Origin of the sequence: Natronococcus sp. A-GB7, from assembly GCF_029688865.1 — an archaeon.
Lineage (GTDB): Archaea > Halobacteriota > Halobacteria > Halobacteriales > Natrialbaceae > Natronococcus.
The window spans coordinates 1-56,861 of sequence record NZ_JARUKV010000013.1 but is presented as its reverse complement, the minus strand read 5'-3'; the positions used below and the strand labels follow the sequence as shown (position 1 = coordinate 56,861).

52 protein-coding genes are annotated in these 56,861 nt (G+C 65.3%); 17 read left to right on the top strand and 35 right to left on the bottom strand.

Annotated elements, in window-relative coordinates:
• Window positions 1-59: 59 nt before the first annotated feature.
• Window positions 60-1,166 (bottom strand): hypothetical protein, encoded by a 1,107-nt coding sequence (locus QA609_RS13130; RefSeq protein WP_278303068.1) that lies wholly within the window; start codon window positions 1,164-1,166, stop codon window positions 60-62.
• 436 nt (window positions 1,167-1,602) lie between these two features.
• Here QA609_RS13130 and aglF point away from each other — a divergent pair, with 436 nt between their 5' ends.
• Window positions 1,603-2,337, top strand: coding sequence for a UTP--glucose-1-phosphate uridylyltransferase AglF (gene aglF / locus QA609_RS13125; RefSeq protein ID WP_278303067.1), 735 nt, complete (start codon window positions 1,603-1,605; stop codon window positions 2,335-2,337).
• 62 nt (window positions 2,338-2,399) lie between these two features.
• Here aglF and QA609_RS13120 read toward each other — a convergent pair whose 3' ends face one another.
• Together QA609_RS13120 and QA609_RS13115 are read right to left on the bottom strand one after the other, a co-directional pair.
• A complete protein-coding gene (locus QA609_RS13120) occupies window positions 2,400-3,443 on the bottom strand; it encodes a DUF1616 domain-containing protein (protein ID WP_278303066.1) in 1,044 nt (347 codons plus the stop codon).
• Window positions 3,444-3,495: 52 nt separating this feature from the next.
• Window positions 3,496-5,991: a hypothetical protein gene (locus QA609_RS13115; protein ID WP_278303065.1), complete on the bottom strand. Its 2,496-nt coding sequence runs from the start codon at window positions 5,989-5,991 to the stop codon at window positions 3,496-3,498.
• A 131-nt stretch (window positions 5,992-6,122) separates the two neighbouring features.
• On the opposite strand from QA609_RS13115, the gene QA609_RS13110 reads away from it, so the two are divergent.
• The 3 genes from QA609_RS13110 to QA609_RS13100 are packed head-to-tail and all read left to right on the top strand — an operon-like array spanning window position 6,123 to window position 8,985.
• Window positions 6,123-7,601 (top strand): DUF58 domain-containing protein, encoded by a 1,479-nt coding sequence (locus QA609_RS13110; protein WP_278303064.1) that lies wholly within the window; start codon window positions 6,123-6,125, stop codon window positions 7,599-7,601.
• Window positions 7,598-8,104 (top strand): hypothetical protein, encoded by a 507-nt coding sequence (locus QA609_RS13105; RefSeq protein WP_278303063.1) that lies wholly within the window; start codon window positions 7,598-7,600, stop codon window positions 8,102-8,104. The genes QA609_RS13110 and QA609_RS13105 overlap by 4 nt, the downstream gene beginning before the upstream one ends.
• A 2-nt stretch (window positions 8,105-8,106) precedes the next feature.
• Window positions 8,107-8,985, top strand: a complete 879-nt coding sequence (locus QA609_RS13100; protein WP_278303062.1) for a hypothetical protein — start codon at window positions 8,107-8,109, stop codon at window positions 8,983-8,985.
• Window positions 8,986-9,001: 16 nt separating this feature from the next.
• Here the strand turns inward: QA609_RS13100 and QA609_RS13095 are convergent, their stop codons facing one another.
• Genes QA609_RS13095 through QA609_RS13085 form a run of 3 tightly spaced genes read right to left on the bottom strand, consistent with a single transcriptional unit; the run spans window position 9,002 to window position 11,420 of the window.
• Complete coding sequence (locus QA609_RS13095; RefSeq protein ID WP_278303061.1) at window positions 9,002-10,006, bottom strand: MoxR family ATPase; 1,005 nt, start codon at window positions 10,004-10,006, stop codon at window positions 9,002-9,004.
• Entirely contained in the window at window positions 10,003-11,121 is a 1,119-nt protein-coding gene (locus tag QA609_RS13090; protein ID WP_278303060.1) for a DUF4350 domain-containing protein, read from the bottom strand. Before QA609_RS13090 ends, QA609_RS13095 begins: the two co-directional genes overlap by 4 nt.
• Window positions 11,118-11,420, bottom strand: coding sequence for a hypothetical protein (locus QA609_RS13085; RefSeq protein ID WP_278303059.1), 303 nt, complete (start codon window positions 11,418-11,420; stop codon window positions 11,118-11,120). Before QA609_RS13085 ends, QA609_RS13090 begins: the two co-directional genes overlap by 4 nt.
• A gap of 256 nt (window positions 11,421-11,676) precedes the next feature.
• On the opposite strand from QA609_RS13085, the gene QA609_RS13080 reads away from it, so the two are divergent.
• From QA609_RS13080 to QA609_RS13070, 3 genes are read left to right on the top strand one after another with little or no spacing between them, the layout of a single operon-like run.
• The gene (locus QA609_RS13080) at window positions 11,677-12,996 is read left to right on the top strand and encodes a nucleotide sugar dehydrogenase (RefSeq protein WP_278303058.1); all 1,320 of its coding nucleotides are present in this window, start codon (window positions 11,677-11,679) and stop codon (window positions 12,994-12,996) included.
• A complete protein-coding gene (locus QA609_RS13075) occupies window positions 12,996-14,141 on the top strand; it encodes a glycosyltransferase (protein ID WP_278303057.1) in 1,146 nt (381 codons plus the stop codon). The genes QA609_RS13080 and QA609_RS13075 overlap by 1 nt, the downstream gene beginning before the upstream one ends.
• A complete protein-coding gene (locus QA609_RS13070) occupies window positions 14,134-15,096 on the top strand; it encodes a polysaccharide deacetylase family protein (protein ID WP_278303056.1) in 963 nt (320 codons plus the stop codon). Before QA609_RS13075 ends, QA609_RS13070 begins: the two co-directional genes overlap by 8 nt.
• Here QA609_RS13070 and QA609_RS13065 read toward each other — a convergent pair.
• The gene (locus tag QA609_RS13065) at window positions 15,093-16,181 is read right to left on the bottom strand and encodes a glycosyltransferase family 4 protein (protein ID WP_278303055.1); all 1,089 of its coding nucleotides are present in this window, start codon (window positions 16,179-16,181) and stop codon (window positions 15,093-15,095) included. The genes QA609_RS13070 and QA609_RS13065 overlap by 4 nt on opposite strands.
• 166 nt (window positions 16,182-16,347) lie before the next feature.
• On the opposite strand from QA609_RS13065, the gene QA609_RS13060 reads away from it, so the two are divergent.
• The 3 genes from QA609_RS13060 (at window position 16,348) to QA609_RS13050 (ending at window position 19,685) form a co-directional block, all read left to right on the top strand.
• Complete coding sequence (locus QA609_RS13060; RefSeq protein ID WP_278303054.1) at window positions 16,348-18,144, top strand: hypothetical protein; 1,797 nt, start codon at window positions 16,348-16,350, stop codon at window positions 18,142-18,144.
• 79 nt (window positions 18,145-18,223) lie between these two features.
• Window positions 18,224-18,925 carry a hypothetical protein gene (locus QA609_RS13055; RefSeq protein WP_278303053.1) on the top strand — a complete coding sequence of 234 codons (702 nt, stop codon included), beginning with the start codon at window positions 18,224-18,226 and terminating at the stop codon, window positions 18,923-18,925.
• Complete coding sequence (locus tag QA609_RS13050) at window positions 18,813-19,685, top strand: hypothetical protein (RefSeq protein ID WP_278303052.1); 873 nt, start codon at window positions 18,813-18,815, stop codon at window positions 19,683-19,685. Before QA609_RS13055 ends, QA609_RS13050 begins: the two co-directional genes overlap by 113 nt.
• A 39-nt stretch (window positions 19,686-19,724) precedes the next feature.
• Here the strand turns inward: QA609_RS13050 and QA609_RS13045 are convergent, their stop codons facing one another.
• The 11 genes from QA609_RS13045 to QA609_RS12995 form a co-directional block, all read right to left on the bottom strand.
• A complete protein-coding gene (locus QA609_RS13045) occupies window positions 19,725-21,596 on the bottom strand; it encodes a phosphotransferase (RefSeq protein WP_278303051.1) in 1,872 nt (623 codons plus the stop codon).
• Between the two features lies 1 nt (window position 21,597).
• Window positions 21,598-22,659, bottom strand: coding sequence for a hypothetical protein (locus QA609_RS13040; RefSeq protein ID WP_278303050.1), 1,062 nt, complete (start codon window positions 22,657-22,659; stop codon window positions 21,598-21,600).
• 2 nt (window positions 22,660-22,661) lie between these two features.
• Window positions 22,662-23,261 (bottom strand): hypothetical protein, encoded by a 600-nt coding sequence (locus QA609_RS13035; RefSeq protein ID WP_278303049.1) that lies wholly within the window; start codon window positions 23,259-23,261, stop codon window positions 22,662-22,664.
• Window positions 23,258-23,761: a hypothetical protein gene (locus QA609_RS13030; RefSeq protein ID WP_278303048.1), complete on the bottom strand. Its 504-nt coding sequence runs from the start codon at window positions 23,759-23,761 to the stop codon at window positions 23,258-23,260. The genes QA609_RS13035 and QA609_RS13030 overlap by 4 nt, the downstream gene beginning before the upstream one ends.
• Complete coding sequence (locus QA609_RS13025; RefSeq protein WP_278303047.1) at window positions 23,758-23,910, bottom strand: hypothetical protein; 153 nt, start codon at window positions 23,908-23,910, stop codon at window positions 23,758-23,760. The genes QA609_RS13030 and QA609_RS13025 overlap by 4 nt, the downstream gene beginning before the upstream one ends.
• Window positions 23,911-23,921: 11 nt before the next feature.
• Window positions 23,922-24,089 (bottom strand): hypothetical protein, encoded by a 168-nt coding sequence (locus tag QA609_RS13020; protein WP_278303046.1) that lies wholly within the window; start codon window positions 24,087-24,089, stop codon window positions 23,922-23,924.
• Window positions 24,086-24,934, bottom strand: a complete 849-nt coding sequence (locus tag QA609_RS13015; protein ID WP_278303045.1) for a hypothetical protein — start codon at window positions 24,932-24,934, stop codon at window positions 24,086-24,088. The genes QA609_RS13020 and QA609_RS13015 overlap by 4 nt, the downstream gene beginning before the upstream one ends.
• Window position 24,935: 1 nt before the next feature.
• On the bottom strand, window positions 24,936-26,003 hold the full coding sequence (locus QA609_RS13010) for a hypothetical protein (protein WP_278303044.1): 1,068 nt from the start codon (window positions 26,001-26,003) through the stop codon (window positions 24,936-24,938).
• Window positions 26,000-26,389, bottom strand: a complete 390-nt coding sequence (locus QA609_RS13005) for a hypothetical protein (protein WP_278303043.1) — start codon at window positions 26,387-26,389, stop codon at window positions 26,000-26,002. Before QA609_RS13005 ends, QA609_RS13010 begins: the two co-directional genes overlap by 4 nt.
• Before the next feature lie 232 nt (window positions 26,390-26,621).
• Window positions 26,622-27,758, bottom strand: coding sequence for a hypothetical protein (locus tag QA609_RS13000; RefSeq protein ID WP_278303042.1), 1,137 nt, complete (start codon window positions 27,756-27,758; stop codon window positions 26,622-26,624).
• Entirely contained in the window at window positions 27,755-28,825 is a 1,071-nt protein-coding gene (locus QA609_RS12995; RefSeq protein ID WP_278303041.1) for a hypothetical protein, read from the bottom strand. The genes QA609_RS13000 and QA609_RS12995 overlap by 4 nt, the downstream gene beginning before the upstream one ends.
• Before the next feature lie 926 nt (window positions 28,826-29,751).
• Here QA609_RS12995 and QA609_RS12990 point away from each other — a divergent pair.
• Complete coding sequence (locus tag QA609_RS12990; RefSeq protein ID WP_278303040.1) at window positions 29,752-31,212, top strand: flippase; 1,461 nt, start codon at window positions 29,752-29,754, stop codon at window positions 31,210-31,212.
• A 27-nt stretch (window positions 31,213-31,239) separates the two neighbouring features.
• Here the strand turns inward: QA609_RS12990 and QA609_RS12985 are convergent, their stop codons facing one another.
• From QA609_RS12985 to QA609_RS12970, 4 genes are all read right to left on the bottom strand, one after another.
• Window positions 31,240-32,073, bottom strand: a complete 834-nt coding sequence (locus QA609_RS12985; RefSeq protein ID WP_278303039.1) for a hypothetical protein — start codon at window positions 32,071-32,073, stop codon at window positions 31,240-31,242.
• 67 nt (window positions 32,074-32,140) lie between these two features.
• Window positions 32,141-34,018, bottom strand: coding sequence for a right-handed parallel beta-helix repeat-containing protein (locus QA609_RS12980; RefSeq protein WP_278303038.1), 1,878 nt, complete (start codon window positions 34,016-34,018; stop codon window positions 32,141-32,143).
• 127 nt (window positions 34,019-34,145) lie between these two features.
• Window positions 34,146-35,090, bottom strand: coding sequence for an NAD-dependent epimerase/dehydratase family protein (locus tag QA609_RS12975; RefSeq protein ID WP_278303037.1), 945 nt, complete (start codon window positions 35,088-35,090; stop codon window positions 34,146-34,148).
• Window positions 35,091-35,673: 583 nt separating this feature from the next.
• Window positions 35,674-36,615: a DUF1616 domain-containing protein gene (locus tag QA609_RS12970; RefSeq protein ID WP_278303036.1), complete on the bottom strand. Its 942-nt coding sequence runs from the start codon at window positions 36,613-36,615 to the stop codon at window positions 35,674-35,676.
• A 295-nt stretch (window positions 36,616-36,910) separates the two neighbouring features.
• On the opposite strand from QA609_RS12970, the gene QA609_RS12965 reads away from it, so the two are divergent.
• Together QA609_RS12965 and QA609_RS12960 are read left to right on the top strand one after the other, a co-directional pair.
• Window positions 36,911-37,783 carry a hypothetical protein gene (locus QA609_RS12965; RefSeq protein ID WP_278303035.1) on the top strand — a complete coding sequence of 291 codons (873 nt, stop codon included), beginning with the start codon at window positions 36,911-36,913 and terminating at the stop codon, window positions 37,781-37,783.
• Complete coding sequence (locus tag QA609_RS12960; protein WP_278303034.1) at window positions 37,780-38,658, top strand: proline dehydrogenase family protein; 879 nt, start codon at window positions 37,780-37,782, stop codon at window positions 38,656-38,658. Before QA609_RS12965 ends, QA609_RS12960 begins: the two co-directional genes overlap by 4 nt.
• Window positions 38,659-38,664: 6 nt before the next feature.
• On the opposite strand, the gene QA609_RS12955 is transcribed toward QA609_RS12960, so the two are convergent.
• From QA609_RS12955 to QA609_RS12910, 10 genes are all read right to left on the bottom strand, one after another.
• The gene (locus tag QA609_RS12955) at window positions 38,665-40,194 is read right to left on the bottom strand and encodes a polysaccharide biosynthesis C-terminal domain-containing protein (RefSeq protein ID WP_278303033.1); all 1,530 of its coding nucleotides are present in this window, start codon (window positions 40,192-40,194) and stop codon (window positions 38,665-38,667) included.
• 54 nt (window positions 40,195-40,248) lie between these two features.
• On the bottom strand, window positions 40,249-41,277 hold the full coding sequence (locus QA609_RS12950; RefSeq protein ID WP_278303032.1) for a GNAT family N-acetyltransferase: 1,029 nt from the start codon (window positions 41,275-41,277) through the stop codon (window positions 40,249-40,251).
• A gap of 129 nt (window positions 41,278-41,406) precedes the next feature.
• The gene (locus tag QA609_RS12945) at window positions 41,407-42,234 is read right to left on the bottom strand and encodes a DUF4350 domain-containing protein (protein WP_278303031.1); all 828 of its coding nucleotides are present in this window, start codon (window positions 42,232-42,234) and stop codon (window positions 41,407-41,409) included.
• Window positions 42,231-42,503, bottom strand: a complete 273-nt coding sequence (locus tag QA609_RS12940) for a hypothetical protein (RefSeq protein ID WP_278303030.1) — start codon at window positions 42,501-42,503, stop codon at window positions 42,231-42,233. The genes QA609_RS12945 and QA609_RS12940 overlap by 4 nt, the downstream gene beginning before the upstream one ends.
• A 92-nt stretch (window positions 42,504-42,595) precedes the next feature.
• Window positions 42,596-43,795: a nucleotidyltransferase family protein gene (locus QA609_RS12935; protein WP_278303029.1), complete on the bottom strand. Its 1,200-nt coding sequence runs from the start codon at window positions 43,793-43,795 to the stop codon at window positions 42,596-42,598.
• Window positions 43,782-44,660: a hypothetical protein gene (locus tag QA609_RS12930; RefSeq protein WP_278303028.1), complete on the bottom strand. Its 879-nt coding sequence runs from the start codon at window positions 44,658-44,660 to the stop codon at window positions 43,782-43,784. The genes QA609_RS12935 and QA609_RS12930 overlap by 14 nt, the downstream gene beginning before the upstream one ends.
• Window positions 44,661-44,883: 223 nt before the next feature.
• Entirely contained in the window at window positions 44,884-45,102 is a 219-nt protein-coding gene (locus QA609_RS12925; protein WP_278303027.1) for a hypothetical protein, read from the bottom strand.
• Window positions 45,103-46,013: 911 nt separating this feature from the next.
• Complete coding sequence (locus tag QA609_RS12920; protein WP_278303026.1) at window positions 46,014-46,130, bottom strand: lasso RiPP family leader peptide-containing protein; 117 nt, start codon at window positions 46,128-46,130, stop codon at window positions 46,014-46,016.
• Window positions 46,131-46,212: 82 nt separating this feature from the next.
• Window positions 46,213-46,644: a lasso peptide biosynthesis B2 protein gene (locus QA609_RS12915; RefSeq protein WP_278303025.1), complete on the bottom strand. Its 432-nt coding sequence runs from the start codon at window positions 46,642-46,644 to the stop codon at window positions 46,213-46,215.
• Window positions 46,634-46,945 carry a PqqD family protein gene (locus tag QA609_RS12910; protein ID WP_278303024.1) on the bottom strand — a complete coding sequence of 104 codons (312 nt, stop codon included), beginning with the start codon at window positions 46,943-46,945 and terminating at the stop codon, window positions 46,634-46,636. Before QA609_RS12910 ends, QA609_RS12915 begins: the two co-directional genes overlap by 11 nt.
• A gap of 120 nt (window positions 46,946-47,065) precedes the next feature.
• Here QA609_RS12910 and QA609_RS12905 point away from each other — a divergent pair, with 120 nt between their 5' ends.
• The gene (locus QA609_RS12905; protein WP_278303023.1) at window positions 47,066-48,877 is read left to right on the top strand and encodes an ABC transporter ATP-binding protein; all 1,812 of its coding nucleotides are present in this window, start codon (window positions 47,066-47,068) and stop codon (window positions 48,875-48,877) included.
• Between the two features lie 302 nt (window positions 48,878-49,179).
• Here QA609_RS12905 and QA609_RS12900 read toward each other — a convergent pair whose 3' ends face one another.
• On the bottom strand, window positions 49,180-49,632 hold the full coding sequence (locus tag QA609_RS12900; RefSeq protein ID WP_278303022.1) for a hypothetical protein: 453 nt from the start codon (window positions 49,630-49,632) through the stop codon (window positions 49,180-49,182).
• Window positions 49,633-49,967: 335 nt separating this feature from the next.
• Between QA609_RS12900 and QA609_RS12895 the strand changes: the two genes are divergently transcribed.
• Entirely contained in the window at window positions 49,968-50,447 is a 480-nt protein-coding gene (locus tag QA609_RS12895; RefSeq protein ID WP_278303021.1) for a hypothetical protein, read from the top strand.
• A 219-nt stretch (window positions 50,448-50,666) separates the two neighbouring features.
• Here QA609_RS12895 and QA609_RS12890 read toward each other — a convergent pair whose 3' ends face one another.
• Window positions 50,667-52,553 carry a hypothetical protein gene (locus tag QA609_RS12890; RefSeq protein WP_278303020.1) on the bottom strand — a complete coding sequence of 629 codons (1,887 nt, stop codon included), beginning with the start codon at window positions 52,551-52,553 and terminating at the stop codon, window positions 50,667-50,669.
• Between the two features lie 322 nt (window positions 52,554-52,875).
• Between QA609_RS12890 and QA609_RS12885 the strand changes: the two genes are divergently transcribed.
• Window positions 52,876-54,210, top strand: coding sequence for a twin-arginine translocation signal domain-containing protein (locus tag QA609_RS12885; RefSeq protein ID WP_278303019.1), 1,335 nt, complete (start codon window positions 52,876-52,878; stop codon window positions 54,208-54,210).
• Here the strand turns inward: QA609_RS12885 and QA609_RS12880 are convergent.
• Window positions 54,197-55,417 carry an ATP-grasp domain-containing protein gene (locus tag QA609_RS12880; protein ID WP_278303018.1) on the bottom strand — a complete coding sequence of 407 codons (1,221 nt, stop codon included), beginning with the start codon at window positions 55,415-55,417 and terminating at the stop codon, window positions 54,197-54,199. The genes QA609_RS12885 and QA609_RS12880 overlap by 14 nt on opposite strands.
• Before the next feature lie 311 nt (window positions 55,418-55,728).
• Here QA609_RS12880 and QA609_RS12875 point away from each other — a divergent pair, with 311 nt between their 5' ends.
• Entirely contained in the window at window positions 55,729-56,649 is a 921-nt protein-coding gene (locus tag QA609_RS12875; protein ID WP_278303017.1) for a hypothetical protein, read from the top strand.
• Window positions 56,650-56,861: the final 212 nt, after the last annotated feature.

Below are 56,861 nucleotides of genomic sequence, written 5' to 3'. Positions count from 1 at the left end.
AGAGACGAATCGCCGACGCCGTGTCGGCGCCGCCGATCGAAGGGGGACGCGACCGGACGCTACTGCTCGGTCGTTTCGGAGGGTAAGATCGTTTTGAGGATCTGCAACTCCTCCGACTCGGAGATGTTGTCGGCGTTGAGGCAGGCGTGGACGATCTTGTGGGTCAGCTCCGGATCGGCGCGGGCGGGAACCGACCCGGGTCGGGGCTCCTCGGAACGTCGCTCCAGCGTCTCGATCCGGCGCGAAAGCTCGATCAACCGATCCGTGAGCTCCTCGAGCGAGTCGGTGGTTGCACGGGCGAGTTCCTCGTCGACACAGGAGCGGTCGGCGTCCGTCTCCGAATTCGACCGCTCGGGGGAGTTCTCACCCCCGTCGTGTTGAAGCCGAACCAGGGCTTCCCTCGAGTCCCGGGCGGCCGCGTCCGCGGAGCGCCCCGACTCGAGCTGGGCCTGGATAGGGATGTCGACCGAATCCGCGGCCGATGCGGAATCGGTCTCGTTCGATGCCTCCTCCATTTCGACGACGGGAGTCTCCTCGAACAGGTCGTCGACGAACTCGTGGCGCTTCGACCACTGGAAGCCGTCGATCGCGTTGATCCGCTGGTTGATCGTCGCACTCGTTACGCCGAGACGCTCCCCGAGTTCCACCTGAGTCGCATCCGGCCGCGTAGCGATGACCTGCATCGTCTCTAGCTGCTTCTCGGTGAGATCCGACGGCGAGACTGCCGGCGGCTCCCCGTTCTCCTCGTCGATTCCGTCTTCCTTCCGGGTCTCCGGTTCTGGTATCATCTCCTCGCCCGTATTCGTGTCCGTCTTCGAGCCGTCTCCGTCCGCGATCGCCTCGAACGGTCCCTGCTTGCTACCGGGGTCGACCCCGATCGACTGCTGGTGGATCGTGAGATCCGATTCGAGTTCGGTGCTGGCGTCATCCGTTTCCTTCTCGAGGTTCTCGCCGCCCTCGTCGTCCGGGGCTGCGGGATCGCCGTACTCGGCGAGGACGCGCTCGACGATAGACAGCGACGCCCCGGAGATCTGCTCCGCGAGCTGCTCCATCGAGGCGTTCGGGTTCGACTCGGCAGCGTCGAGGACCTTCTTGTGGATGATCGCCCGCGGAACGTTCGGCTGACTCCCGCTCGGTACTTCGGTCGCGTTAGACGAGTTGCTCATTGTCACACCTACCCTGTAACATCGACTGGTAGGTCACCGACCTGGAAGTTATACTTTTTTCGGCTGTACCGTACAGTGTGGGGGTAGAATATCTCTTGGTTGCGTTGTCCGTTCCGAGATTCGATTTCGTGTAATACATCTTTATTTTTATACCGATTCCGTTATCTCTAGCTGCTGAGGGAAACGACCCGTCGAGGCCGACGTCGAAATCCGATCGGAACCGCGGAACTTGCCGTGTCGACGCCCGGATCGGTCGTCGCCCGCCCCGCTCGTCGCCGACGTTCTAGGACTAGACCGGAGAGCCGAGCTGCAGGGCACTAGGCCGACTAGGACCGAGGCGGACCGACCCACGTCGGATCGGTATCGAGGCTGTTCGAACGACGAACGGATAGCGGGCAGAAAACGCTGATATACTCGCTCGAGGAAGGACGTAGTCATGCACGCAGTTGTACTCGCGGCGGGTACGGGGAGTCGCCTGCGACCGCTCACCGAGACGAAACCGAAGGCGCTCGTCGAAGTCGACGGCAAGCCGCTGATCGAGGACGTGTTCGACAACCTGCTCGAGGTCGGCGCGACGAAGCTGGTCGTCGTCGTCGGCTACCGCAAACAGCAGATCATCGAACGGTACGGCGATTCCTACGAGGACGTCCCGATCGTGTACGCCCACCAGCGCGAGCAGCTGGGGCTCGCACACGCGATCCTTCGGGCGGAACCGTACGTCGAGGGGGACTTCGCGCTGATGCTCGGCGACAACGTCTTCCGGGCCAACTTGCGAGACGTCGTCAACCGCCAGCGGGAGGACCGGGCCGACGCCGCCTTCCTCGTCGAGCAGGTTCCCTACGACGAGGCCTCGCGGTACGGCGTCCTCGACACGAACCGCTACGGCGAGATCGTCGAAGTCGTCGAGAAGCCCGACGAGCCGCCGTCGAACCTCGTGATGACGGGGTTCTACACGTTCTCCCCCGCGATCTTCCACGCCTGTAAGCTCGTTCAGCCCTCCGACCGAGGGGAGTACGAGCTCCCGGACGCGATCGACCTGTTGCTCCAGTCCGGGCGGACGATCGACGCGATCCGGATGGACGGCTGGCGGGTCGACGTCGGCTATCCGGCCGACCGCGAGCGAGCCGAGGAGTTCCTCGTGAACGGCCCGGAGGTCCTCAACGAGCTGTAGCCGCCCACCTCGAGGGCGACCGTTCGTCGGCCGCGTACTCGAACCGTCGGCCTCGAGCGCGTTCAGCCGTCGGTCTCCGCAACGTCGATCCAGAGGTGGACGTAGTAGTCGGTGGTCCCTGTCGACGGCTGGTCGGGGACGTCGCCGCCGTACAGCAACCAGACGATACGAACGTCGTCGCCGGTCAGCGTCGGGGCGAGTTCGAAGGGAAGAGCCGCCGAGTCGCCGTGAGCGATCGTCGTCTCGAGCCGATCGAGCTCCCGTTGCTCCGTGACCACCGTCTCGCCGTCCGCGGTGTCGGTCGCCTGCTCGAGGACGACGACGGTGTAGTCGGTCGTCTCGCGCTCGTGGTTCCCGATATCGATCACGAACTCCGCGCTCTCGCCCTCGGTAAACGCCGTCTGGTATCCGGCAGCGACGTACTCGCCGTCGTCGTCCTCCGCGAGGAGAGCGATCGACGAGAACTGCTCGCCCTGCGGCGGAAACGCGATTCCGAACGAGAGCGTCGCGGCCGCAAGCACGAGCGAGAGGGCGAGAGCGACGTTCAGAACGCCGTCGAAGCGCGTTTCGGGTTCGAACACGGATTGCCGCCCGAGCCGGTACCACTCGCGGTACGGAACGGCGAACCGCTCGTCGGGCGGGAGTTCGAGACGGCGTTCGTTTGCGACCGCGGCCGCGACGACCGTGAACCCGGTGAGCGCCAGTACGACCGACTCGAGACCGAGGGTCCCGACCGTAAGGTTCAGTCCGAGGGCGATCAGCGGGACGAGCGCGACGCTCGAGCCGAACGAGAGCGCGAGGCGTTCGATCCAGTCGATTCCCGACGGCATCGACGTCGGGAGGAATCCCGTGGCCGTCTCCTCCGACGGTTCCCCGCCGGCGAGCGAGCCGTCGGCTTCCGGAAACAGTGCGGCGATCAGGGCGTATCCCGGAACGAACAGGAGAAACGCGAGCCCCAGCGGGCGGCGAAGCGGTGTCTCCCGAACGACCGGGACGAAGACGAAGGCGTTGATGAGCACCGTAACCGCCAGTACGACCGCCAGATCGGCCGGCAGCCGCCGACGTTGTCCCGAACGAAGCGCTCCAAACGACTCTCGGATCCCCATGCACCGCTCCGTTCGCCGCTAGACGATAAAAAGCTGGTCGCGAACAAAGAGTTTAGTCGTCCGCGTCGATTCGTCGGTCGGCGTCGAACTGCCGACAGAGGTCGGCGACGTACGACAGGACCCGCTCGGCGAGCGCGTCGGAGACCGGTTCGGTACCGAACGCGGCCCGTTCGTACGCTTCGGTCACCGTCCGGAGGCGTTCGTCGATCCGCTCGTCGCCGGCGCGCTCGCTCGCGACGCGGTAGAACTCCCGGTGGGTGAGTCCCCTCGCGTTCTCGAACGACGAGTCGTACGCCCGGCGAACGGCTGCGTAGGCGATTCTGGTTGCAAGATCCGGATCACCGCGCTCGCGTCTGGTTCGGGCCAGCGAGAGCAGCGTCGACGCCGAGACGTTCCCGTCGAGAGACGGGTTCGGCCGTCGGGTCGATCGCGCGCTCGAGTCGCGCACACGTCCCCCGGTCAACGCGTCGCCGACCGCCGCGAGCGCCCGTCGATTTCGTCCTCCCCAGAACCAGAGCACGCCGACGACGACGACCAACAGCCCGATACCCGAGACGATCTCGAGGACGGAGATACCCGCCGGAACGGGCGCTGTGAAGGGGCTGGTGCCACTGGCCTCGGTCCCGGGAGCCGTGACCGTCGCGACGAACGTCGCGTCGCCGAGGTTCGTCCCGGTTCCATCGTAGCTGGCGGCTATTCGGCTCCCGTCCGCCGACCCGTCAGTTAGCTCCGGGCCCGACACCGAGAACGCGCCGTCGACGTCGGTCGTGACCGTCGCCGTTCCCCCGTCCTCGGCGTCGATCGTCACCGACTGGTTCTCGACGGGATCGCCCGTCGTCGTCTCGAGCGCCCCGTTCAGAGCGACCTCGTCGCCACGGGCCACCGCTTCGAACTCGATGTCGGTCGCGGTCTCCGCGACGTCGATCGGAGCGGTCGCCTCGGCCGGCGTCAGCGCACGCTCCTCGAGCGCCAGTCGGACGGTAAGGGGCTGCTCTCCGGCAGCCACCGACGCGGGAACGGGTACCGAGCCGTCGAAGCTCCCGTCCTCGGCGTCGATCTCGCCGAGCGGTTCGTCGCCTGCGCTGACCCGGATCGGAACGGAGTCGAAGACTGCCGCGGGAACGTCCCCGTCGGCGTCCGGGATCGTCACCTCACCCGCCACCTCGAGGTCGTCCCCGTACGCGACGGCGTCGGACGTCTCGAGGGTCGGAATCGTCGCGTCGACCGGCTCGATGACGACGTCTACCGTCGTCTCGCTTTGCAGGCGATCGGTTCCGGGATCCGGGACGTACGTGACCGTCATCGTCGCCGGCCCCGCAGTCGTCGTCGCCGTCGGTCGGTACTCGACGGAGAACTCCCCGTCGTCGTCCGTCTCGACCTCGATATCCTGTTCGTCGACCTGCAGTCGGAGCTCCTCGTTCGCGACGGCCGAGTCGGTCGTCGTCAGCCGCCCGGTGAACTCGACCGGATCGACGATCGACGCCGTCCCGCCGTCGGCCTCGATCTCGAGGGACGTCTCGGCGAACGGGACGTCGTCGGAGATCTCCGCCTGTTCCTCCCGGATCTCGGCGACGATCCCGTTGATGCTTCCGGCGGCCTCCGACAGCGAGGCGTCGGTTTGGTACTCGATGACGTCGTAGTTGCCCAGGACGGCGCCGCCGAGTTCGTCGATCCGCTCGGCGAGCGCGTCGAGCGCTCTGGCGGATTCCCGCGTCCGCTCCGCGTCGCCCTCCTGGCGAGCCGTTTCGTACGCCGAGAGCGTCCGCTGGTACTCCCGGACGTGCTCGACGAACGCCTCCTGGTCGGCCGCAGCATCCTCGAACGCCTCGGTCGGACCCTTTTCGGCGTCGGCTTCCGTCCCGTTGCCCGCGCGCTCCTCCGGAGCGTAGATCGTCAGCTCGCCTCGCTCGGTGTGGCCGTCCGCCGTAACCGCCCACGGGTGCTCCCCCTCGCCCAGTTCGGTCGCGTCGAGCGAGACCGAGATTTCCTCGGTCTGCAGGCTGTCGACCGAGACCGTCTCCTCGGCGGTCTCGTCACCGACCTCGTAGGTCACCGTCGTCTCGACGGGGTCGGCGTCGTAGTTGGTGATCATAGCGGTGACTGCCACCTCCTCGCCGAGCACCGTCGACAGCGGGACGTAAACCCGGACGTCGGTGCGCGCGGACGCGTTGTCGGCCGCGTCGGACGCGATCTCCTCGGTGGTGAGCTCGTCGTTCACCGTCGTAAACTGCTCGAGGCGAGCGTCGTACCCCTCGTCGATCGGCTCGAGCGCCCGGTCGAACTCTCCCTCGGCGGTCGACTCGGCGCTGGTGCCCAGCCGATCCCCGAGGTGGTTCGACAGCCAGGACAGCGTCTCCCGCTGACTGCGATCGTCCTCGTACGCGTCGGGAGGAGCGCGGAGATCCGCGTCGCTCGCGGTCGTCCCGGTCGATGCCGACGCGGCGACCGATCCATCGCCGACTGCCGGACCGACGCTCCCGGCCGTCGCTAGGAACAGACACGCGACTAGGATCGCTAGTACTGCACGGTGGCGAACGTTCCGTGGCACACGCCTACCTCCGCCGATCGGACCAAAAAGGTATGCTCTCGACGCCTCATCGCCGCGTCGCCGGTCTCACAGCGGCGTCTCCGGCCGCCCGACCAGTAGGTTCAACACCCTGCTGGGACACTGTACCCGGTATGCGTCCGACACCCACGCTGTGGGCGACGGCCCTCCTCGCGACGGTTCTCGCCGCCTGCGCGATCGTCTTCGCCCGACCGGAGCTGCTGTTCGGAACGGCCCTGATCGGAGCGTGGATCCTGGCCCGGCAGTACCGGTTTTCGGAACTGTGTACCGCGACGACCTCCTCGCTGACGGTTTCGTACTCGACCGAAGACGCTCGAGTTCGAGCGGGGGATCGCGCTTCGGCCGCGCTCACCGTCCGTGCCGCCGAGCCGGTTCCACTGGCGGTGTCCGCCGAGGGACGGGTCCCGCCCGGCGTCCGACGCGACGGTCCGCTGGTCGCGTCGCTCGAGCGGGGCGACCGCCGGACCGAACGGGCGATCGAGGCGACGTGGCCGGTCGCGGGTCGACACCGGTTCGGACCGGTGACGGTCGAACTCACGGACGGCTGGTTTCGGGAGACGATCGCGGTGGCATCGTCGCTCTCGGTGACGGTCGAACCCCGAGGTCCGCCGGCAGTTCACGTCGGGACCGGAGGGACGCGAGCGACGACGACCCGCGGGGGCCGTCCCTCGAGGTGGGTCGGATCGGGACCGGAGTTCGACTCCGTTCGAGAGTACTCTCCGGGCGATTCGGTCGGGCTGATCGACTGGAACGCGACGGCGCGACTCTCGAGAACGTACGTCCGCGATCTCGAGCGGAACTCGAACCGACCGACCCTGCTCGTCGTCGATCTCCGCACGAGCTGTCGGACCGCCGGGATCGGGTCGACACCGCAGGAGTATCTACGGGAGGCCGCGCTGTCGGTGTCGACGGACGCCCGGCGGTTCGGCGACCCGATCGGGCTCGTGACGCTCGACGACGACGGCGTCGGCACCCGTATCGACCCGGCGGCGTCGGCGCGAGTGCACCGGCGAGTTCGCCGACGGTTGCTCGAGTTGGGAACGACGGACCCCCCGCCCGTCCGTCGGTCGTCGAACTACGATCCGTTCGGCCGCTCGGCAGCGGGATACGGCCTCCCCACGGTCGCCCGGTCGCGGATTCCCGCCGACTACTCACCGTCGGACGATCCGGCGACGGAACCGACCGGAGCGTTCGTCGAATCGCTGCGGTCGTTCTCGCGGGTCCACGCCGACCGAGCGACCGCGGCCGACTCCCGCGAGGGGGAGCTAAACGGTGTCCTCCGCACCCTGGGAGACGTTCGTCTGGCCGTGCTCTGTACGGACGACTCGTCGCCGCGGTCGCTCTGGAAGTCGGTAACGACGCTCCGTGCGCGGGACCGCCGCGTGCTCGTGTTGCTCGCGCCGACGGTGCTGTTCGAGGGCGACGGACTCGCCGATCTCGAGGGGACGTACGACCGTTACGTCGCCTTCGAGGAGCTACGCCGCGACCTCGACCGGTGTGGCGGTGTGCGCGCGCTGGAGGTCGCACCCGACGATCGGCTGTCGACCGTCCTCGCGACCGGTCGCGATCGCTCGCGGGGTGATCGACGGTGATCGCCGTTCGAGAGTCGATTCGGAATCGACGCCCGCTCCGACGGCGCTGGCTCGAGGCGACCGTCGTCGCCGCGTTGGTCGCCGCGTTCGGCCTCGTCGGAGGTGCGGTCGGGGTCGGACTCGGGATCCTCGTGGCCGGCGTCTGGTACGTCTCGGACGTGCCGTACGCCGTCGCCGCGGCGACGATCTGTCTCGTCGTCCTCGTCCCGGAGTTCGAACCGGCGGTCGTCGGCGTCGCCGTTCTCCTGGGTATCCTCGTCGTTTCGACGACCGTCACCTGGGGCGGTTCGGCGCGCGTGATCGCGATGAGCGTGTTCGCGTCGCTCGCGTTCGGCGGGCTGGCGTCGGTCGGGGCTACCCGAGGACGGGTTTGGCTCACCGCCGCCGCGATTCTCGGTGGGATCGGACTGGTCGGATACGTTCTCCACGGGGTCGCCTGCCTCGAGGTGGGCGACGGTATCGAGCAGTCGAGCGAAACCGAAGACGCGAGCGCAACGAGATAGCCATGACGACACAGAGACACGACGACGCGACCGAGACGACACCGACTATCGAAACGGCGGAGAAAGGAGCCTCCTCGCACGCTGGTGACCTCGCGGCCAGGATCGCAGTGCTCGAGGCAGAGAACAGTGCGCTTCGGACGGAGTACGCGCGAGTACACCGGAGTAAGTACCGCCGAACTGCGCTCTCCCTGAGTGGGATCGGCGTCCTGGCATTGCTCGCCGGGCTCGTCCTCCCGGCCGAACGGGCGGTGTTCCTCGTCCTCGGCGGGATCGGGATCTTCGCGGGCGTGTCGATCTACTACCTCACACCCGAACGGGTCGTCTCAGCGGCAGTCGGCGAGCGAGTGTACGCGGCCCTGGCGTCGAACATGGCCGCGATCGGGGCGGACCTGGGCCTGCACGCCGACGCGGTCTACGTTCCCGTTCCCGAGGACCGGCCCCGATCGGCTCGCCTGTTCGTTCCGTTGCTCCGCGAGTACCGGCTCCCGTCGCCCGACTCCGGACCGATCGTCGTCGACGGTGACGAACGGGGCCTCCTGCTCGAACCGACCGGGATGTCACTCTATCGGGAGTTCGATCGGATGCGAACCACACCCGTCGCCGAAACCCCGGGCGGAGTCGCCTCGCAGCTCTGTGACGGCCTCGTCGAGGTGTTCGAACTCGCCACGAGCGCCGCCGCCGACGTCGACGCCACCGACGGACGAATCACGGTCGCGATCACCGGCGCCGCCTTCGGCGACGTCGATCGGTTCGACAACCCGGTCGCCTCGTTTCTCGCGGTCGGGATCGCCGTCGGACTCGGAGAACCCGTGAGCGTCGACGCGGTTCCGGGCGACGACCGCGCGACGTGGCTGGTTACGTGTCGGTACTCGCTCGAGTAGCCGATCGACTCCGTCGTCAGTCTTCCTTCGCGGCGAGCGCCCACTCGGTCCCGTTCGTGTCCGGAACCTCCGTCCGCTCCAGCGCGTCGCCGACGACATCGACCGGCTCGGTTCCGCTCAGCTCGGCGTCGACGTCGAGAACGAGCCGGTGTGCGAGAACGGGCTCGGCCAGGGCCTTGACGTCGTCGGGAACGACGTACGTTCGTCCGTGAATCGCCGCCCGGGCCTTTGCAGCGTTGAGAAACGCGATGCTCGCTCGCGTCGACGTCCCGTGAGCAACGGCCGCGTGTGAACGGATTTCCGCGACGAGATCGAGGATGTAGTCGCGGACTCCCGGTGCGACGTACACCTTCGCGACGCCGGCTCGTGCGGCGCGGACGTCGGCCACCGAAACCACCTGCTCGATCGTTCGCGGTCCGTGCTGTGGGTCGGCGTTGAACCGGTCGAGGATCTCCGCCTCGACCCGTCGTTCGGGAAGCTCGAGTCTGAGCTTGAGCTGAAACCGATCCCGCTGGCCCTCGGGGAGCTCGAAGACGCCGTCCGTCTCGATTGGGTTCTGGGTCGCGAGCACGAGAAACGGATCCGGGAGCGGCAACGTCTCGCCCTCGATGCTGACCTGGGCCTCTTGCATCGCCTCGAGCAGCGCGCTCTGGGTGTTCGGCGTCGCGCGGTTGATCTCGTCGACCAGCAGGACGTTCGTGAATATCGGCCCGCGGTGGAGGTCGAACTCGCCTGTCCGTTCACGGTAGATACGGGTTCCGGTGATGTCAGCCGGGAGCGTATCCGGCGTCATCTGTGCCCGACTGTACTCGAGTCCGACCGCCCGCGCGACGCTGGTCGCGAGCGTCGTCTTCGCGATCCCCGGAATTCCCTCGAGAAGAACGTGTCCCCGGGTCAACAGCCCGATGATCAGGAGCTCGGTCGCCGATTCGGTGCCGACCACCACCTGACTCACTTCCGCGGTGATATCGTCCGCGAGTGTCTGTGCCGTCGTGCCTTCGTCGTGGTATTGCTCGCTCATCGGTAGGTTCTCTCCTGGTCTCGGTTGTGTGACGTTATCATGGTTCTGACGCGGTCGGGGTCCCAGTCGGGGTGCCGGCGACAGACGGCCGCGACGAGGTCCTCGTCGGACAGGATCTGGCGATCGTCGCCCTCGACGCCCGCGGCGTCCGACCGACGCCCGGAGCCGCTCAGCGCCGCGGCGACGCGAGGCGCCGCGACGACGGCGGCGATCCCGACCGAGCCGACGAGGAACTGGAGTTCCGGCGACGTGCGAATCGCCAGCACGGCAGCCGTGATCGGCGGTGGTTCCGGGCCGTGGCTCCGATCGAAGACGACGCGGTCTGCCCCGGCGTACTGGTTCGCGAGGAACTGTGCGTTGTCCGGTTGGCCGTACATCGCGTTCGTCGCCACACTCGGGTCGGCGATCGCGACGACGGTCCCGTCGCCGACCGACTCGGTCGTCGCGACCGGGTGGGACTCGAGTTCGGTTCCCTCGCTGGGGACGGCGGTCGCGTTCTCGCCGAGGTAGCTGTACTCGCTCGTCCCGACGAGCACCGTTGCGCCGTTCGGTTCAACGGTCGTCGCGTGGTACAACACCAGCTGATCCACGTCGTCGGTCAGGGCGTGTGTCGCTGTTTCGGACGCGATCGGCATCGCCGGCCCACGAACGCGCTCGCGTTCGTCGAGCACGAACCGATCGCCCAGACGCGCCTCTGCACCCGTCCGCTCGAGCAGGTCGCCGCCGTACCCGTCGGCGTCCTCGAGCACGACGAGCGTCCCGCCGCGCTCGACGAACGTCCGAACCCGGTCGGCGTCCGCCCCGGTGTACGGCGCCTCGGGCGCGATAACGAACGCGACCGTTTCGTGGGGATCGGTCACGTCGTACTGGTTCGTGTCCGTGACGATCTCCGCGTCGACGTTCGGATCGGCGTCGACGTCGGTACGGAACTCGCTCGTTCCGTCCCAGTCTGGATTGTACGGTTCGAACGCCGCGGTCGACGTCATACCGGCGACGATCACGACCAGGAGGAGACTCACCGCAAGCCCGCCCACGAGAGCGATCGCCCAGTGACGGCGAGCGCGGATCCAGAGCCGGGAGAGGTCGTTTTCGTCGGTTCCCCCGTCGGCGGTCACCACGGAAACACCTCCGGTGAGATGATCCCGACGACCGGTGAGACGATCCTGACGAGTCGGTAAACGACGATCGCGATAAAGACACCCCCACCGACAGCGACGATCCACCGAAGCCGACGACGCCAGTCTGGTACGACGGCAAACGGTGCGGTCAGTACCGTGATCGTCAGCAGACCGATCAGCGCGAGGATAAAGAACAGCTCGTAGGTGAGCGCGTCGATCGAAACGAGGACGAGCACCGTGGCTAGCATCCACCCACACTGACCGTGGACGAACCGTATCCGTCGCTGCGTCGGCATCACCCTGTCCAGGCGCTCCCGAGGGTGTAAACCCTTGTGGCCGCGGCGTCGACTAGGATCACGATGTCCCTCCTCGCCCTTGCCGTTTCGAACGCGGAACTCGACTCGTCAGCTTCGCCCGTTAACGGCGGTTCTAGGGTGTCGCTCGCTCGTTCGCTAGTCCGACACTTATTAATCGGCACCGGTGGTCGGAGGAGAGACGAGGGGGGTCCGTCCCACCCGCGCCGAGGTGAAGCGAACGAGACCACTCCGAGACATGAGCGAACGCAACTACAAGCAACGACAGTTATCGAGACGGTCGGTCTCCGTCTCCGTGGTCGGACTCGGGTACGTCGGTCTGCCGCTGGCACACGCCTTCGACGATGCGGGCTACACCGTCCGGGGAATCGACGTCGACTCGAGCAAGATCGCGACGCTGGAGGCGGGAATCGATCCGACTGGCGACGTCGGCGACGACGCGATCGCAGCGAGCGGCATCGACTTCGTCACCGAACCGACTCCCGTCGCGTCGTCCGACTACGTCATCGTCGCCGTCCCGACACCGGTCGACGACCTCGAGACGCCCGACCTTCGACTGGTCGAACGGGCCGGCGATAGTATCGGCACGGGGCTGCGGCCGGGAACGACCGTGGTCCTCGAGTCGACCGTGTATCCCGGTGCGACCAACGAGGTGTTCGTTCCCGCACTCGAGCGAACGTCGGGGCTGACCGCCGGCGAGGAGTTCGGTGTCGGTTACTCGCCCGAGCGAACGGTTCCGGGCGACGACCGACACGGCCTGCGCAACGTCGTCAAGATCGTCAGCGGACTCACCGGTGAGACGGCGGCGGAACTGGCCGTACTGTACGAGTCGATCGTCGACGCGGGCGTCCACCTCGCTCCATCGATCGAGGTCGCCGAGACCGCGAAGTGCGTCGAGAACACCCAGCGCGATATCAACATCGCGCTGATGAACGAACTCGCCGTCACGTGCGATCACATCGGCGTCGATACGCAGGCGGTGCTCGAGGCGGCGGGGACGAAGTGGAACTTCCACGAGTACCGGCCGGGACTCGTCGGCGGTCACTGCATCCCGGTCGACCCGTTCTACCTCATCTTCGAGTCCGAGCGAAACGGGTTTCAGCCCGAACTGATCGAGAAGGCTCGAGCGGTCAACGAGTACGTCCCCAAGCACGTCGCGGAGCTGACGATAAAGGCCCTGAACGAGGCCAGAAACGTCCTCGCCGAGAGTCGCGTGCTAGTACTAGGGTTGACGTACAAACCGGACGTCAACGACGTGCGGACGTCGGCCATCGGCGGCGTCGTCGAGACGCTCCGGGAGTACGGGATCGACGTCGTCGGCTTCGATCCCTGCGCCGACGACGAGACGATACGCGCCGAACTCGAACTCGAGGTTCAGTCCGAACTCTCCCTTCGAGGGTTCGACGGCTACGTCGTCGGAACGCCCCACAGCGCGTTCTCCCGGCTGCAACTCGACGAGCTGGGCGGCGGGAACGGCTCCGTTCCGGTCGTGATCGACGTCGACGGAACGTTCGAGGACCGAGTTCGCGGACGCGACGTCATCTACCGGAGGCTCTGATGTACCGCGACCACACCGTCGGGGTCGTCGTCCCGGCGTACAACGAAGCGGGGTTCGTCGGCGATGTCATCCGTGAGATGCCACAGTACGTTGATCGACTCTACGTCGTCGACGACTGCTCGTCCGACGGAACCTGGGCCGAGATCCTCGAGGCCGGCCGAGAGGACGCGACGGAGCGTCCGTCGGCCGTCGCGACCGAAACAGCGCTCGACGCCGACGGGCCCGCCGCCGCCGACGGATCGGGAACCATCGCGGACGGCGGCGGGGACGCCGGCCTGTTCGGCGCCGAGTTCGTGCCGCCCGACGATCCGAACGACCTCCTGCTCGAGCGCGCGGAGATCGGATCGCCAGTCGGGCGGGTCGTCCCGATCCGACACCGCGAGAACCTGGGCGCCGGCGGCGCGATCAAGACGGGATACCTGGCCGCGCTCGAGGAGGCGGTCGATATCGTTTCCACGGTCGACGGCGACGGACAGATGGACCTCTCCCAGCTTCCGAAGCTCCTCGATCCGCTCGTCGACGACGAAGCCGACTACGCGAAAGGGAACAGGCTCCTCTACCGGGAGTACCGCGCCGACATGCCGGGGTTTCGGTTTTTCGGTAACTCGATACTCACGCTGCTGACGAAGATCGCCAGCGGGTACTGGAAGACGATGGACCCCCAGAACGGGTACACCGCGATCTCACACTACGCGCTGGCGAACAGCGGGATCGAGGAGATGTACGAGTACTACGGCTACTGCAACGATCTGCTCGTGAAGCTGAACGCGAAGGGGATGCGCGTCGCCGACGTCGCGATTCCCGCGAAGTACGGCGAGGAGCAGTCGTCGATCAGCTACACGACGTACATCCGACGGGTCTCTGGAATGCTGCTCCGGAACTTCCTCTGGCGGCTGAAGGTGAAGTACCTCGTGCTCGACTTTCACCCGCTCGCGCTGTTTTACCTGTTCGGAGCCCTCACGGCAGCGTTCGGGATCGCTGGCGGCCTGTGGACGATCGTCGGCTACCTCCTGCTCGACAACGGGCTGTTCGTCCGGGCGTCGCTCAGTTCGATGCTGTTCATTATGGGGAGTATGTTCCTCATGTTCGCGATGCTGTTCGACATGCAGGTAAACGAGCACGCGGAGGTGCAGATCCGTGAGTAAAGACGCCCAGAGTGGGGGTCACGCCCATCCTCCGAACGCGCGTGCCGAAGCCGAGTCCGCCTCCCGATCCCCGACGATCGGTGACGACGCGTTCGCTCCCGAGCCGCAACTAGAACCCCCGACGGCGAGGGGCGAGCCCGACCGCCCGTTCGGACCCGACGACCGCCTCGCCTGCCTCACGATCGACCTCGAGGACGACTGGTACTTCGACGACCCGCGGTACGATCACCTCACCCTCGAGTACCTCGACGACTTCGTCGAACTGATCGACGGGCTCGGCGTCCCGCTCACCGCGTTCGTCGTCGGCAAGACGCTCGAGGCATACCCCGAGAAGGTCGAGCAACTGCGGTCGGCGCTGGGGACGGAGTTTCACCTCCACACGTACCAACACGACGTCAGCAACGAGTTCGACTTCGAGGAGGAGGTTCGAAGAGGGATGCGGGCCTATCGGAACCACTTCGGCACGGATCCCGTCGGGTACCGCGCCCAGCAGGGAAACATCGATCCGGACGGGTTCCGCGTGCTGGAACGGCTCGGCTTCAAATTCGACTCGAGCGTGTTCCCGTCGTACCGACCGGGCGTGTACAACAACCTGACCGCGCCGACCGAACCGTACACGCCGAGCACCGCGTCGTCGCTGCTCGAGATTCCCCTCGGCGTCCACCGGGGGATCAGGATCCCGGTATCACAGAGCTACTTCAAGCTCTTCGGTCGGCCGCTGTCGTCGTATCTCGGCGTCTCGCCGCTCCCGAACGTGGTCGTCTACAACGTCCACCTGCAGGATCTGTACCGAACCGCATCGCACGATAAGCTCGCCGCGCCCAAACGCTGGATCATGAAACGGAACCTCGAGCGATCCACGGCGATCCTCGAACGGAACCTCTCGACGCTCGTCTCTCGCGGGTACGAGCTGACGACGATGAACGGGATCTACGACGCCTACGGGGACCGCTAAACCCGCGTCGTCTGTCCGTCGGGGCCAGGGTCGGCGAGCCGTTCGTATCGGTCCACGAGTCGGGTGACCACGACGTCCCAGCAGTACCGCTCCTCGACGAACCGGCGGTTTCGCCGCCCCATCGCTCTGACGGTTTCGGGATCTTTCGCCAGCTCTTCGAGTCGGCGTGCGAGCGCCCGCTCGTCGCCCGGCGACAGCAGCCGACCGTTCTCGTCGCCGATCACCTCCGGAATACTGCCGACCGTCGTCGATACGATCGCGTTCCCGCCGGCCATCGCCTCGAGGATCGCGATCGGGAGCCCCTCGGCGTGGGCCGGCAGGACGTAGATCGACCCCTCCTCGAGGAGTTCGCGCTTCCGATCCTCGCTGACGTAGCCGAGGGACGTCACCGAGTCGTGACGATCGGCCAGCCGTTCGACCGCCGGCGAGAGCGGCCCCTTCCCCGCGATACTGACGCGGATCTCCGGACCGTCGTCGAGCACCGTCTCGAGGGCGTCGATCAACTCGAGTACGCCCTTTCGCTCGATGAGGTTCGAGACGAAGACCAGGTGGGGTGGCTCCGCGTCGTACCGCGGCTCGTAGTCTGCCGGGTTCACCGCGTTCGGGAGGACGATGATTTTCTCCCGGTCGGCGTGGGGCTCGAGCTGTCGCTTCCAGTACTCGGAGAGGACGACGATCTCCGAGCTCGCGTCGTAGACGAGCCGCTGCAGCGTGCGCACGGGTACCGACTCCGTGGCGACGAACTCGTCGAACGACGAGCCGTGGATGTGCAACAGGACCGGAACCCGCCAGACGTACCTCGCGAACAGTACGTACGCGGACGCCCGGTAGAACGAGAGTCGCTGTGAGGTGTGGACGTGGACGACGTCGGGACGCCGCTGGAACGGAAACGCGAGTGCGTCGGCTAGGGCGAGACACAGCGCGGTGACGAACCACGACGCCCCGGCTCCGTCCGCGGCACCGATGTCGTACACCCGGCCCTCGACGTCCTCGGGCAGGTGTCGGAGCTGTTCGGGGATGTAGCGGGGGATCCCGCCCGTCGGTTTGTTGTTCGAGCCGACGATCAGCACTTCGGAGCTACTCATGGTGAACGATACCACACGAGGACTCGAGCCGTGAAATACGTCGACCCCCCTAGTACGGGACCGGCCGGACTAGTAGGCGGTCCCGGACCGTCCGGCAATCGTTGCGTTTTCGGCTCGCTGACGGCCCTAGAGGCATCTTTATCCGATCGACTCGAGAGGTACTGGCATGGAACACCGCCGGGAGAGCGCGTTCAAGATCCTTCTCTCGCTGGGATTCGCGCTCGTCACGCTGAGCGTCCTCCTCGCCTACACGAACCCGGTTCGCGGATACGAGTACTCGATCTACACGCAGACGCCGCCGGCGGTCTGGGTCGCGCTCGGTATCGCCTTCGTCGTCGCCAGCGTCGTACTCTTCTCTACCGAGCTCGATCGGGTACGGTACGCGGGAGTGTTTCTATCGGGAACGGCCATGCTCACCGTCGTCTCACTCCCCGTGCTTCGGGGCTACTACTACAAGGGAGAAGGCGACGCGCTCTCCCACCTCGGTCGGACGATGGATCTGATGGCCGGAAACGTCGACGGAAACGAATTCGTCTATCCCGCGGTACATCTGTTCGGAACAGTGACGGTGTTCGTAACGGACATGCCGCTCAATACGGCGCTTCTCGTAACAGTCATCGTCTTTCTCTCGATGTTTTTCGTCTTCGTTCCGCTGACGGTGCGTGCGATAGCTACGGAGCGAAGCGTCGTGTTGTTCGGCGTCTTCGCCGGGTTCCTCCTCTTGCCGGTCAACCACAACTCGGGTGGGCTGTTCGTCCATCCGACCAGTCAGGCCCACATGTTCGTTCCGTTCGTCCTTTTCTCGCTGATCGTTTTTTATATGAGACGGAGCGTTCGAACGTTCGTCCTGTTTCTCGTCTCGTTCGGGACGCTCATCATCCTTCACCCTCAGCAGGCCGCCAACCTCCTGATCGTCCTCTCCTCGCTCGTGGCGATACACTATCTGTTCCAGCACTGGCCCCGCCTGAAGGGGATAGTAACCGGACCGAACGTCGTCTACACGTTCGGCCTGGCAGCCGCGATCTTCTGGGTATGGATCTACCGGCTCGGACGCTTCGAAAGCCACCTGGCCGGGCGAGTCGAGCGGATCTTCATGGACACGGAGGTCGGACGCCCGACTGCCGCTCGAGCGTCCTCGCTCGAGGCGATCGGTGGATCCGTTCTGGAGGTGTTTTTCAAACTGTTTTTCGTTCCCTCGCTGTTCTCGATGCTCACTGCTGTTCTCGCGTTAATCGTCGTGATCACGCTGCTCTCGCCGAGTCGAGAACAGTCCGTTCTCAATCCGTTCTCCGACTGTTCACATCGAGAGAAATACACCGTGGCCGTTCTCTCTGCCAGCATCATCCCGCTGTTCGTACTCTTTCTCATCTACCTCCAACACGGGACTGGAAGCGATCAGTACTTTCGCCACCACGCGTTCATTATGGTCCTTGTTACGATCGTCGGGGCGATCGGTCTCGGCAAGCTGATTCTGGGTCTGGGGCTCGGCAAGACGCGTGCGAGGAACGCTTTCGTAGTCGTTTCCGTCGTGTTGCTGGCACTGACGCTGCTCGTCGTTTTTCCCTCTCCCTATTTTTATCAGTCGTCGAGCCACGTCACGGAGGTACAAGTAGCGGGATTCGATGCCGTCTACGAGTACGACGACGACTCGATTGCGTACGATCGTCTTCGATCCAATCCGAGCCGATACGCCGACGTGAGGGAAGGACCGCCGGAGGCAAGAAACCTGTTGTCGGGCGTTCCGTCTCACTTTGCCGACCAGGACATCAGAAACGAGTACGACGAGCAGACGTACGTACCGATCACGGAATCGAGTCGAATCCAGGACACTATCGTCTGGGAAGGATTACGGTTCGAGGCCGACGACTACCGGTATATCGATACCACCGACGGATCCAACAGAGTCGTCTCCAACGGAGGGGTTACGCTCTACCTGATCGATCCGGGTTCGAATGACTCCTAAACCACTCGACCGCACACTCCGTTTCGCGGGACTGTTGCGGTCAGCTATCGTACAGCTTCGCCCGATATGTCTGGTACTCTTGAGCGATCTCGGTCTGCTGAAGTACACGTCCAGCTACTTCGACCCGTTCGTAGTACTCTGGGCACCACCGAGCGAGATCGAGCGCGTCACCGGCCGGCCGAACGCACACAAAAACGCCTGGACGATGGCCGGCCTCGTACTAGACGGAGACTGGGATCGAAACGACGAGCGGTTCGTCGATTCGTCCGAGTGGTATCGCTGCCTGCTCGAGCGCCACGTCGACGATATCGCGTGGTCGGAGATGTCGGCGATCCAGTCACGGGTCGTACGGGTGCGAAACGGTGAGCGCGTGATGGACAACCGAACGTCAGAAACCGGAGTGTTCGAGCGCTGTCGATACCTCGATCGGCTCTATACGAATATGAAAGACCACGGCTATCAGACGCAGCCGGAACTGCTCGCGCAGGGACGAGGAACGCCGTACGAGAAGATCCTTCCGTACAAAAAACACTACCACGAGGTGGCGGTCGATATCGGACGGAACGGTGAGTTGCTCTTCGTCGACGGTCGCCACCGTCTCTCGCTGGCGAAAATTCTGGACGTCGATCGGATCCCGGTGAGGGTAGTCGCCGTTCACGAGGGGTTCCTTGAGAGCAAACGGACGCTGGAGTACGAGTTCGCAGAGACGGAGTACGGACACCCGCTCTGTCCAGGCTACAAACCGTACGCCGGCAATTTACCGGGACATGAGAGTTCGTAACGGCGCAGTAACTTCGAGGTGGTTGCTCGAGGCGCGTGACTGCTACGTCGACAAGCGGCTTCGAGCGAGAAAGCTCTACAACGACGTTCGATACCACTCGCGCATCGACCCGTACGAACTCGTCACGGTCGATCCAACGACCGTCACCAGATCAATGATACCGTTCGACAAACCGAACCGGAAGGTCGCCGGAACAGTTGTCGGTGGTTCGTGGGATCGGGAGACGTACGACTTCGGTGAACGCGACGGTGAGTTCCACATGTATGTGCTCGAGTCGTTCGAACAACGCTTCGTCGAGGGGAGAGAGTGGGAGGAGACGAGGTACTACCAGTCGTTGCTTCGACGGATTCGGAACGGCGAGGACCCCTCTGCGATGTGGGGGCACACGACCGAAGCCGATCTCCGGGATCGGTGTGAGAAGTTGGATTCGATGTTCGAAGCTATGAGCGAGTTCGGCTATAAATCACAGGCCGAGCTGCTAACGGAACGGTGGAAGGACCCGATGGCGTCTCGTCCGAGGCGAGAATCGTACCGGAAAATAAACGGCGAAGTAGCCGTCAATATCGACCGAAACGGGGAGTTCATTTTCTACGACGGGCGCCATCGATTGGCGCTCGCCAAGATCGTCGGTGTGGATACGATCCCCGTCGTTGTTCTGGTGAGACACCGTCGCTGGCAACGAACGAGGGACGAAATTTTACGCGGAGCAGCCGACGGTGTTCCGAGCCACCTCGAGGAACACCCGGACATCGACCCGTAGCACGCGGCTCACAGAGATGCGAGGAGAAGGCCCACGGCTTCAGCCACGGGTCGATGACCGCAGCGCTCGAAGTTCATCCATTTCGTAACTCCGTACGAGATCGATCCGACCGAGCCGCTTGTCGATCGTCCGCTCCGATACGCGTATCCCGTGTTCCCGTTCGATCTCGATTCTGTGTGCGTACGCCAGCGGCAGGTAGTAATAGAACGCCTCCTTCGATATCTCTAGTTGCTCGCAGTACCGATCTATGGCCGCACTCAGAGCGACACTGTAACCGTTGTCCCGGACGAACAGGGTTTCAAACCCCTCGTCGAACGTCCCGAACAACTCCTTGCCCAGGCGCAGCAGGAAGTATCCCGAATCGACGATCGGGTTCCCGTTCAGCCGACCGTACTCCCAGTCGATCACGGCGGAGACGCGGTCGGCCTCGACGAATACGTTTCCAGAAACCAGATCGCCGTGAACGGGCACGCCGAACAACGTAACGTCCCCCTGAAACGACTCGTCCGGCCAGTACTCCGAAGCTGCTCCCCGTACTTCGGTCCGGACACGTTCGTCGCAACTCCGTCGGTACCGCCGCTGAAACTGGATCACCCATTCCAACACCGTGTCGATACACGCCTCGAACGAGACAGTACCGTTCGAGAGGCACTCGGAGAGCTGCGTTCCCGAGACGGGTTCCTCTCGTCTAATGGGTCCCATCGAAGATGTGACGACGTCGCCTCTCGGAAACGTATCGGAGAGCTCGTCACCGTTCCATCGCAGGTGGTCGACGACTCTCCCCTCGTTTCGATTTATCGACCCGTGTCGTCTCCGGTTCGGAACCTTGTGAATCCGCTGGAGACCCTCCTCCAAGTAATCCAGGACGATCGCCCTCGCCCTTCCTGAAACGACGACTCTTGAGTCAGTTTGCGGTTCAACTACATGCCCGGTGGTCCGGTGCGAGCGACGACTCCACTCGTCCGGCTCGTAACGAGCCAAAATACAGGAGATAGGCGAGAGCTCCGAAAGCACCGCTGCTCGATCGAACGCCGCCGTGGTGAGTTTCGACACGTCTCGAAACCGTCCATCGAGTTCCGAACTCAACGCGACGTCGTAGTTGTGGACGTTCCCTCCGTCGAAGACGTACTTAGTCGCGGAATACGTAGGGAGAAAGCTGAGCGTTTCGAGATCCCAAAACCCCAGCGATCGCAACGCACTCCTCAGACGCCCGTGTGTCATCGGTCTGCAACTGGAGACGGACGGTCGTCCTCCGCCAAGGACGTCGTCGAGGGCTTTACCGACCCCGAACCCCCCGCTCGTGAACACGACGACCGACGACCCCGGCTCGAGACGCGTCACAACCGCTCGCAGCGTCGTACGGAGATCGGCGAGTGATCCGTCGAAGTACTCGAGAACCACCGTATCGAAAACGTTCGGACCGAACGGAAGGGCGTCGGCGGTGGCATGTACCGGATACACCGGACCGGCGTCTCGGAACTCGTCGCGTGCCGATAGCACCCGGAGCTTGTGAACGTTCGAATCGAGCGCGTACACCTCGTCCACCAGCGGTGCGAGTTGCCCGGCCCGTCGTCCGAACCCCGCGTTCAGGTCGAGACATCGACCACCGAGGTAGCTTGAGGCCAGAATCCGCCAGTTGTCCCTGTTGACCGAGTTGAGTTCGTTGCTGATCGCTTGTCGTCGCTTTTCGTTGTCGACGGCTGCTATCGCCCGGCGAACGGACTGTTCTTCCGCACGGTTCGCGAACTCCGCTAACTCGTCGTCCGACAGTAGCCCGCTGTCACTGCTCTCTGTGGGGAGGAAGCTGGGGATTCCGTACCTTGTTCGGAACGAGGTGCCACACGACCCACAGGTCACGTCCTCTCGGGACTCCAGGGTACCGAAACACTCGGGACAGGCTAACACGCTCATCTCACTCGGAGCGGATCCCCCACGGCTGAGTCAGAGTGAGCGCCGATTCGTCGTCGTTCCACAGCTCACACCGGAGATACCGCTCGCCTTCGGAAACATCGACGCTCGTGCCGGTTTCGACCCCCTCTCCTCCGGCCGTGATCCAGACCTGTTCGTCCGCATCGGACTCGACGTAGACGGTAGCTCCGTCGACTCCCGCGTCCTCGACGACTGGAGGCTCGGGAATCGATCCATCGGGGTCGAACGAATCGCGAAAGTGCGCGAGAACGGCTCGCCGTCCGATCGCTTCGCGGGCCGCTACTCTGGTCGCTGCCTGGTCGTCGACGTCGTACTCGTCGGCGCTCATGAGCGTAGAGTACCACCGCCTGTCGAGTCCGTCGCCGACGACGCCGTCCTCGTCACCCCGCGGATCGTTGTGAGCGATCTTGATCGGGAGGTACGCGGGTGCGAACTCCGTCAGCAGGCGGTCCCACAGCAGCCGGGTCTCCTCGTGGGGATACTCCGAGTTGCGGCCAGTTCCGACGACCGACGGGACGTCCTGTCGAGCGAGCCGTTCGACGTTGAATCGAAACCGCTCGTACTCGCGATCTGTGATCGTCTCTTCGCCGACGTACCGACCGACGTGGGCGAACCCGACGATCGGTTCGGGGTAACCGTTCGCGTGCTTTCGGTTGTCGAGCGTGCTCTGGTGTTTTTCGGGCACGCCGCCGATCTTCGAGCTCGCCTGATCGACCGTCGAAAACAGGCCGTACGTGTGGGTCCCGAAGTGAAGCTCGTAGGCCGGGATCGCGACGACGCCGAGTTCGACCGGATCCCTGGATTCGCCCGTCGGCGGATCGTCCCACGGCCAGTGGGTCGGCCCGCTCGAGTTCATCATGTAGAAGAGGTCGTACGACTCGGTGATCGCGTTTCCGTCCGTGTCGGGACCGTCGCCGACCGCGTAGTCGAGGACGCCGTAGGGGGTATCGATCGGCTCGTCCGTCCTCGCGTGGTGGTGGTCCCCCGTCTTCCTCGGGTCGTCGAAGTCGGCTGAATCGGTCCAGTCGTCCACTATCTCTGCCATGGTTACAGTTCGGGCGGGAGCGGTCCCCAGGCGTGGGCGTGCAGTCTGATCTCGACGTCCGTGTTCTCGAGATAGACGATGTTCTCGTAGTTCTCGCTGAGCGTATCGTCGATCTCCTCGACCTCGACTTCGCCGTCGTGATAGAGGACGAACGTCGTTCGCCCCGGCACGTCGTCGGAGAGCATCCACAGCTGGTAGTGGCGACCGGTCTCGAACTCGGTCTCCGACGACACTGAACTGTCGCCGACGACGAACTCCTCGGCGATCGCATCCCAACCCGTCGGCCCGTCTCCCTCGCTATCCGTGAGACCGACGATCGCGGCATCGCCATCGTTGTCGCCCCGATGCTCCCAGCGGAAGAAGTCGACGCGGCGGAGGCTGCCGCCCTGGGTATCGGCCGCTCGAATCCGCGCCACGTCACCCTCGCCGGACCCGCTCAATCGAGCCCCGTCGCCGTTGCCGAGGTCGATCTCGCCGTCTCCGGACGTCTCCGCGACGAAGCCGCTTTCGTCGTCCTCGTCGCGATACGCGAAGTCGAGCGCGAACGGAAGCGATGCCAGATTCAGTTCGGTAAACGTCGCGGGGCCGCTGAGTTCGGTCATACGTCCTCCGTCCGCCACTTCAGCTTGTGTCTCCCGCCCTGGGTTTCGATCAGCCCGAGACTACCAGCGCTATCGGTAAGGTCGAGCATCTCGTCCTCGGTCTCGTAGCGCGGAACGACCGACGCATCGATCGCTTCGAACCGTCGAACCTCGCCGTCGTCGGCGACGAGTTCCTCGATCTCCGCGTACGCCGTGCTCACCGACTCAAGTTCGGTCTGCTCGTCGAACTCCTCGCCGTCCTCGTCGTCGGCCTCGACGGTCGCGACGGAGCGATCGATCGCCGCGGCGGTCGTCGCGCCGGCGGCGACGAACCCGAGCGCCGCGAGCGCCTGTCGACGCGTGAGTCCAACCGCGAGCAGCTGGCCGAACGAGATCCGGGAGCCGTCCGGTGTCGTCGTCGAGAGACCGGTTCGTTCTTCGAGCCGTTCGACCCGCTGGCGGAGTTCGTCGAAGCGATCGTCGTCGCTATCGGGAGCTGATGGAGTTCGGCGCGGGCTCATGCGTCCTCCTCGGTCGGCTTCGAGCGAGACGACTGGACCGCCAGCGTCTGGGCCGTCGGTTTCGTCCGTGTCTCGGGACTGTCGATCGCGAAGGGGCGGACTTCCGTCACCGAATATCGGTTCTTGCGCAAGTGGATTGTTGTACTCATGCTAGCTGTGTTCAAAGGGTTCCGTTTCGACGGTGGTGCTGGTAGGCGTCGTGAATCGCTCGTTCGGCGTGTGGCTCGAGGATTTCCCCGAGTTCCGCTTGCGGATCTGCGTCGGGAAGTTCCGACAGCTCCTCGAGCATCGCCTCGTGGTGGTCCGACAGCTCGATTTCGACTCTCATAGCTCTGTGTTCTCCATTAGTTCACCGGCGATCTCGAGATCGCCGCTTTCGAGGTCCATCCGTCCGCGGAGCGTCCCCTCGTTGTCCGTCAACAACAGGACGTTGTCGTCGTCGTTCTCGCGACCGGCCTCGTATCCCAACCCGATGACGCCGTCGCCCGTGTTGTCGCGACCCGCCTGATAGCCGACGAACACGCTTCGCTCTCCCTCGCTGCTCAGTCCGGACCAGTAACCGACGTGGACCGATCTGTCGTCGTCTGCATCCCCCCCAGCCTGTGCGCCGACCGCGACGATCCGCTCTCCCTCGGCCTCCTGGGCGGCTTCGTGTCCCAGCACCGCCCCGTACTCTCCCTCGTAGTCCCGACCCGCACGACAGCCGACGGCCACGTTCCCTTCGCCGACGGCGTCCTGGCCCGCCTCGTATCCGATGAGCGTTCCTTCGGCGGACGCTGCACCCCTCGCCGCGTCGTACCCGACCCCGGTCGTTCGTCGACCGTCCGACTCCTGACCGCTTCGGTACCCGACGAACACCGTTCGCTCCCCCGCCTGTTGGAGACCCGATCCGACACCGATGTGAACGCACTCCCCACCGTCGTCGACGTCGACGCCGGTTAGATCGCCGATCAGGATCGTACTCTGCGGGAGGTCCTCGAGGTCGAACGGGTCCTCGCCGCCGAAATCGTTTCCGATGACGAACGACGTCGGAGTGAATATGCGTCCCGACTCGAGATCGACGTCGTCCTGCAGGCTGATCTCCCGCTCGAACGTCGACTGCGATTCGAACCTCGCGGGCTCGGTCCACTCGGTTCGGCTGTTCCACCGAATTCGGTCCGGGAACACCTGCATCCTATTCACCTCCGAAGCTGGCCACGGTCGTTTCGGTCCGCACGTAAAACGGCTGGACGAACGTGACGGTGTCGTCGTGGTCGACGCCGGAGAGTTCCGCCCGGACGTAGGGAACCATCTCCTCGTCGACGTCGATACTACTCCCGGTTTCGACCTCTTCGCCACGGCTGATCCACGTGATCTCGTCGTACGCTTCGGCCTCGATAGAGATCGTTCGTCGATCGTCGCTGACCGCGATTTCGGTGACTCTGGGGAGTCGCGGTCGGTCCTCCTCGTCTGGGTCCCACTCACCGCGGAAGTGGGCGAGGAACTGTCCGCTCCGGAGGCGATCGATGACGCGCTCTCGGCCGTCGGTCTGATCCGTCGGGTCGAGCGATGACTCGGTGAGGACGGTAGTGAGCCGGACGTCGAAATCCTCGCCGACCTCGGAGTCGCTGTTGTCCATCTCGTAGAAGCCGTAGACGGGGTGGTTCGGGACGATCTCCTCGAGGAGGCGATCCCAGACGTCGACGACGGTCTGGTTTCGGCCGCCGAACGCGACGCCGAGGAAACCGTGTCGTTCCGGCGACCAGAGGTTGTGTACTGCCTCCCAGCGCTCCCACTCGTCCGGGTCGTCGCTGTACCGTCCGATGTGAGCGAGGAACGTGACCCCGTTCCTGCTGCGCGGGAAGTGGTGATCCTCCCTGGTTCGAACCTCCCTGACCGCGTCGCGGAACCGATAGATCGGTTCGTCGATCTCGTCCTGGTAGAGCGTCGAGCCGATCCAGACGACGTGCTCGGAGTCGTTCCACTCGAGCCCGGGCAGTCCGATCACCCCCTCCTCCTCGGGGTCGCGGCTCTCGTGGTCGTACTCGTCGTCTTCGACGTCGTCCCAGTCGGTCCACGGCCACGGCTGGCTACCCTGCTTCTCGCCGATACTGATTATCGAGTACCCCTGGGAGACCAGCGCGTCGACGATCTCGTGCCAGCCGTCGGTCCCGCGCCGGTGGAGGTGCCACGCGGCCCAGTTGTGCTCGACGGTGGACCAGTCGAGCGCCTCGTACTGGCTCGGTCCGACTTCGACGGTCATGGTTCGTACACTAACGAGAGGACGTCATCCCCGTTTCCATCGTCGAGTTCCCACCGATACTCACCGATGCCGATCGATTCGTCGACGTGTATCGAGGGAACGTCGAGTTCGTCCGGTTCGCCGTCCTCGTCGTCGGCCTCGACGGTCGCGACGGAGCGACCGATCGCCGCGGCGGTCGTCGCACCGGCGGCGACGAAGCCGAGTGCGGCGAGGGCCTGCCGTCGCGTGAGCCCGACTGCGAGCAACTGGCTAAACGACACTCGAGTGCCGTCGGGTGCCGTCGTCGAAAGGCCGGTTCGTTCTTCGAGCCGTTCGACTCGCTCGAGGATCGCCTCGAGTCGGTCGTTGATCTCGTCCGGATTCGGTGGGTTTCGTCGTGAACTCATGGTCTACTCGCAAGCGGCCACGATAGATGCTCGTCCGACCGTAGCGGGGAGAGCGAGCGCTCCGTCCCTCGAGCGGCTCCCGGGCAAATATCGGCCGCTTTCGCGTCCCGTCTCCATCCTGCACTGTGGGTTTACAAAGACGTTTCCGAAGCGTCCCGTACAGTCCGCCCGCGAACACTGACCAACTCTGGAGTACGTTCACTGGCGGGACCGTCACGGGTGGGACTCGCAGTCAGCTCCGTTCCACCCGAGCGAGCGTTCCCGTCGTGAGAAACGGCTGGGTACAGACGACCGACCGCGGACCGTCGCCGCTGCCGGTCCAGGTCTCGTCGCTGGGGTAGCTGTTGTCCCCTTCGCCGGCTTCGAACCGCACGTAGCCGTCGATCTCGTCGGCGTAGTCGTCGTACTCGAGCGTCTCGTCGTCCGCGTGGATCGGCTCGCCGTCGGCGACCCAGTTGATCCACTCCCAGTCGTCGGGCTCGACCGTCAGCGTACCCGCTCGTTCGTCGTGTTCCACGCGCTCGATCCGCAGGTGGTCGTCCTCCTGGCTGTTCTGAACCTGCGAGAAGTAGGACTGTCCTCGAAGCCACACGTCGTAGATGGCTCCGGATTCGTGGCCCGGTTCGAACTCCTCGTCGGACATAAGGAAGACGGTGCGGCCCCTGTCGACAGACTCGTCGTCGACATCGACTGTCGTGGCGTCGTCGACTGCAGTGCCGAGAATCTGTCTCTGTGGCGCGAACTTCGTCAGGAGGTCGTCCCAGAGGATTCGGTCGTCGGGATGGAACGCGCCGTTGAACACCTCGAGGCCGAAGAACCGCGGTCGGTTGCGGTAGAGGACGTCGTATCGCTCCCACTCGCCGCGATGCCAGTCGCCCCGTACGTCGTGTTCCAGGTACCGTCCGGGGTGGGCAAGTCCCGTGATTCCGCGCTCGGTCGTTTCGATGGACGCTCGCGCCCGGTGGAACTGGGTACCCTGGCTCTCGGGATCGGCCTCGTCGAACGAGCCGAAGAAGTGCGTCATGTGTTCCACCCGATCGATCTCGACGCTCTCGATCGCCACCATACCCAGCTCCTCGGGATCGCGGTTCTCCGTCCAGTCGGGCGGATCGTCCTGATTGGACGATTCGGGATCGATCTCCGTCCCCGCCAGCTCCGTCCACGGGTACGCCGTCGCGTGCTCGCCGTCGGTCGTCAGGAGATCGCTCTTCGACTGAACGGGAAGGATCGTATAACCGAGCTCGTGGTACGCGTCGATGACCTCGGCGGGCGTTCCCTTGTCGCCGTAGTTCGGATGCACGTGAAGCTGTGCGAGGTGGTGGTCGTCCGCCGTCCAGTCGACGCGCTCGTAGGGATCGACGACCCTCATAGATCGGCGTTCTCGGTGAGTTCGCCCGCGATCTCGAGATTCCCCTCCTCGAGGTCGAGCCGGAGAAACACGTTCCCCTCGTCGTCGCCGACCAGCATAGTGTAATCCTCGTCCCAGTCGCTGGCCACCTCGTTGCCGAAGGCGTAGACGACGTCCCCCTCGCAGTTCTGTCCCGCTCTGCGACCGACGAAGATGCTGTTCTCGGAGGACGCCTCTCGGCCCGCCTGTCTGCCGAGGGCTTGAACTCGCCGTGTGTCCGCCTCGCTCAGCGCCCCCTGGCCGACTCCCGTTGACTCTTCGACGGCGGATTCGACCCCCGCCCGTGAGCCGACCAATGCGTTCTGATCCGCCGCGACCTCCTGGCCGGCCGCCTGTCCGACGTAGACGTTCTCCTCCCCCTCGGCCTCCCGGCCGGCCTCCCGACCGACGTAGACGTTCCGTTCACCCGCCGATCCGTCGCCGGCACGGTCACCGACGGCGACGTTCTGTCGGTCATCGTTATCACGCCCGGCCTGGCGCCCGTACGAGACGGAACGTTCCCCCGCCTCGGCTGCGTCCCCGAGCGCTGGCTCCGTGCTCTCGTACTCCAGTTCGATGAACCGAGCTCCCTCGAACGTTCCTCCCTCGTAGACGATCGCCCGACTTTCGCCGTCGACGTCGGCCCGGGGGTTTCGAACGGCGAACTCTCCCTCGAGCCCCTCGAGGACGAGGTTGCCGTCCTCGACTCGCCACGCGAACTCGCCGTCCCCGTCGCCGTCGACGATCCGTTGCTCCTCCGATCTGATCGAGCGCACGTCGAGGTCGTTCTCGTCCCCGTCGTCGGCCTCGACGGCCGTCAGCGACCGACCGATCGCCGTGGCGGTCGTCGCGCCGGCGGCGACGAAGCCGAGCGCCGCGAGCGCCTGTCGACGCGTGAGGCCGAGCGCGAGCAGTTTGTCGAACGAGATCCGGGAGCCGTCCGGAGCCGTCGTCGAAAGGCCGCGCCGCTCCTCGAGGCGTTCGACCCGCTCGGCGAGCTCCGTGACTCGGTCGTCGTCGCTCGAGTCCGAGTCGTCTCTCGGACTCATGAGAGTACCTCGAGGAGCGACGCGAGGAGGCGGTTTCGACGATGCGATCGGTACATCCCACCGAACGTCGCGGACGAACGACAGGAGCTTCGAGGCGGACGGTCGACCGTGCGAGCGTGAGAACTCATCGGAACAGTCCTCCATGAACCGTGACCTCACAAAGCTATTGTCGCCGTTCGGCGGAGAATCAGACTTTGGACGACGTCTCGTCGGACCGCGCCGTCCCGAACCGGCTCATCTGGTAGTTGCAGAAGGTTGTGGCGTCGCCGACTTCTCGGATCTTCCGTTTACAGCGCACGACGTTCGTCGATTGACGTTCGACATTTCCCGCGCTCGTTTCGATCGCAGGGACTCGATATCCGATCGAGCTATCCCCGGGCGGTCAGGTCGCGATCGAGTCGACCGATTGCTCGACGCCTTCCTTCGGCGAATCTATTGGTAGCGACCTCGAGTCTGAGGACTCAATCCCGGATTCGTCCGCCCGAAGTCCCCGGTTGGCTTCGCGCGTTGGTCTTTTCGCCTTCTGGCATCAACGACGAGAACCGACAAAACGCAGTTCGGCACTCGGCTCTCCGTTACCGAACGACGTCTTTCGTGGTACTAGTCGCCTAGTCTAGGGACGCTATCCGTGACGAGCTCGGGAACCACAGCGGGGCACCAACCACTCGTGGCGATCCCGGCGACTGTAGGGAAACGACACCGTCGCTCGCGCCACGACTCCTGCGTGTTACGGAGTCGGTCGTTCTCTCAATCGTCGTTCGTCGATGCTTCGGTCCAGGTTCACGCCGGACGAAACCGACGATCGAGCCGCTCTAGACGGTCACAATCTTTATCGAGGAGAGCACGTTCTCCAACTGTCGTGGCGCACGGACGCCCGGATGGCTCCGCGTCCGATCGGTCTCGATCGGGTGTCCCGAGCTTCCATCATGACGAAGACATCGACATTGGTTTCGCGGTTTCGAGTCGCCCTGGGCGGCCAGGCCGTCGTAGCAGCCTCCGGAGTCGTCGTTGCGGTCGTTCTCGCGCGGCTTCTCGGACCGACGGACTACGGACTGCTCTTTCTCGCGTTATCGATACTGAGCATCTTTCTGACCTTCTCGAAGCTCGGAATTGCCCGATCCGCGGCCCGGTACATCTCGGAGTACAAGGAGACGAATCCGGGACAGGTACCCCACATCGTTCGCTCGTCGTTCTGGATGAACGCGCTGACGATCGCGATCACCTGTCTGGTGTTGCTGTTCAGCCACCGGGCGATCGCGGTTCGGGTTGGCGAACCGAACCTCGCTCCGTTCCTGCTGCTCGGTGTGCTGTATCTGATCTTCGAGACGCTGTTCGTCTACTTCAAGTACATGCTACAGGGGTTCGAACGGATCGAACACAGCGTTCTCGTCAAAGTCACCAGGAACGCCGGCACCGCCGTCTTCGCCGTCGCGTTCGTGCTACTCGGATTCGGTGCCTTCGGCGCTCTCGGCGGCTATATCTTCGCTTCCTTTCTTTCGACGGTGGTCGGTGCCGTCCTCGTTCGCGACAACTACACTGAGTCGATCAGTCACGTCATGGAGGACGGACTCCGGCGTCGGATCGCGGAGTACTCCGTCCCGATAACCGCGACAAGCACGATGGCCAACCTCGACAAGGGGATGGACATCGTTCTCATCGGATTCTTTCTCAACCCGGCGGCCGTGAGTTTCTATGTCGTCGCCAATCAGATAACGACGTTCATCGACAAGCCGATGAGCGCCGCGGGCTTTACGCTCTCGCCGACGTTCGGCGCCGAAAAGGCGAAACAGAACACCGAGCGCGCCGGACGGATATACGAGTACACGCTGCTCACGGCGTTGACGTTCTACATTCCCGCGACGGCCGGACTGATTCTCGTCGCGGGTCCGGTGGTCGAGCTCCTGTTCGGGTCCGAGTACAGGGGCGCGGTTCCCGTTCTGCAGGTTCTGGCCGTGTACGCCGTCTTCGTCGCCGTCCTCGAAATCACGAGCCACAGTCTCGACTACCTGGGACGTGCACGAACCAGAGCGGTAATCCGGGGCGTGGCCGCGGTCTGTAACCTCCTTCTCAACATCGTCCTCATCCCGACGGTTGGTGTCGTCGGTGCGGCGATATCGACCGTCGTGACCCACGGGGCGTATACGCTGGCGTGCGTTCTGCTCATTCATTACGAGTTCGGTCTCGACGTCGGAAAGATAACGAAACGGCTCGGGCGAATACTGGGTGTAACCGCATCGATGTCCCTCGTCGTGTTCGTTCTCGTCGGGTACGTGACCGGCTGGATTACGTTGTTTCTCGTCGTTGGAATCGGATTCGCACTCTGGCTTGGATGCTCGGTCGCGATCGGGCTGGTTGAACCTCGTGACGCGCTGGCTATACTGAACTGATGACGACGAGCGCCGATCGCCAGTTGGTCAGTCGGTAGCCATCAGAGGTCGCAAATCGGGATGCTCTGCCGGAAGATCCCTCTGGAACTCGCCGTCGCCCGTGCGGACCGCGGCGTTCCGTCGCTTCTGCCAGCGAGAGTGACGGACGTTTACACGAACCGGGATCGAATCCAGTTCGAGGAGCTGTGCGATCACGATCCTGTGCTTTCCGAACCCGGCCGAAATGAACTCTCCATGGCGACCGATGTACACCGGGACGTCGTAAAACTCCGGATACAGAAGGCGTCTACCGAGTTCTCGCCCCGACTTGTATCCGTTCTCGTCGATATCGACGTAGAGGTCGTAGTGGTTCGCGACGTACTCCGTGTCGCCGTACTTCGTCGACCGCCCCTTGGGAAACTCCGAGAGCTGTTCCTGCCACGCCTCGAGGTACGCCTCGTAGCTGTCACGGCCACGTTCGAGTGCCCGGTAAAATGCATACTCCTCGAGTCGGAAGCGGTGACGGCGGTCGACATCGGACTCGGTCAGCATCCGCGTCGAGAACCACGATTCGTCACGAATCGGAGATCTATCCCATTCGCCGGCGAGCACGTGTGTATCGTACCTGGTCACCGCGTGATCCCTGTGAAGCGGCGGAAACAGCACGTACTCGATCGCGCTCGGGTCGACGTGGACGAGTCGTCCCGGACAGGGTGCCGCATCACCGTACCGTCGTCTGTGTTGGAGATATCGAAGTCTTCGCTCCCCGTGAGAGAGCACGGACTGCCGGAATAGTTCCCTCGTGTGGCTTTCCGAGGCAACGAGCAGCGAGCGGAGTCCGCCGCGTGCGTAGATCGCTCGAGCCGAGCGGAGCTTACTCATTGCTCACCGAATGCTGTACAGCAGCGCTCACTTAACGCTACTCGGGTAGTTTTGATAATTCCGGTGCTCAAGAGGTATCGATCTCCCTATTTCCGTCCCATGCAAGCGCCTCCTCGACCTCGTCGACCGAGCCATCCAGGAAATCGTTGTCCAGAACGACCAGCCGGTCCCGGTAAGCGTGGTCGCGGAACGGATCGGAGTCGGCAAGATCGCGCTGGATACAGTCCCGAACGACGAAGATCGCGTCGTCCGCGTCGGCCCCTTCGGTCGCTTCGCACTCGAGTATCGCACGGTTTCCCCGCATCGTACACCGCTCGACGGTAATATCACCGGTGACCGCCGCGGCGGAGCCGCCCACGAGACAGTGGTACTCCTGAACGCTCGGGAGACGACAGTCGGCGACCACGACGTCTCCGATCGTCCCCTCCGACCCTCGAGCGGCGATCGCGAACGCCGTCGAGCCGACGAACGTATCGGTACTCAGCGTGAGGTTCTCGAACACCACTCCCGATACCGGTCCGGTCGGTTCGAGGCTGGCCACCCGTACGTCGTCGAGTTCGCTGATGTGGACGCCGGAGATGCGCGTATCGCTGAACCGCTGTTCGAGCGCGAACGCTCCGCCACCACCGGTGTCGAGCTGACCGCCGTGAACGGTCGTCTTCGGCGACCGAATCCGGTATCCCCTCGAGTTGAGCGTGTTGCAGTTGTGGAACGAAACGCGGTACGCGCCCGGGTGGACGTTGAACCCGTAGTCGCAGTTGGCAGCGAGGGAGTTCGAGACCGTAACCCCGTTCGTCGGTCCGAACTCGCTTCCGAAGGAGATGAACTGGGTCGCGTACCGCATTTGGGAGGCGTAGATACCGTCCAGACGGACGTTCTTCGACGCTCCCGACGCCTGAACGCCGTACCGCCCGGAGTTACGCACGTCGACGTCGCGTACGCGCACGCCGTAACAGTTCCGGGCACTTACCGAGAGTCGACCGACGTTGGACGTCGAGACGTCGCGAACCGTCACGTCGCGGCAGTAGTCGGTGACGATTCCTCGCTCCTCGTACTCCGATCCGCCGTCGTACGCTCCGAACAGCCTAAACCCCTCGATGATGAGATGCGAGCAGACTGGATCGAACGCCGACACCTGGAGCTCGCGATTCTCGAACTCGAGGGAGACCCCGTTTCGGAAGAACAGTTCGTCCTCATCGACGTCGTCCACCTGGAGGAACTCGGCTCTGTGCGGCGGATCGGTATCGCTGGCGGGGTACGCGATCCACTCGTCGGCCAGGTCGTGTAGCAAGACGAGATCGCCGGCCTCGAGGACGGACGCATCCTCGACCTCGAGTCGTTCCTCGCCGATGTCGATATCCGTCGTCACGACGTCGGTCGTCGAACCGAGCTCCTGGCCGTCCTCGTAGTCGGGGTGGTCGGTCGGCGACCCGATGATCTCGTTATACCTGTCCGACCCGGTCTCGAGCGACGTCTCGACGAGCGCGCCGTCCGACGTGAGGGTGAGGTCATCGCGGGGCGGGATCACGAACTCCTCGTAGGGGCCGTGTACCGAGAGGAAGACCACGGTGCTGCCGTCCTCGGTGTCGTCGACCGCTTCCTGCGAAGAGTCGTACTCGTGAGCGAAGACGACGCCCTCGACCGCCCCGGAGAGTGATCGAGCGTCGAACCGGTCTTCGGCGATACCCTCGTCGTCCGTCCCGACGGTCCCGACTGCTTGGCGGATCGCCGCGGCGGTCGTCGCGCCAGCGGCGACGAAGCCGAGCGCCGCGAGCGCCTGCCGGCGCGTGAGTCCGACGGCGAGCAGTCGGTCCAGTGAAACCCGCGTCCCGTCCGGAGCCGTCGTCGAGAGCGTCCGATTCTCGAGGCGGTCGACGCGCTCCGCGAGGCTCTCGAGGCGGTCGTCGGGGTCGGTACCATCGGCGTTCGAATCGTCTTCTCTCATGATCTTCCCGTCGGTGCAGCACCGCGTTCGTTCGGTCCGGTGACCGTCGAGAGACGCCGTTCACCTGCGATCCGACGCCGCCGGTCGCTGCGGCATGGCGAAACGTCGTTCTCCTCGCAACTCGCAATCAAGCCCGAACGTCTCCTGCGAGCGCGCTCGCGACGGCACGAACGGCCGCGTCGCTCTCGGTCGTTGGCTCCCAGCCGAGCGCGCGGAGCTTCTCTATCGACAGTCGCATCTTCGGGACGTCACCGGTCCACCCGCGGTCGCCGCCGGTGTACTCGTAGTGCGGCTCGAGGCCCATCTCCTCGCAGACGATGTCCGCGATCCGATCCACGGAGGTCGTCGTCGCCGTACCGAGGTTGTAGGTGTGCATCGGGCCGGGAGCGGCCGTCGCGTGTTCGACGACGTGAGACATCGCCTCGACGCAATCTCGGACGTGCATGTACGACTTCTCCTGTCGGCCGTTCCCGAGGATCGTCAGCGTGTCCTGATTCTCGGTGAGCTTCGCGACGAAGTCCGGGACGACGCCCGCACCGAAGCGCGGTCCGACCACGTTCGCGAACCGGAAGTTCCAGACGGTGAACCCGCGGGAGTGTGCGGACACCGAGAGCAGCGATTCCTCGGCCAACTTCGCGGCGCCGTAGGTACTGATCGGCTCGAGCGGCGCGTAGTCCTCCGGCGTCGGTCGGGGCGCGTCGCCGTACACCGTCGACGTCGAGGTGAACCCGATCTTCCTGACCCCGACTGCGGCCATTCGATCGAGGAGACGCTGGGTCATGCCGACGTTAGCGTCGAACTGCGCTCGCGGATCCTGGCTGTCGACGTACTTGTCCGCCGCCGCACAGTGGAACACGGCGTCGAGATCCTCCGTTACCACCTCCTCGAGCGTCTCAGGCTTCGAGACGTCTCCTCGAACGAACTCGGCCCCGTCCGGAACGGACTCGAGACGTCCGTTCGAGAGGTCGTCGACGACGACCACCTTGTTGTCCTCGAGGAGCCGACCGACGAGTTCCGACCCGACGAGTCCCGCGCCGCCGGTGACGAGGAGGTATCGATCGTTCAGCTTCATCCGTTCCCCGTACGACGAGGGTGAGTTCAATCCTTCTTCCTAGCAGACACTAGGTCTCCCGCTACTAGTGGTCCTAGTGGAGGATCCACAGCGTTCAGCAACATCGGATCGTGTGCCGCTACCGAGAGACGGTCGCAGCGATCTGTCGTGAGAGATGGAGTTCCCTCTCGCACGACCGTCCGATACACGCCGGTGTCCGATACGCAACTATCCGAACCGCCGACTACCGAGCACCGATAGCGAATCCTAGCTACCAGATAGACAGATAGTTCACTATCGAATGACATCGGCGCAACCCCTTCGGTCTCCTCGGGTCCCGAAAGTAGAGATCGTCGAATCAGCGTTCGTCCCCCGAGATGGCGTGTGAGATGGATCGGTACAGGGGTAGCAATCTTCGTAGTTCTCATTCGGGTCCCCTAGCGTTTGTTCTACGGCAGATCACGTGTTCAGTGAACGTGCGCGATCACAGATCATGTGAGTTACTGGTCGCGAGATTTGTCAATCTCTAGTCTATCTGTACGATGTGTGTGATATTAGTTGTATTCGGATGGCGTCGAAAACCTCGAGTCTCCCCCACCGCGGGCTACTCCTCCTCGGCGACCGACAGGGTGACGTGTGCCGTCGCGGTGTCGGACGACGGCTCGTCGGGAACGTCTCCCGTGTACAGCAGCCAGACGAGTCGTCCGTCGCCGGAGACCGTCGGCTCGAGGTCGTGTTCGAGAGCTGCCGTCTCTCCTTGCCCGACTTCGACCCCGAACCGGTGGAGTTCGCGCTCCCCGTCGACAGTTCCGTTCTCGAGTTCCTGCTCGAGCGCGACGACCGTGTACGTCCGCTCCTCGTCGGCGTGGTTGTCGACCCCGATCGCGATCGACTCGGTCGTTCCGGGCTCGAGTTCCGCTCCGTCGGTCAGCAGCTCCCCGTTCGAGTCGAGCAGCGAGATCGCCGCGGCGTCGTCGTCCTCGCCGATCGCCGGCCCGTAGCCGTGATGATCGGCGACCGCGAACCCGACCGCGCCGACGGCGACCGCGACGGCGATCGTCAGCGAGAGCGTCAGCGCGAGGTCGCGAGCCCCGTTCGGCCGAACCGCCGCGACGCCTCGCCGTCTCCACTCCCGGTGGGGAATCCGAAACCGCTCGTCGGGTCGCACGGCCAGCCGTCGCCGCGTCGCGAGGCCCGTCACCGCGACGGTGAGAAGCGACACCCCGACCAGCATCGGCTCGAGTCGAATCCCCCACGGCGTCGCGTTCAGCGCCAGTCCGACGGCGGGGACGACGATCGCGCTCGAGACGACTGACAGCGAGAGCCGATCGACGCCGTCGACGTCATCCCGCCCCGGAAACAGCGCGGCGACGACGACGTAGCCGGGAACGAGAAGCAGGAAGGCGAGCCCGAACGGAACTCGAGCCGGCGTCTCGCGGATCACGGGGGTGAACGCCGCGACGTTGACCAGTCCGGTCACCGCGAGCGCAACGGCGAGATCGGCCGGAAGCCGTCGAATCGAGCCGAGCGGACCGTTCGAACCCATCGTTCGTCCCCTCCCACGGTCGGCGCATAAAGCCCGTCAGTCGTCGTTCCGAACGGTCACTGAGCCGCGAACGAATCCGCCCGTTCGCACGCGGCCGAACCGCGTCGGCTGCCCCGGTTCTCGCGGGTGACGGAACCGGTTGCAGCCGACGGGAGCTAACGGCAACCCGCCAGCCGCTCGAGGACTGACCGAACGGTGGGAAATCGCGTATTGTTCCGTTCGACTCGAGGAAACACCGCGTTTCGAGCCCACAGTTTCAAACACCCCTTCGCCGTACGTTGGACGGGTGAATGCCGTGACGACCGATCTGGACGACGACGCCTCGGTGGTTCGACGGGAGTCGTCGACGACGCTCGCCGCGAACGAGGGGCCGCTCGAGGCGTCCCTTCGGCGCGAATCCGGCGACGGCCGACATCGCGGTCGAAACGGAGCCGTCGTCGGGTTCGCCCTCGTCGGGGCGCTCGCGTTCGTCGCCGGCCTCGCGATACCGGACGGGCGGGCGGTGCTGTTCGCGCTCGCCGGCGTCGGCGGATTCGCCGCCGCGCTCGCGTACGGACTGGAGCCGGAACGCACCGTGGAAGCGCGGGACGCGACGTGGGTGTACGAGACGAGCGCAACCAACCTCGCCCAACTCGCGGAGTCGGTCGGCGCCACCGCGGAGCGACGCTACGCACCGGTTGTAGGGAGCGACCCCGACGGAGTTCGGCTGGTCGTTCCCCTCGCCGACCCTCCTCGAGGGGCGGACCCGGTCGCCGGAGACGGAGGCGAAACCGACGCCGACGAGCCCACCCTGTCGCTCGAGCCCGTCGGCGCGCCGTTCGTGGCCGAACTCGAGCGATCGCTCGAGGACGGGCTCGCGACCGAACCCGAGCGACTGGCCGAACAGCTGACCGACGCGCTCGTCCACCGGTTCGAGTTCGTCTCCGGCGCGGCGCCGTCGGTCGACGCAGCGGAGGGACGACTCGAGGTCGCGGTCGCGGACGACGTCTTCGGTCCCGTCGATCGGTTCGACCACCCTGTCGTCTCGACGCTGGCTTGCGGGCTCGCCGTCGGCCTCGGGCGACCGGTCGAGGCGACGGTCCTCGAGGAGCGAACGTCCGGGAGGCGGCTCGTGACCTGCCGATGGGAGCCGGAGGACCGAGCGGACGCCGCCGATCCGGACGGATGATTCCGCCCATCGCCCAGCGGTTCGTCGCCGGCGAGACGGACGCCGAGGCCCTCGAGCGCGTCCGTCGGCTGAACGAGCGCGGAATTCGAGGGATGGTCAATCAATTGGGAACCCACCACGACGATCCCGACCGGGTGCGCGCCGATACGGCAGCGTACCGCGAGCTGGTCGCGGCGATCGGCGACACGGGACTCGAGGGATCGGTGTCAGTCAAACCCTCCCAGCTCGGGCTCGATCTCGGCGAGGGGCGGTTTCGGCGCTCGCTCGAGTCGATCCTCGAGGGCGCGAGCGAGCGCGACGTCGTCGTCTGGCTGGATATGGAAGAGCACACGACGACGGACGCGACCCTCGACGCCTTCGAGGCGTTCGCTTCCCGGTACGGCGACGCGCAGCTGGGCGTCTGCCTGCAGGCGAACCTGAAGCGGACCCCGGCCGACCTCGAGCGACTCGCCGACGTCCCGGGACGGGTTCGCCTCGTTCGGGGCGGGGCCTACGACGAACCGCAGTCGATCGCCTACCGCGACCCCGAGCGGATGGATCGTGCCTACCGGGACGTTCTCGAGCGGGCGTTCGAGACCCTCGAGGGATCGATCGCGGTCGCGACCCACGACCTCTCGATCCTCGAGCGCGCCGTCGAACTGAGCGAGCGTCACGGAAGGGCCCTGGAAATACAGATGCTGATGGGCGTTCGCCCCGCGGTCCAGCGGGAGCTGGCGACCGAGTACGACGTCAGCCAGTACGTGCCCTACGGCGCCCGCTGGAAGCGGTACTTCCTGAACCGGCTGACCGAGAACAAGCACACCCTCCGGTTCGGGCTGCGAGCGCTACTCGATCGATCCGCTCGACCGATCGAGGCGCCGTCAAAACGTCTGTAACCTGAATCACTCCTGGAGCTTCGGCAACCGATCGACCACGACGAACAGTCGCCGCTCGAGCCCCCGCGGGAAGACGCCGATCCCGTCGACGATCTCCGCGAGCTCCTCGCGGGTGAGCGCGCCGGTGACGACCGCGAGCGTCGCGTACGCGATGGCACCCAGCGGCGGGACCACGGCGAGGGCCAGCAGCGACGAGGGGACGGCGACCGTAAGCGGAACGATGAGGACGGCCGTCCCGACGGTCGAGACGAGAATCGGTTTCGATCGAACGCCCTCGAGCGGGCGATACCCGACGTGGCGGGCGGCGAGCGACTGGAACGCGACGAGGCTGCCGTAGCCGATCGAGGTGGCGACGGCCGCGCCCGCCATCCCGTAGGCGGGGATCAGCGCCAGGTTGAGCCCCAGGTTGACCAGCGAGCAGGCGCCCGTCGCCGCCAGCAGGGGACGCAGCGAGCGCCGCCCCTGGTTGATCGCCAGCGTCGGCCGCGCGACGGCGAAGCCGACGACGCCAGGCAGCAACAGCAATAGGGGCAGCACCGACGGCTCGAACGCCGAACCGAGGTAGAGCGGGACGAAGTCGGCGGCCAGCGCGGCGACCCCCACCGCCAGCAGCGCCGTCAGAAGGAGGACGTACCGGGTGGCTCGTTCGGCCTGGCGCTGGATCGCCTCGAGGTCGCCCGCGGCCCACCGACTCGAGATCCGCTGGAGGAGCACGAGTTGAACCGCGGTCGGGGCGAGCCAGAGGAACTCGGCGATCGAGAGTGCTCCCCGGTAGTAGCCGACGGTCTCGTCGGTCGTCCACAGCTGCAGGAGGACGACGTCGACGTGGTACAGCGAGTTCAAAAAGAGAAAGAAGAGGATCGTACTTCCCAGGTAGGCGGCGATCCCGCGCCTGGGAAGGTCGATCTTCGGCGGCGAGACGAGCGAGCGCAGCGGGATCGTCTGCGCGATGACCGCAAGCGCCAACACGAACACCGCGACGCTGGCGAGGATGTGTCCGAGGAGCACGCCCTCCACGCCGAAGCCCAGATAGACGAGCCCCAGCGCCGCGACGACGAACAGCGTCTTCTCGAGGACCTTCAGCGGCTCCGATTGGGACTCGCGCTCGAGCCCCATCAGCGTCCGCAGGTTGTGGTAGGCGAGCTGGCTGGCGAGAGCATACCCACCGAGCAGATAGAACAGCGAGGTGAACGGCGGGCCGAACAGGCGGGCAGCGAGCCCGGACCACGCGGCTAACCAGAAGGCGACCCCGACGAGGACGCCGAGGGCCAGCGCCGGGCGGAACACGTAGCCGTAGACCGCGGCCCGCCAGGCGGGATCCGAGCGCTCGGAGATGTACTTGCGAACCGCGTCGCTCGTCCCCCCGACGATCACGACGTTGACGATCCCGAAGATCGAGAGCGCGAGCGCGTACCGACCGTACTCTGTCGGGCCGAGCAGCCGAACCAGCGCGGGCGTGAACAGAAAGCCCGCGAGGACGACGAACAGCTTCGCACCGACGACCGACCGCACCGCCGAGGACAGCGAGTCAGCCATGCGGATCCGCCCGAACGAACGTCGCCGACGCGCGTCGTTCGGGGGCGCACCGGATCAGTCCCACGTCGGTGACCCGAACCGCCAGTAGAGCGTTCGCCCGAGATTCAGCGCCGACAGCGCCGGGGACGGCCGCCCCCGTTCCCACAGCAACAGCGGGATCGGCCGGGCACCGAAGCGTTCCTTGAAACCGAAGACGCCGTTCCTGAAGTCGGGCGTCGATCCGCGGAGCTCGTAGGTCTCGTACCCCCGCTCGATCGCCCGTCCGATCGCGTGCTCGTGGAGCAGTTCGGGAGCGTGGTACTCGAAGTGGTCCCTGGTGACGGCGGTGTAGAGGTGCTGGACCGCCGACTGCTCGTCGTCCTCCAGAAAGAGGTACATCCCGCGTCGCTCGCCGTCGGCCCGCAGCGAGAGGATCGTGATCCGATCCGCGAGCCCCTCGAGCGCGGACAGAAACGAGTAGGGGACGGCGTCCATTCCGACCCGATCCATCACTCGCGCGTAGTCGTCGTAGAAGTCGGCCAGCACGGCGGGCGTCACGGGCTCCTCGCGGATCTCGTGGTCGGACTCGCGGCCGCGTCGGATACCGCGTCGGCGCTCGCCGTCCATCCCCTCGAGGATCGCGTCCCAGCCGCGGGTGAGATCCAGCGCGAACCGACAGGAGTGGACGGTGAGGTCGTACCCTCGCTCCCGGAGGACGTTCTGGTAGCGCACGTACCCCTCGTCGTAGGTTCGGAACCGGTTGAACAGGATCCGTCCGTCGCAGCGCTCGGCGACGCCGTCGAGCAGGAGTTCGAGCGCCCACTCCTCGTCGGCGACGGCGATCGGCCCGCCGTAGCCCGGCTCGATCGACGTCAGCTGCGCGACGGGGCCGAGGCGGGTGACGAAGTTCGGGAGGACGGCGATCGGGTTGCCCTTCTTCGAGACGAGGAGGTGTCTCGGCTCGTAGTCGAGCCCCTCCTCGATCGCCCGGAGCCACTCGTAGCGGTGAAAGACACAGCCCAGCTCCGATCCCTCGACGACGTGGTTCCACTGGTTGCGGTTCGCTTCCTCGATGCTGTCTATGTGTTCGACTTCGAGACTCATGCGAGCATCGGCGCTTTCGTTCGATCCCACCGTCTGCCGGGAAGTAGCTTCGGAGCGTCCGTCGAACACGGTCGCGTTTCTCGACCCCGCCGGGGACGGTAACAGTTCGTTGTGCCGACGCAAGCGACGTCACGGCGGGAACCCGAGGCGGTCTCCCGCACTCGAATCGATCGACGAGAGCGGCGGCGGCCCGTCGAACCCGGGCGCGAAGACGGCGACCCGATCGGCGTCGCCGTACCCGTTCGCGAGCAGCTCCGCGTTGTCCTCGCGCTCGAGCCCGTCGTTGGTCGCGACCGTCGCGTCGCCGACGACGATCACCGTCCCCTCGCCGACGCTCTCGACGGTCGCGACGGGACGCGGACCGAGCACGTCGTCCTCGCCGCGGCTCGAGTCGGGGCCGTCCGCGAGGTAGCTCGAGTCGCTCGTCGTCGCGAGGACCGTCGCGTTCCCGGGCTCGAGGGCCGTCGCCCGGTCGAGGCCCAGTCGCTCGACCCCCGCAGTCAGCTCGTGATCGGCCGTCTCGGTCGCGATTGCCATCGCGGGGCCGCGGTAGTGGTGGCGGTCGTCGCGGAGGGTCCCGTCCTCGAGCCGGGCTTCGGCGTCGACCGCCGCGAGGAACTCGTTCGCCGCGGGGTCGTCGGCGAGGACGATCAGGGTTCCGCCCTCGTCGACGAACGTCGCCGCACTCTCGGCCGCCTCATCGTCGGCCTCGGAGTCGGGGACGACGAGCGCGGCGTCGTCGGCCTCGAGGGCGTCGTAGCTATCGACGGCCGCGTACTCGCGGTCGGGATCGGCCTCGAGCGACTGACGGAGGTCGCTCGTGCCATCGCTCCCGGGGTTGTACGGGTCGTAGGCGCCGCTCGAGGTCGCACCGAACCAGCCGATCGCGAGGACGACGACGGCGGCGAACGCGAGCAGCGCGAATCGGGACCGCTCGGGTGATCGGGTGTCGGTCACGGAATCACCCCCGGCGCGAGCAGCTCGAGGGTGCGGACGGCGACGACGATCGCGGCTACGAGGAGCCCGGCCGGAACGAGCCACCGCGGGCGCCAGCGCGGCTCGACCTCGTGGGGAGTCAACAGCCCGTCGAGGACGACGCTTCCGAGCACCGCAAGCAGGACGTACGCGCCGAGGGAGAGGGCTCCCGCGAGAAGGAGGGCGAACAACGCTCCGAGCAGCCAGGCCAGCTGCAGCCGGAGGTATCGACGTCGACGCGGGGTCGTCATCGGCCATCCGTCCACGCCGAGGGGTGTAAATCCGCTCGACGATTTCGGGCTTGAGGGTGCGGTAATACGACGTTGCTCCGGTCTCGACTCCCTCAGCGGAACCGACCCGCCGCGTTCGTGCCGGCCGTCCCCGCTATCCGAATCGGTCGGCAGGCGACCGCGAGCGGATAGTATCGGGCGCGAGGCGGGAGGAGTTCGAAGTCCTTTCTCCCGGGAAGCAACGCCAGTCTCGCGACCGCTCTGAGCGTATCCGTGGGACGTTCTCGAACCCGGAGCATGTACCGGACCGTCGCGAGTGTCGAGGGGGCCGCGGTCCACAGAAACGACGTCACCACCGCCTTCGACAGCTCGTTCGCCACCCGATCGGATCGAAGGTGGCGCCGAACGATCGGAGGTAACTCGACGTCCGTGAGGAGGTCGACCAGCCCCAATCCGACCAGGAGCATTCGTTTCGCCCCGAGATCGGACGCCGCTCGGAGTCGGTCGCCCCAGTCGAAGTCGCGAGCGTCGACGGTACCGGCGAAGTCACAGAGCCACGCCAGCTCCGACCAGCAGTGGCGGTTCCCGTGTACCGCGAGGGGGACGACGAGTTCGTCGAGCGACGGTATCGGCATCGTCGTGCCCCCGACGTCGGCCGTTTCGCGGGTCCGCCACAACCGCTCGAAGTCGACCGCGAACGGGAACCGATTTCCCGTAATTCGCCAGTGCAGTTCGACCCGGATGTCGTCCTCGCTGACGACCGTCGAGTGGCGGTTACTCCCCATCTCGCCGGGTTCGGTTCCGATCGCCGACGGATCCTTCGGTCGGAATCCGTTCGCTAGCAGGGTCTCCCTCGCGGCCGAGATCTCCGCCTTCGGGAGCAGGACGTCGACGTCCTTCGACCCCCGAAAGGCGAGGTCGCCGTGAACGACGGCGGCGAGAACCGGCCCCTTGTACGGAAGCGCGCTGATTCCGCGCGCCTCGAGGAGCGAGAGCACCGCTCGAGTCGTCCCGATCATCCCGAGGTTTCGGTACGTCACCCACTCGGCGATCGACTCGAAGTCCGCGACGACCGCGTCGGGGATGGCCGCTTTCGCCTCGTCGGTGAGACAGCGGTTGACCAGCGACGCGAGACGGTGGTCGTTCGCGAGTCGGCGGAAGTACTCCCAGTCGAACTCGTCCGCCGCGGGCGGTTCGACCCGCGGGACGTCGTGCGTCGTCTGTCGCACGCACCGCAGGAGGAACCGGTGTTCGGGCCGTTGCAGGGCGTCTTCCGGACGGGCGAACGGAGTATCGATATCAGCTGTCGACATCGGTGATGAGTGATGGGATCTCGGATAGCGCATCGGTATCGTCGGGTCGGACGAGCCGTCGAATCGACGTCCGATCGACGAGGGCGGTCGCCTGCTCGAAACAGCGTTCGCTGTTCAGTTCGTCGCTGAACTGGCGAACGTACAGCTGCTCGAGCACCCCCCAGACGGCAGCGCTCGGTGGCAGCTCCTCGACTGCGAGCTCCGACCCGCGCTCGAGGAGGAAGACCGCGCCGATCCGTTCGGGCGCTCGAGGCGCGGGTTCCGGGACGCGGTAGTACTGTTTGGTCATCTCGAGCGACGCCGTCGAGGGAAACACCTCGAAGGCGAAGCGGTCGTCCGCGAGTTTCAGATGCGGTCGTCCGGGGAGGAGTCGGAGCGCTCCGTCGCGAACGTCGATTACGGTAACGTCGTCGGAGAGGACGGCGTATCCTTGTCGAGCCAGCGTGCCCGCCGTCGTCGATTTCCCCGCGCCTTTCGTCCCGAGAAAGAGGTAGCCCGCCCCGTCGCGCGCGACGGCGCTCCCGTGGAGCACCAGTAGCCCGCGCTGATAGAGGAGGTAGCCAAGCGCCGGACCCGTGAGAACCGCACGGACCTGCTGGTCCGAGAGCTCGGTCACGGAATCGACGGTGATCGTCGTTCCATCGCGGATTTCGAACCAACCGACCTCGGGGACGGAGAGCGAGACGACCCGGTCGTCGACCGATACCTCCAGACGGTCCGGCCCGTCCCGGTTCGTCTCGACGCTTTCGCACCTGATCGTGATGTCCGGCTCCGTCGTGGCGCCCGGATCCGGTCGAACGCGCGCTACCTCGGGGATCGAAACGCACGATTCGACGGTGAGATCGTAAATCGAAAAGAGGTCCATGTGGTTCTCGCTGTCTAAGGAACGTTATTGTCCGTAGCCGATCGGTCCTCCTCCTCCGCCGCCTCCGCCCCCTCCACCGCCACCGCCTCCGCCTCCTCCGCCTCGTTTGGTTATCTCCTCGACGTTTCCGAACGTGGTCAGCCGTGGTGGCTCGTAATCGTCCCTCATCTGATTGTCACCTTGCTACACGGCAATCGACTCCCCGTCAGTACATAACGCTACTTCACGGATCGGTGTGGGTCAGATATCCATTACCGGAGTCGGGCGAACGCCGGACGCGCCTCACCGCCGCCACCCCCTCGGCACCGCTTTCGATCAACGCGTGGACGATGAACGCTCCCTCTCGGAGATCGACGCCGAAACGCAGGGCTGCCGGATACCCGCGACTCGCTCGACGCTCACGGAACTCGTTCTCGCGTCCAAGCGGGTGTAAGTCACTCACGACTTCAGTCGTGGGCTTCCTCCTCGAATTCCTGTGAGCGCCCCATCGAGGACCGAACTCGAGACGTCGAACCCGTTGTGAGCCGACGAGTACGAAGCGACGAAACATCCCGCACGGACTAGTCCAGTACTAGTAGCACGGGTTCCGCGAGCTGCTCCGGTCACGAAACCGACTGCGAGCACCGACTCGCGCTCGAGGGAGAAGACCACACAGATCCGATCGGGTACTCGAGCGGGAGGCTCGGGGATGCGATAGTACTGCTTCGTCGTCTCGAGCGGTTGAGTCGAGGGCGGCACCTCGAAACCGAACCGATCGTCCGCGAGCTTCGGGTGCGGCCGACCGGACCGATTCGGTCTCGTTTCCCGTTCGAATTTCGAATCGACCGATTCCGGGGGGAGACATCGAGACGGTTCGGTCACCCATCGATACGCTGGGGCGCTCCGATCCGTGCCGGCGGGTTTCGACGCGTCCGCACCTGGTCGTGACGTCCGGCTTCGTCGTGATACTCGACGTCGATCGAGCCCGCTCGACCTCGGGGATCGAAACCGACGACTCGACGGTACGATCGCCGATCGAAACGGTGTCTACGTTCCGCTCACTGTCTCACGGGGGCCCTCGGCCGTAGCCGATAGGAAGTTCGTCCGGCGGGCCTCTACCCTTGCCCTTCCCCCGTTTTGTTATCTCCGTGACGCTACCGAACGTGGTCAGCCGGGGTGGCTCGTAGTCGTCTCTCATTTCATCGGTACCAGTTATACAGGGTCGACGCCGCATCCGCACATAATCCTATTTCACAGACCCGTGTAGTTCAGCGGCCCAGCATCGAAGTCGGCGAACGCCGATCACACCTCGCCACCGCTCGCTCTACTACCGCAAACGTCTCCCTGGACTTCTCCCGTCTCACGCGGGCCCCGTCAGTAGCCGACGGAGAGTTCGCTCGGCGAGCCTTTCCCGTTGCACTTCCCCTGTTTCGTTACTTCCGTGATGCTGCCGAACGTGGTCAGCCGCGGTGGCTCGTAGTCGTCTCCCATAGGATCGTCACCTGATGCACGGTAATCGACGCCGCGTCCGCATATAATTCTATTTCACAGACCTGTGTGATTCAGTTACTCGTCATCGAAGTCGAGTGAACGCCGGTCGCACCTCGCCGCCGACGACCACTTCGCTACCGCTTTCGACCCACGCGTGAGCGACGAACTCCTCGTCAGAATGATCGACGCCGAACCGAAGAGCTGCCGGATACCCGCGGCGAACGAGAAGCGTTTCGGCGACCAGCGCTCTGACCAGACAGGACTGCGTTCCCGGAAGAGCCGACGCGACCCGCTCGACCGCCCACGGCACTCGCCCTCGCGGGCAAGCGGGTGTAAACGCCCCGTCGAAGACCGAACACGCGACGTCGAGTCCGTCACGAACCGACGGGTACGAAGCGACGAACAGCCCGGCGCGGACTAGTACCACTAGGAGGACGGTCTCCACGAGGAGCCACTGGTCACGAACCGGTAGCGAGTAGCCTCGACGACAGTAACGGACGACGCTACGAATCATCGGTAGCGCCCCGGAGTTCGATCAGGTCGGCCTCGAGGAGGTCCTCGAGGAACGCCCTGATATCGGGACCGAGCTCCGCCTCGGCGACATCGTGTTCGTCGGCGACGACCGTCTCCAGTTCGCCGACGCTAACGGGGGACTCGAGGTGCGTCCAGACTCGCGTCCCGACCTCGTTCAGTCCGTGGTACGTGCCGCTGTCGGGGTTCAGGAGGACCGTCTCGTCCTCGATCGTCGTCGAGAGGGGCGCGTCGGACCGGGTTACGACCGTCTCGTCTCGAATTCGTGCCGGATCTTTCGTCATGGATACCGGGATCAGCACGGCTATCAGTTTAAAACGAGGGGTACGGCCACTGTGGCTCCCAAAAGCCAGGAAACCGTTATAACGGTGGCGAGTGCCCGATTACAGACGCTCCGGAGATCCATGGTCCAGAACGACGAGCCGGCTTCGGTCGGGGAGCAGTATCGAGCGCTCCGCAGAGTCGCCGCTCATCGACCGCTCACTATCGCCCTGCTCGCCGTCTTCAGCTTCGCAACGGCGCTGCTGGAGGGAATCGGGTTGACGTTCATCGTCCCGATCGTGGAGACGGTACAGACCGACGAGTCGCCGAACGGGGGTGCCGACGGTCTGCTCGGGATGTTCGTCGAGATCTACGCCGCCCTCGGCGTTCCGTTCTCCCTCGGATACGTCGTCGTCGGCGTCGCCGTGGTCATGGCGCTTCGCTACACCGCGAGCTTCCTCGTGGCCTGGCTGCAGGCCGCGCTGGTGGTCAGGTACTTTACGTATCTCCAGACGACGGCGTACGATCTGGCCCTCGAGGCCGACGTCGCGTACTTCGACAGGGAGGGGTCCGACGAGATCCTGAACGCCCTCGTCACCCAATCGTCCTACGCCAGCTCGGCGATCGGGCAGCTGCTGTCGTTCTTCCAGCGACTGCTCCTCGTGTCGATGTACCTCGCGGTCGCGCTGTATCTGGCGCCGGTTCTCGCGCTCGGGACGGTCGTCGTCCTCGCGGCCCTCGCCGCCGTCCTCCGGTTCGGTATCGCCCCCGGCTACGAGCTCGGGGAGCGCGTCGCGGACGCGAACGAGCGGATCCAGCGGTACGCCCAGGCCGGCACGCAGGGAATTCGCGACGTGAAGCTCTACGGCCTCGCGGGCGAGTTCAGCCGCCGGTTCGACGACGCTATCAGGGAGTACGAGACCGCCCAGATTCGCGGATACAGGGACGAAACGGCGCTGAAGAACGGCTACCGCATCGTCGCCGCAACGGTGGTCTCCGGACTCGTCTACGTCGCGGTGGCACACGTTGGGCTCTCGCTTGCGGCCCTCGGGGTGTTTCTGTTCGCGATATTTCGGCTCGCACCGCAGATCAGCAGCCTCAACAGTGAGGTGTACGCGATCGAACGGAACCTGCCGCACCTGGTTCGAACGCAGCGGTTCATCGACGAACTCCGGGAGCACCGCGAGAGCGACTCCGGATCCCGAGCCGTTCCGACCCCGATCGAACGACTCGAGTTCGACGGCGTCACGTTCACCTACGACACGGCCGCTACGTCCGCGGTCCGCGACGTCTCGTTCCGTATCGAGCGCGGCGAGTTCGTCGCGTTCGTCGGCCCCTCGGGCGCCGGCAAGTCGACGATCGCGGCGTTGCTCGCTCGAGTGTACGACCCGGACGAGGGACGCGTCACGGCCGACGCCGTTCCGGTGGATGCGTACGATCTCGAGAGCTGGCGCGACGGCGTCGCGGTCGTTCGCCAGCAGCCGTTCGTCTTCGACGCCACCCTTCGCTGGAACGTCACCGTCGCCAACCGCGACGCCAGCGAGGCGGCGATCGAGCGAGCGTGTGCGGCCGCGCAGGTCTCCGAGTTCGTCGACGAGCTTCCCGACGGCTACGAGACCGTGCTCGGCGACGACGGGGTGCGACTGTCCGGCGGTCAGCGCCAGCGCGTCGCCATCGCGCGGGCGCTCCTCAAGGACGCCGACGTGCTCGTGTTCGACGAGGCGTCGAGTCAGCTCGACGCGAACCTGGAACGTCGCGTGTACGACGCCGTCACGACCGGGAACGCAGACCGGACCCTCGTGGTTATCACTCATCGACTCTCTTCCGTGACCGACGTCGACCGGATCTACGCGATGGAAGACGGCCGTATCGTCGAACGAGGGAACCACGAACGACTGTTGGCTGCCGATCGAACCTACGCGTCACTATACCGGTCGTCGGCCACCCACCGCTGAAGCGGTGGGTGCGGCAGTGGACTGCCGTTCTGCCGACACGGAAGAGTTTACCGTAGACGTATTTGTTCACCGGCTATTTTTGCTTCCCGGAACCGCCTCAGCCGGCCTCTTTCCATCGGGCGCCTGATTCGGTCCCCGGTGGGTGTATCTACAGGCGGAGCAGGCCGAGTGTCTCGGGGCTGGTCGAGAACCGAAGATTTTCGTGACTGAACGGAACTTCGTTCCGCGAGGTGCGCAAAATCGAAGGTTTCGCTCGACGACGAGACGCCGGGGGCGTCTCGACCACTTGACCTCGAGGCGGTTCACTGCAGGTCAAAGTCCGAAGGAACTTCGTCAAGGTCTCGAAGCAGTATCCGTATGCGTCCCAGTTGGTCATCGATCTCTTCGATTTTCTGCTCGAGATCGATAAACCGGTTGGGGATGTTCTGATCTACTTCGGCTATCGGGAACTGACCGTCTTCCCGATCAGTATAATACGATTCGTTGTCGAGGGTGCGGGCTTCGACACGGTCGTGCCAAGCTAACTTTTCCAGGCGGGATGTGACCAATACGGTCCGAGATAACCTGGCAGCGTCTCGCTCAGCGAGCACCGATTCGGGAAACGCCTCCGGCTTTTCGACCGTAAGGTCATCCGCGATTTCCGATGCCGTATAAGCCGTCTCCGAATTTTTTTGGAGATACCTCTCTATCTCTACTTCTAGAATATCGATCTGCTTGCTCTTGCCCCACTGGTCCGATTCAATATCGATCGGCATAGTATCACCATCCTCCATCTGGGGTATATTAATTCTAGTCTAGTAGAGGAATTAATAGGACCGGCCCAACAAGTTAGTTACAGAGAAACGGCGCGAAAGCCCACGGCTTCGGTCGTGGGTAGCTCAGTCTCCGAACGGATCCGTCTCATCGATCGAACTTCCGGAGTCGAAGGTGTATCCCGGCTCGAGCTCGTCCGGGTCGAGGCTGAGCAGGTAGGTATCCGCCCGGAAGACCCCCTCGATTAGCCGGTCGATGGCCTCGTCGAAGCGGTCGTCGGTCAGGTCTCGGAACGCTGAAGCCTTATTCTCGATCGAACGGCGGTGGACGTTCCTGCATGTCGACCCACGTGAGCGAAGCGCAGGTACGAAAGTGGTTGGACGATACGGAGATCAGTAACGCGACCCGACACACCGACGAGGAGACCGCGTTCAACTACCAGGTCGAACTCTCGCGGCTTCCGATACACGTGATCAAGGAGACCGAGTTCGGACCGATCCGGCTCGTCGGACAGAGCGGGTTCGACACCGGCGCGGCCAAAACGCTGCTCCGGGGCGATCAGCGCCGCGGTGAGTTGCTCAAGTACGTCGGGCCGATGCTCGCCTCGACGCCGGGCTTCTATACGGTTCTCGACGAAGAGAGAGCGTCTTGCGAACTGCGGAACGCGGAGACGATTCGGACCGAATACCGGCTCTATCCGGACGGCGCGAGCCAGCAGGCGCTGACGGACGGGATCATGTCGATCGCGACGAGCATGCGGTACGTCCAGAACGTCACCGCAGCGGTATCGGCGCAAGACCCGGTTTCCGAGGAGTGACTTCCCCGCCCGGAGTGGGGGTAACACGGGGCGTGATCGTGCTGCACTACCTGTACTCCACGGACAAGCAGTCCACCGAACCCGATTGCAGGTCCCCTTTCGGCGGTCGATCCGGCGGTTTACGCAGCACCTCCGACGCGAACCCTGCAGTCCGGGAAAGACGACGTTGCTGGTTTTCCGGCTGCCTCGGGGCGGAGAGACGTGAGCGGCCACGCGTCCTCAGGCGTGAAACGACACCGAGCCGGAGTCGTAGACTCGATCCCGGTCCTCGAGTCCCTCCCGTGGAAGCTCCGCCTCGTCGACGTACGCCGAGAACTGCAGCGGGCGGTCCTCGAGTTCGCCATCCCGCAGGAGGACGGCGTCGTGCTCGTCGAACATGGCGCCGCCTTCGGCGGCGTCGACCACCGCACACGGCGCCCCGAGGCGTTCGCCCGCGTACCGACAGCTGACCCGATCGGTGCCGAACTCGCCCCGGTAGCGGTCGTCGATCGTTTCGAACGACTGGCGCTCCTCGTCCTCGAGGTAGAAGGTGTAGAACGGGCGCTCGACGACGGGGTTGTCGGAGGCGGTGAAGTCGTTCGAGACCGCGGTGAACGTAAACAGCGAGAGGATCACCAGCAGAGCCAGCAGGGTCACGAGACCGCCACGGCGGACGAGTTCGTACAGTCCGTACCCGCCCGTCAGCGCGACAAACGCGAACCCGTAGTGGCCGAACCGGTCGACGTTGACCCCCGCGAGCGCGTCGAGCAGGAGCAGCGGGCCGGGGAAGACGAGGGGAACGAGGGCGACGGTGACGAGTCCGATCGCCAGCAGGTGCGGGCTCCGCGGTCGGCCACCGTCGCTCGCGACGGCCGCACTCGAGGGAGCGTCCTCGATCGCGTCGGTTCCTCGAGAACGGCGCTCGAGCAGGAACAGGAAGCCGAGGACGACGAAGAAGAGTGCGAACCCGTAGGGGACGTAGTTCGCGACCTCGACCCAGGGGCTGGCGACCACGCCCTCCGGAACCGCCGACTCCGAGGGGTCGAACAGGACCGACTCGATCGTCCCCGCGAGCCGGACGACGAGTCCCTCCGCGGCGTACAGCCAGTAGAGACTCGTCACCAGCACCGACACCGCCAGAACGTAGGCGTCGACGAGCGGGTCGGCCCGACCGGTCGCGCGCTCGGCCAGCGCGACGAGCGCGAGGATCGCCAGCACGAACGGGATCGTCACGGGGTGGGCGACGACGATGGCGACGACGAGTCCGACGGTCAGCAGCCTCGTTCCGGCGGTCGGCCGGCTCGCGAGCGCGACCAGCAAGGCGAGCAGGACAATAGACGTCGCGCTGCGGGGGATCGAGTACATCCCGTAGAACAGGTACAGCGGGAACGCGATCGCCACCAGCGAGGCCAGCAGGCCGAACGTCTCGTCGGGGTGGAGCCGACGGGCTAGCCCAAAGACGAGCCCGACTCCCGCCGCGAACAGTCCGCCCGAGAGGAGGTAGGTGGTCGTGTGGGCCGCGACGCCCTCGCCCAACAGAAGCGAACCGAACGCGGCGTAGACGTGCCAGAGCTGGAACGACTCGTAGCCCGGTAGCAGGGTCGACGTCCGCCCGGTCTCGAGGATCGTTTCGGTCATCGCGGTGTGGGCCGAGAGATCGGTGTGGCCGACGAAGAAGTCGTAGTACAGCGTGACGCTGAACACGACCAGTAGGAGGGCGACGACCAGGTGGTAGAGCCCGATCGCACGGCTCGCCCGCTCCGGCGGAGTCGTCACGATCAGCAGGAAACAAAGCCCGTAGAGGACGGCCACGCCCGCGTAGAAGCCGTAGGGTCGGACCTCGCTCGCGACGAGGACGACCACGAGCGCGCCGACCAGGAGGTGAAACGCCGTCGACAGGAGGCGCCAGTCGACCCGGATCGGCGCCGCCGTCCCGGCGACGTCCGCCGGCTCGCGGCGAAGTCGACGGGCGACCAGCGGCGCTGCGAGCAGCGGCACGGCGACGTACAGCCCCAGGATCGACAGGTTCGACAGCCCGAGTGCGAACGGGATTCCGACGCCCAGCACGGCCGCTGCGACGAGCGCGGCCGAGAGCAGTCGAGCCGGCTCCAGAACCCCCGGGCTCATCCCGTCCTCCGATCCCGGCGGGAGACCGGGCCGAACGATCCCGTCTGGCGGTAGTACACGGTCGAGAGGCGGCTACGCGAACCACCGCGAAAAACGTTACAGGACGTTCGGCGGAATCGACAGCTTGTGGCGACGTAATCGAGTGCTGTCCCGTGACCGTCGACGCGACCCAACGGCGCAATGCGTCCCGGCTTCGTCGATCGATAACTCGTGGTTACCGCCCTCGAGCCGGCGCAGTTACCGCCCTCGAGCGGCGACAATATCGCGCTTCCCGTCGGGACGGTGCCGAACGCTATAGGACCGCCGACGCGTTTCACCGGCGATGGACCGGCGAACCGTTCTGCGGGCGAGCGGCGCCGTCGCTGCGACGGTGCTGCTGGCGGGGTGTCCGACCGATGACCCCGAGGAGCCTGACGAATCAGAGGAGCCGGAGGAGGCGGTGCCGGAGGAACCGCCCGAGGACGAGGTGCCGGACGAGTCGGTCGGGTTCGAGGACTCGCTCGCGGACCACGCCGACGGGGACGACGAGGCCGTCGAATTCGTCGGGGTCGAGTACGACGCCCTCGAGGACCCCTCAGAAAGCTACCGGGTCTGGTCGGGCGAGCCGACGGCGTTCTCGCTCGTCGACAACCACACCTTCGAGGGGGAGACGGCGTTGCGCTGCGAGATCCCTCGCGGCGAGAGCAACGGGAGCAACGCCGCCTACTGGTTTCCCGCGAACGGCTACGGCCAGCCACTCGAGGTCCGCCAGCGGGCGATGATCCGGCTGAGCGAGGACTGGACAATGGAGCCGGGCGACGTCTGCCGGTTCTGGACGCTCGGACTGAACACCGAGGCGGGCGGGCTGGGCTCGGGCGGTCGCGGACGGCCCTCGGGCACCGACGGCTGGTCGAGCATGCTCGCGATCACGAACCGTGAGGGGCGATCGGCCGACGAGTACAAGCTCGCGGCCTACACCTACCACCTCGATCAGCCCTCGACCAGCGGCGAGTTCGAACTGACCGACGCCCGGCTGTCGGCCGGCGAGTGGATCGCCCTCGAGACCGAGGTCGCGATGAACACGGTCGCGGGCGGCGAGGCGTTCGCCGACGGCGAGGCTCGGTGCTGGATCGACGGCGACCTCGCCTACGAGCGAACGGACTTCCGCTGGACGACGGTCGAGGAGCAGGCCGTCGAGTACGCCGGCCCGCTGGTGCGCTACGGCGGGAGCGAGACCGCACCCGGCGATCTGGCGATCTACTACGACGAACACGAACTGCTCGCGGCGGGGATCCCCGAGATCCCGCCGTACGACCAGCACCCGTACTTCGAGGATCCGGCGAACATGGACGCCTACGACGGCCGGGTAACCTACGCTAACGGCGCGGAGCGCGCGACCTACCGCCTGTTCGTCGACGACACCGTGGTCCACACCGACTGGAGCAACGCCGACGGCCACCAGGCCACCTACAACGCGACCGTCGAGATCACGCCCGCCGAGGAGTCCGAACACGGGTACGCGACCGCCGAGGCGACTGCCGAACCCGAGACCGTCGACGGCTACCTCTTCGACGGCGAGGTCGTCGCCCTCGAGGCCGACCCCGAACCCGACGAGCTCTGGGTCGGTGGCGACGAGGTCGACCCCGGCGATTATCCCGATTCGCCTACCGGCGCGTGAACGCGACCACCTCGCTGTCGCCGGATCGGCCCGCCTCGGCGATCCCGGTCGGGAGTCCCTCGAGGAGGGCCGCCGGCGGCGTCAGCCACGCGCGGAGGTCCGAGCGATCGACGTTCCAGGGGACCCCCGGCCTCGCGACCGCGCGCACGCACTCGAGCAGTCGCTCCGCCTCCCGGTTTCGCGCGTAGTAGTACAGCTCCCGGAGCGGGAACGTCATCTCCCCGGTCGTCTCGAGCGGACGATCGGGCAGTCGGTCCTCGAGCCCCAGCGTCGTCGCGACCAGCCGCGAGGCGAACCGGTAGCCGTGGGCGCTGGCCAGCGCGTAGGAGGCCCAGAACTTCGGGTTGATCTCCATGAGGACGAGCTCGCCGCTCGCGCGGCGCTTGCACTCGACGAGGGCGACGCCGTCCCACTCGAGTTCCCGGAGCAGGTCGCTCGCCGCGGCCTCGAGGGCGGGGTCCCGACGCAGCCGAAGGTGCGTGCCGCTCCCGCCGCGACGCGGGACCGACCGCAACTCCTCGTGAGCCATCCGCAGTTCGATCTCTCCGTTTCGGCAGAACAGCCCGCAGCCGTAGGTCACGCTCGAGCCGTCGATCGACTCCTGGACGAGCACCTCGCCGGTCGGCGACGCGCTCTGGAGTCGGTCGTAGACCTCCCAGAACCGCGCGGGGTCGACGACCCGGGCGGTCGTCTCGTGGCCACCGCCGGCCTCCCGACGCGCTTTGCAAAACAGCGGGAACTCGAGGGCCTCGAGCGCGCCCCGCTCCCGTCCCTCGGCGTCGAGCGTCTCGACGAGACTCGAGTAGTCGGTCGGGACGTCGATCCCGAGGCGTTCGGCCATCGCCATCGTCGCCGCCTTGTCAGCGGCGGTCTCGAAGGCGTCGGGATCGGGGAGACACACCGCCGTGGAGTCGGGCAGTTCGTCGCGGACGGACTCGAGCGCGGCGGCTGACTCGTATCCGACCGGGAGCACGAGCTGCGGCCGGGTTGCCTCGAGGACCGCCCACAGCGCGTCGAGGTAGTCCGGATCGTCCGGCGGGGGGATCGTCACCGCGACGTCGCAGTACCGCGAGCGGGGGAGGCGGCTGTACCGGGAGGTCCCGGCACCGACGATCGTCGCCTCGAGATCCGCCGAGAGTTCGCCGGCGATCGTCAGCGAGGTCGGGTAGTCCCCGTCGAGGACGAGCACTCGCGGCCCCGGTAGCATAGGTCGAAGGCGACGGCCACGGGGAAAGCGATCCCGATCGTCACGGCCGCGATCGGCGAGTAATAGCGTTTTTCTCGCCGTCGTCGGTTCGGCGAGCCGTCGCGAGTGCGCGTTTCGCCGCGCCTAACTCGTGATTGACCGCGGTGAACAGCATGTTGCTCGCCGTAATAGCTGATTGGGTCCGAACTATCTACGCCGTCGGATTCGATCAAACGTAACACAGGATTCGGCCAGACAGAATAAGTTTCGGCTTTTATTACAGTCTATCGAAAGGGAAAATTGATAACCGTCGTTCCCCGTTTCCCGACCGCATGGAACGACAGCACCCGGCTCGAGACCGAACCGACGAGACGCGTAACGACGGATTTCGCGGGAGTAACGGCGAGGTTCTCGGCCGGCGATCGTACCTCGGCCTCGCGGGCGGGGCACTGGCCGCGCTCGGCGTTGGTACCGGTGCGGGCGCGACCTCGAGTGCGGCCGCCGAAACCGACTCGCGGGTGATCGACGTCGACTACGACGAGTACGGGGCTCCGGACGAGGTGTACGACGTCAACGACGTTCGAGGGTCGCACACGCCGGAGTTCAGCGCGGATCGGGCAACGGGCAACGAGCGCTCGCTGCGAACGGAGTTCACCGGCGACTCGAAGATCGCGAACTGCGAGTACCGCCTCCCCGACCACGTCGGCGACCAGCAGGACGAACTCTACACGCGCTTTACGGTCTACCCAGAGGGGTTCGATCTGGGCACCGACGACACGGTCCGGATGTTCTGGGCGCCGCTGACTAACGGCGGGGGCTCCTCGGGCGGCGGCGCGGCCGACGGGCGGAACGGCTGGTCGAACGCGATCGGCTTCGCCAACCGGAACGGCTCGCCCGCGCCGGAGGGGTACAAGTTCTTCTCGTACTGCTATCACATGGACGGCTCAGGCGACTTCCAGATGACCGACGCCGTCGTGGAGATGGACGCCTGGAACGAGATCGAGTGTTACGTCGAGACGAACTCCTACGACGGCGGAACCGCCGAGGCCGACGGGACGATGCGCTACTGGGTCAACGGCGAGCTCGCCTTCGAGGACACCTCGATGCGCTTCACCGCGAGCGACGACAACCGTATCGAGGCGGTCGGTCCGCTCGGCTACATCGTCGGCAGCGGCGGCGGTGCGCTCTACTACGGCGAACACCAGCTCGGTCTCGGAATGGGCCGCGAGGAGGCTCGAGCGCGACTCGAGTAACAGGTTTCGCTATTCAGAATATCTTGTGAAACGGCTGTTATTAGGATAGGCGAATGGAACGGAGAAGCATACGCCAAGCGAAGCGAGGTGTTTCACCGACGGCGAGCCCTGTGGGCGAGCCGTCGGCCTTTTTTCATCGAAGTTTTTTGCCGGGGGTTGAGGCTGGCGTCGCAGACGCCAGCCGATGCCCTCGGTAAAAAAGTTCGCTGTAC

What these genes read in the sequence shown, in the direction of transcription:
- QA609_RS12900 (WP_278303022.1), bottom strand. Translation starts at nt 49,632, where the DNA reads ATGCCGATCGATATTGAATCGGACCAGTGGGGCAAGAGCAAGCAGATC.
- QA609_RS12995 (WP_278303041.1), bottom strand. Translation starts at nt 28,825, where the DNA reads ATGAGTCCGAGAGACGACTCGGACTCGAGCGACGACGACCGAGTCACG.
- QA609_RS13040 (WP_278303050.1), bottom strand. Translation starts at nt 22,659, where the DNA reads ATGGCAGAGATAGTGGACGACTGGACCGATTCAGCCGACTTCGACGAC.
- QA609_RS12985 (WP_278303039.1), bottom strand. Translation starts at nt 32,073, where the DNA reads ATGAGTAAGCTCCGCTCGGCTCGAGCGATCTACGCACGCGGCGGACTC.
- aglF (WP_278303067.1), top strand. Translation starts at nt 1,603, where the DNA reads ATGCACGCAGTTGTACTCGCGGCGGGTACGGGGAGTCGCCTGCGACCG.
- QA609_RS12975 (WP_278303037.1), bottom strand. Translation starts at nt 35,090, where the DNA reads ATGAAGCTGAACGATCGATACCTCCTCGTCACCGGCGGCGCGGGACTC.
- QA609_RS13085 (WP_278303059.1), bottom strand. Translation starts at nt 11,420, where the DNA reads ATGCCGACGCAGCGACGGATACGGTTCGTCCACGGTCAGTGTGGGTGG.
- QA609_RS12915 (WP_278303025.1), bottom strand. Translation starts at nt 46,644, where the DNA reads ATGATTCGTAGCGTCGTCCGTTACTGTCGTCGAGGCTACTCGCTACCG.
- QA609_RS13060 (WP_278303054.1), top strand. Translation starts at nt 16,348, where the DNA reads ATGGAACACCGCCGGGAGAGCGCGTTCAAGATCCTTCTCTCGCTGGGA.
- QA609_RS12885 (WP_278303019.1), top strand. Translation starts at nt 52,876, where the DNA reads ATGGACCGGCGAACCGTTCTGCGGGCGAGCGGCGCCGTCGCTGCGACG.
- QA609_RS13015 (WP_278303045.1), bottom strand. Translation starts at nt 24,934, where the DNA reads ATGCAGGTGTTCCCGGACCGAATTCGGTGGAACAGCCGAACCGAGTGG.
- QA609_RS13075 (WP_278303057.1), top strand. Translation starts at nt 12,996, where the DNA reads ATGTACCGCGACCACACCGTCGGGGTCGTCGTCCCGGCGTACAACGAA.
- QA609_RS12920 (WP_278303026.1), bottom strand. Translation starts at nt 46,130, where the DNA reads ATGGGAGACGACTACGAGCCACCGCGGCTGACCACGTTCGGCAGCATC.
- QA609_RS13000 (WP_278303042.1), bottom strand. Translation starts at nt 27,758, where the DNA reads ATGAGGGTCGTCGATCCCTACGAGCGCGTCGACTGGACGGCGGACGAC.
- QA609_RS12895 (WP_278303021.1), top strand. Translation starts at nt 49,968, where the DNA reads ATGTCGACCCACGTGAGCGAAGCGCAGGTACGAAAGTGGTTGGACGAT.
- QA609_RS13035 (WP_278303049.1), bottom strand. Translation starts at nt 23,261, where the DNA reads ATGACCGAACTCAGCGGCCCCGCGACGTTTACCGAACTGAATCTGGCA.
- QA609_RS12980 (WP_278303038.1), bottom strand. Translation starts at nt 34,018, where the DNA reads ATGAGAGAAGACGATTCGAACGCCGATGGTACCGACCCCGACGACCGC.
- QA609_RS12990 (WP_278303040.1), top strand. Translation starts at nt 29,752, where the DNA reads ATGACGAAGACATCGACATTGGTTTCGCGGTTTCGAGTCGCCCTGGGC.
- QA609_RS12955 (WP_278303033.1), bottom strand. Translation starts at nt 40,194, where the DNA reads ATGGCTGACTCGCTGTCCTCGGCGGTGCGGTCGGTCGTCGGTGCGAAG.
- QA609_RS13010 (WP_278303044.1), bottom strand. Translation starts at nt 26,003, where the DNA reads ATGACCGTCGAAGTCGGACCGAGCCAGTACGAGGCGCTCGACTGGTCC.
- QA609_RS13030 (WP_278303048.1), bottom strand. Translation starts at nt 23,761, where the DNA reads ATGAGCCCGCGCCGAACTCCATCAGCTCCCGATAGCGACGACGATCGC.
- QA609_RS13130 (WP_278303068.1), bottom strand. Translation starts at nt 1,166, where the DNA reads ATGAGCAACTCGTCTAACGCGACCGAAGTACCGAGCGGGAGTCAGCCG.
- QA609_RS13100 (WP_278303062.1), top strand. Translation starts at nt 8,107, where the DNA reads ATGACGACACAGAGACACGACGACGCGACCGAGACGACACCGACTATC.
- QA609_RS12910 (WP_278303024.1), bottom strand. Translation starts at nt 46,945, where the DNA reads ATGACGAAAGATCCGGCACGAATTCGAGACGAGACGGTCGTAACCCGG.
- QA609_RS12905 (WP_278303023.1), top strand. Translation starts at nt 47,066, where the DNA reads ATGGTCCAGAACGACGAGCCGGCTTCGGTCGGGGAGCAGTATCGAGCG.
- QA609_RS13080 (WP_278303058.1), top strand. Translation starts at nt 11,677, where the DNA reads ATGAGCGAACGCAACTACAAGCAACGACAGTTATCGAGACGGTCGGTC.
- QA609_RS12890 (WP_278303020.1), bottom strand. Translation starts at nt 52,553, where the DNA reads ATGAGCCCGGGGGTTCTGGAGCCGGCTCGACTGCTCTCGGCCGCGCTC.
- QA609_RS13005 (WP_278303043.1), bottom strand. Translation starts at nt 26,389, where the DNA reads ATGAGTTCACGACGAAACCCACCGAATCCGGACGAGATCAACGACCGA.
- QA609_RS12940 (WP_278303030.1), bottom strand. Translation starts at nt 42,503, where the DNA reads ATGACGACCCCGCGTCGACGTCGATACCTCCGGCTGCAGCTGGCCTGG.
- QA609_RS13025 (WP_278303047.1), bottom strand. Translation starts at nt 23,910, where the DNA reads ATGAGTACAACAATCCACTTGCGCAAGAACCGATATTCGGTGACGGAA.
- QA609_RS13020 (WP_278303046.1), bottom strand. Translation starts at nt 24,089, where the DNA reads ATGAGAGTCGAAATCGAGCTGTCGGACCACCACGAGGCGATGCTCGAG.
- QA609_RS13095 (WP_278303061.1), bottom strand. Translation starts at nt 10,006, where the DNA reads ATGAGCGAGCAATACCACGACGAAGGCACGACGGCACAGACACTCGCG.
- QA609_RS13120 (WP_278303066.1), bottom strand. Translation starts at nt 3,443, where the DNA reads ATGGGGATCCGAGAGTCGTTTGGAGCGCTTCGTTCGGGACAACGTCGG.
- QA609_RS13045 (WP_278303051.1), bottom strand. Translation starts at nt 21,596, where the DNA reads ATGAGCGTGTTAGCCTGTCCCGAGTGTTTCGGTACCCTGGAGTCCCGA.
- QA609_RS12875 (WP_278303017.1), top strand. Translation starts at nt 55,729, where the DNA reads ATGGAACGACAGCACCCGGCTCGAGACCGAACCGACGAGACGCGTAAC.
- QA609_RS12935 (WP_278303029.1), bottom strand. Translation starts at nt 43,795, where the DNA reads ATGTCGACAGCTGATATCGATACTCCGTTCGCCCGTCCGGAAGACGCC.
- QA609_RS12930 (WP_278303028.1), bottom strand. Translation starts at nt 44,660, where the DNA reads ATGGACCTCTTTTCGATTTACGATCTCACCGTCGAATCGTGCGTTTCG.
- QA609_RS12960 (WP_278303034.1), top strand. Translation starts at nt 37,780, where the DNA reads ATGATTCCGCCCATCGCCCAGCGGTTCGTCGCCGGCGAGACGGACGCC.
- QA609_RS12950 (WP_278303032.1), bottom strand. Translation starts at nt 41,277, where the DNA reads ATGAGTCTCGAAGTCGAACACATAGACAGCATCGAGGAAGCGAACCGC.
- QA609_RS12970 (WP_278303036.1), bottom strand. Translation starts at nt 36,615, where the DNA reads ATGGGTTCGAACGGTCCGCTCGGCTCGATTCGACGGCTTCCGGCCGAT.
- QA609_RS12880 (WP_278303018.1), bottom strand. Translation starts at nt 55,417, where the DNA reads ATGCTACCGGGGCCGCGAGTGCTCGTCCTCGACGGGGACTACCCGACC.
- QA609_RS13110 (WP_278303064.1), top strand. Translation starts at nt 6,123, where the DNA reads ATGCGTCCGACACCCACGCTGTGGGCGACGGCCCTCCTCGCGACGGTT.
- QA609_RS13065 (WP_278303055.1), bottom strand. Translation starts at nt 16,181, where the DNA reads ATGAGTAGCTCCGAAGTGCTGATCGTCGGCTCGAACAACAAACCGACG.